This window comes from Pseudotabrizicola alkalilacus (genome assembly GCF_003443995.1).
In the GTDB taxonomy this organism is placed as follows: domain Bacteria; phylum Pseudomonadota; class Alphaproteobacteria; order Rhodobacterales; family Rhodobacteraceae; genus Pseudotabrizicola; species Pseudotabrizicola alkalilacus.
The window spans coordinates 167,273-223,635 of record NZ_QWEY01000007.1 but is presented as its reverse complement, the minus strand read 5'-3'; the positions used below and the strand labels follow the sequence as shown (position 1 = coordinate 223,635).

The following is a 56,363-nucleotide window of genomic DNA, read 5'->3' as shown; positions in this document are numbered from 1 at the left end:
CCACCACCTCCTGCAGCATTGCTTGTTCTGGCTCGCCATGCCGCTCACGCCGGATTGCCCAGGAATACATCTGTTTGGGCACATGGCCGAGCGGCGGCATCTCGCCGATTTCATACAGGTCTTTGATCGGCGCCTCATAGGCGGCGATGGCGGGTTGCGTGTCCAGAGCCATGGGGGCCTCCATCCTGATGTCATCCATGCCGCGCTGCAGAATCGGCGCGGGATGAGCCAAGGAATATGAATCATCGCGCAATATTGCAATAGCACGAAGGTCGATTTTGTAATTTTATGTCCGCTGCGTCGCAGAAATATCGGAGCTGGCTGCCGCTTCCCCCAACCGCTGCCGCACCGGAGCTGCATAAAACGCCAGCAAATCGCCCATTTCGGGCTGCAAGGTGCCTCCCGCGTCCAGAATGCCGCGACTGCACAGGGCGGCGCGGCCCTCGGCCTCGGCCTGTGCCAGCCCGCCGGGGGGCAGGCGCAGCACAGCCCCCACCGCCTCCAGCCGCGCCACCAGCTCGGGCACCGGCACCGCCATCGCGATCGAGGCCGCCACCAGCGGCGCGGCCAGCACCGGCACCACCCGCTCGACCTCGGCCATCAGCCGCACGCCCAAGCCCTCCAGATCGCCGCCCGCCGCTTGATGCGCGCTGAGGGAAAGCGGTGCGCCAAAGCCCGCCGCCGCCGTGCCGAACAGATAGCGATGGCCACCCGCCCGCTTCAGCGCAATGCGCAGGGCCTCCCACAGCACCCGCAGGATCGGCGCGCGGAACCGCCGCCCTCCCTGACGTGCGGCGCGTACCAGAAGCGCATCTTCCAGCACCCGGTCATAGGCAAGCCCCACCGGCACAAAGACCACATCCCGCCCGCCTTTGACGATCGCGGCGGGATCGAACCCAGCCCAGATATAGGACAACAGCCCCATCCGCGCTGCACCCACGCGCCCGGTCAGGCTGAGGCCGCCTTCGGGAAACACGGCCTGTGTCGTGCCTTCGGCTGTGGCCATCTGCACATAGCGCGCCAGCACCCGGCGATAGAGCGCGTTGTGGCTGCCGCGCCGGATGAAATAGGCCCCCATCGCCCGGATCAACCGCGACAGCGGCCAGACCCGCGCCCATTCCCCCACCGCATAGGAAATCGCCGCCCGCCCCGACACCAGCCAGGTCACCAGCACGTAATCCATATTGCTGCGATGGTTCATCACAAAGATCACCGTGGCGCGCGGATCAATGACGCGCGCCGCTTCAGACACCACCCCGACCCGCACCCGGAAGAACACTGCCGACAGCGCCCGCGCGGCCCGTGTGGCAAAGCCGAAATAGAACAGTGCCGAAAACCCCGGCACGATCTCGCGGGCATAGACCCGCGCCTCTTCCAGCGCCACTTCACCCGGCACGCCGGTCGCCGCCGCATGTTCGGCCACCGCCTCCAGCACGGCAGGGTCATAGAGCAGCCGCACCACCATATCCTGCCGCCGCATCAGCTTGAATGGCTCGATCTTGCGCTCCAGTCGCGCGTTCACCTTTGCCAGCAGCCGCTCCAGCCGACGCCGGAAAAACCAGCGCACCCCCGGCCCGATAACCCGGTCCAGCGCTGCCACACCCGGCAGCGCAAACAGCACCACCACCAGCCATACCGGAATCTCTACCGTCTGAAACATTCCGCCACCCTAGCCAAACCCTGCGCCCGCGCAAATGAATTGCTGCTTTCGAAATACTCCGGGGGGGCGCGGCACGCGCGGGGGGCAGCGCCCCCCTCCACACCGGCAGCCCGCGATGCCGCAACGCAGCGAATTGACAACGCCAGAATATTTCTCCTATCTGGCAACAAGCGAAACAATATTGCGCGCTGGTGAGTCGCGTGATGGAGGCCACATGACCGCCCAGACCAAAAGAGATGCCCCTTGGCTGTTCCGCACCTATGCCGGACATTCCACCGCCAAAGCCTCGAACGCGCTCTATCGCAACAACCTGTCCAAGGGGCAGACCGGGCTTTCGGTGGCCTTCGACCTGCCGACCCAGACCGGCTACGACTCTGATCACCAGCTGGCCAAGGGCGAGGTCGGCAAGGTGGGGGTGCCGGTCGCGCATCTGGGTGACATGCGGGCGCTGTTCGATGCGATCCCGCTGGAGCAGATGAACACCTCGATGACGATCAATGCGACCGCGCCCTGGCTGCTGGCGCTGTATATCGCGGTGGCCGAAGAGCAGGGGGCCGATGTGGCCGCGCTCAACGGCACCGTGCAGAATGATCTGATCAAGGAATACCTGTCGCGCGGCACCTATATCTGCCCGCCGAAACCCAGCCTGCGCATGATCACCGACGTAGCCGCCTATACGCGTGAGTATCTGCCGAAGTGGAACCCGATGAACGTCTGCTCCTATCACCTGCAAGAGGCGGGGGCGACGCCGGAGCAGGAGCTGGCCTTTGCGCTGGCCACCGCTTGTGCGGTGCTGGATGATCTGAAAACCAAGGTTCCGGCCGCCGATTTCCCCAATATGGTCGGCCGCATCAGCTTTTTCGTCAACGCGGGCATCCGGTTCGTGACCGAGCTGTGCAAGATGCGCGCCTTTGTCGATCTGTGGGACGAGATCACCGAGCATCGCTATGGCATCACCGATGCCAAATACCGTCGGTTCCGCTATGGGGTGCAGGTCAATTCGCTGGGCCTGACCGAGCCGCAGCCCGAAAACAACGTCTACCGCATCCTGATCGAGATGCTGGCGGTGACACTGTCGAAGAACGCCCGCGCTCGCGCGGTGCAGCTGCCAGCCTGGAACGAGGCGCTGGGTTTGCCGCGCCCGTGGGATCAGCAATGGTCGCTGCGGATGCAGCAGATCCTGGCCTATGAGACGGATTTGCTGGAATATGACGACCTGTTCGACGGCAACCCGGCGATTGACCGCAAGGTGCAGGCGCTGAAGGACGGCGCTCGCGCCGAACTGGCGCAGATTGACGCGATGGGCGGGGCGGTGGCCGCGATTGACTACATGAAGGGCCGGCTGGTCGAGGCCAATGCCGACCGGATCGCCCGGATTGAATCGCAGGAAACCACGGTGGTTGGCGTCAACCGGTTCACCAGCACCGAACCATCGCCGCTGACCACCGGCGATGGCAGCATCATGGCTGCTGACCCCGAGGCCGAGGCGGATCAGATCGCCCGGCTGCACAGCTGGCGCAAGGCGCGCGATGCAGGTGCTGTGACCGAAGCGCTGGCCGCGCTGGCGCAGGCCTGTGCGGATGGCAGCAATGTGATGCCCGCCTCCATCGCCTGTGCCAAGGCCGGTGTCACCACTGGCGAATGGGGCGCGGTGGTGCGCCGGGCCTTTGGCGAATACCGCGCGCCCACCGGCGTCAGCCGCAACCCGTCGAACCGGACCGAAGGGCTGGAGCCGATCCGCGAAGCGGTGGCCACGCTGTCATCAAAACTGGGCCGCCCGCTGAAGTTTCTGGTCGGCAAACCGGGGCTGGACGGGCATTCGAACGGCGCCGAACAGATTGCCGCCCGCGCCCGCGATTGCGGGATGGAGATCCACTACGAGGGCATCCGGCTGACCCCGGCAGAGATCGTGGCCGCCGCGCAGGACCAGGCGGCGCATGTGGTCGGGCTGTCGATCCTGTCGGGCAGCCATATCCCGCTGATCACCGAGACGCTGGAGCGGATGCGCGCGGCGGGCCTGTCACATATTCCGCTGGTGGTGGGTGGCATCATCCCCGAGGCCGATGCCACGCAGCTGCGCGCGCTGGGTGTGGCGGCAGTTTATACGCCCAAGGATTTCGAGCTGAACCGGATCATGCTGGATATTGTCGGGCTGGTCGACGCGGCACCAGTGGCGGCGGAATAGGGCGTTTATCGGGCGGCGCCCCCCCACCCCAGCCCTCCCCCACGAGGGGGGAGGGAGGCGCATTGTTCCCGGCGGTGGCGCGTGGGGCTGATGTCGAAAAGGGGGCTGCCGCCCCCTTGGACCCCCGCGAGTATTTTTGCCAAGATGAAAGGGGGGGCCGCTGGGGTAAGGCCCGCCCTTTGGTCAGATCGACAGGCAGACGTATTTCAGCTCCATATAGTCATCCATGCCGTGATGGCTGCCTTCGCGGCCCAGACCGGATTGTTTGACACCGCCAAACGGCGCGACCTCGGTCGAGATGATGCCGGTGTTGACGCCGACGATGCCGTATTCCAGCGCCTCTTGCACGCGGGTAATGCGGCCGATTTCGCGGCTGTAGAAATAGGAGGCGAGGCCGAAGATGGTGTCGTTGGCGGCGGCCAAGACTTCCTCTTCGGTGTCGAATTTGAACAGCGGCGCGAGGGGGCCGAAGGTTTCTTCATTCGTCACCAGCATGTCATTGGTGACGCCGGTGAGGATGGTCGGCTCAAAGAAGTTGCCGCCCAGCGCATGGCGCTTGCCCCCGGTTTCAACCTTGGCCCCTTTGGACGTGGCGTCTGCGATGTGTTCCTCGACCTTTTCCAGTGCTGCCGCGTTGATCAGCGGGCCGAACTGCACGTCTTCGGACAGCCCGTCGCCGACGCGGGTTTTGGCGACGGCGGCCTGCAGTTTTTCGGCAAAGGCGTCATAGACCCCGGCCTGCACATAGATGCGGTTGGCGCAGACGCAGGTTTGGCCGTTGTTACGGAACTTTGACATCATCGCACCCGCGACGGCGGCATCAAGGTCGGCATCGTCAAACACGATGAAGGGCGCGTTGCCGCCCAGCTCCATCGAGCATTTCATCACCTGCTCTGCCGCTTGCCGCAGCAGGATGCGGCCGACTTCGGTCGAGCCGGTGAAGGTCAGTTTGCGCACCAGATGGTTTTCGCAGAACTCTTTGCCGATGTCGGAGGATTTCTTGGAGGTGATGACGGAAAGGATACCCTTTGGCAGCCCGGCGCGTTCGCCCAAGACCGCCATGGCGAGGGCCGAGAGCGGGGTCTCAGCCGCCGGGCGGGCGACAAAGCCACAGCCTGCGGCGAGCGCAGGGCCGGCCTTGCGGGCGATCATCGCATTGGGGAAGTTCCATGGTGTGATGGAGCCGACCACGCCGATCGGCTGTTTCAGCACGGTGATGCGCTTGTCGCGCTGATGGCCGGGGACGGTTTCGCCGTAGACGCGCTTGGCCTCTTCGCCGAACCATTCGATGAAAGAGGCGCCATAGGCGATCTCGCCCTTGGCCTCGGCCAGCGGTTTGCCCATTTCGGCGGTCAGGATGGTGCCGAGGTCGTCCTGGTTGGCCATCATCAGATCGAACCATTTGCGCATCACCTGCGCGCGTTCCTTGCCGGTGCGGGCAGCCCAGTCTTTCATCGCCGCATTGGCGGCGTCAATGGCGCGGGCGGTTTCAGCGCGGCCAAGGTTGGGCACGCGGGCGATTTCATCGCCGCGCGCCGGGTTGACCACGGCAAAGGTGTCGCCGTCATCGGCGTCAATCCAGTCGCCTGCGACATAGGCGCGAGTGGCAAGCAGCGTCGGGTCTTTCAACAGCGACGCCAGATCGGTCACGGAATCGAGCATTTGGGGCCTCCCATTTCGGTCATGCCCATGCAAAGCATGGGGCGGGCGGGCTGTCCAGTTCTGACGGGCGGACAGGGCGGGATCGCGCCAGTTTTTTGATCAAATCGGGGAAGGCTGGATGGATTTCGCGACGGAGGCCGACCGGGCCTATGCCAATGGCGCGTTCATTCCGGGCGCGGCGGAGTTTGTGCCCAGATGGCGGGCCAAGGCGGCGGCGTTCCGGGCGCAAGCGCGCGGGGAACTGGGGTTGGCCTATGGGCCGGGGGCGCGGCAGCGGTTGGATCTGTTTTTGCCCGACGGAGCAGCGCGCGGGGTGATGCTGTTTGTTCATGGCGGCTACTGGATGGACTTTGGCCGGGAGGACTGGTCGCATCTGGCGGCGGGGGCCGTCGCGCGGGGCTGGGCCTGCGCGGTGCCGTCCTACACGCTGGCGCCCGAGGCGCGGATTTCTGCGATGACGCTGGAGATTGCGGCGGCGGTGCGGGCGGTGGCGGCGCGGGTGCCGGGGCCGGTGGTGGTTGCGGGGCATTCGGCGGGCGGACATCTGGCGGCGCGGATGGCCTGCGCGGACGGGCCGGAGGTGGCGCGGGTGGTGCCCATCTCGCCCTTGGTCGATCTGCGGCCGCTGATGGAGACTCAGATGAACACCACGCTGCGGTTGGACGCGGCAGCGGCGGCGGCGGAAAGCCCGGCGCTGTTGCGCCCGCGCGCCGGGGTGCAGGCCCATGTCTGGGTCGGCGGGCAGGAGCGGCCCGCGTTCTTGTGGCAGGCGCGGCTGCTGGCAGAGGCATGGGCGTGTCCGTGGACGGTCGACGCCGGGCGACATCATTTCGATGTGATCGACGGACTGGCCGATCCGGCCAGCCCGCTGATGGAGGCCTGTCTGGGCGGGTTATGAGGCGGCGTCGAAGCTGGCCAGCTTTTCAAAGTCGATCTGCTGGACAAGCGGCATCATCTGTTCGACCGGCAGACCGCTGATCGTCACCATCAGGCGCTGGTCGATCAGGCCGGTCAGGCTGTTGTCCTGCTCCAGCAGCTTCGCACCGGGCACTTCAACCAGTTTGCCCATCATCGCCAGCATTTGCTCGTTCAGGAACATGCCCGCCATGCCCATCATCATCGGGCTGTCTGCGGTGATAGTGACGGTCATCGTGTTGCCACCAGCGTCGGTGTAGGTGGCTTCGGTTCCGGCACCGCCACCGGCCATGGCAAGGTTGGCGGTGTAGTCGTCATTGACCGAGCGGGTCCAGCCTTCGGGTGCTTCGGGCAGCAGGGCGACGATGCGGGCCTGCTTTTCCATCGCCAATGCACCGCTGGCCATGGCGATGTCGAGCGTGGCGGTTTTCAGATCCCCCTTGGCATAGGCATCGAGGGCGGATTGCAGCTTGTCGCTGACCTGATCCGCAAGGGCGCTGAACGGCAGGGCACAGAGGGCAAGGGTGGCAAGGCTAAGGCGCATGAAAAGGCTCCGGTTCTGGGATGACCGGAGTATGACGGGAAATGACCTTGGGACAAGCGGCTGACACGGCGTGGCGAGGTAAGGAAAACCCGATCAGGAGTTGGCGTGCATCCGCTCGATATAGGCGCGCATTTCTTCGGCCTCGTGGCGCGCGTCGCGCAGGCCGCCCATGGCGGCGCGCAGCTCGGCCTCGGTCTGGGCGATCTGGTTCATCAGCTCGGCCTCGCGCTGTTCGAGGTAGATGATGGCCTGATCTCGGGTTTCCTCGGCCTCGTGCAGCATCGTCGACAGCCGGTCCATCTCGCCCATATCGCCTCCGGCGACGCGGGCAAAGCGGTGCATGACCCAATGCGAGAACCATCCCATGGCAAACGCGGCCATCAGGATGATTGCGGTGACGATGATGAATTCGGTGCGGTTCATTCGATCCGGTTCATAAGGCCATGGGGGCAGGCGCAGACACTAACCCTTGGCTAGCCGTCACGCGACGGGCGCGCAAGGGGGCGGCGGGTCTTTTCTGCCGGGGCGAGGGAAGGGCTGTCGTCGTCGTCGGCGGCGGTTTCAGCGGCATCCGGCGCGGCTCCGGCCTGTCCCGCAGCGGCGGGTTCGCCAGCCGCTGCCGGGGAACCGGCGGGATCAGCTGGGGCTGCAGCGGTCTGGGGCTGGTCGAGAAGCCTGATTTCGATGCGGCGATTTGCCTCGCGCCCTGCTTCGGTGGCGTTGTCGGCAATCGGGTCTGCCTCACCATAGCCGGTGGCTTTCAGCGCATCGACCGTGATGCCACGCCCTTGCAGCGCCAGAAGCACCGCATCGGCGCGGGCCTGGCTGAGGGCGCGGTTGCCGCTGTCAGACCCCTGACTGTCGGTGTAGCCCGCGATTTCCATCCGGACGGCGGGGCAGTCTTCGAGCGCTTCGGCCAGGTCATCCATGATGCCTGCGGTCTGGCCGTCAATCTCGGCGGAACCGGGGGGGAAGGTGATTTTGCGTTTGGCCAGAACGGCGGCGACATCGGCTGCACATTCCTGCGGGGTCGGCAGGGCGGCGAGCGGGTCCAGATCTTCGTCATAGCGCACGGCGACCTTGAAGGTCTGGCCTTGACCCAGCTTGTCGGACAGCACCTGCGAAATCCGGCCCCGCGCGATTTGCGAGCCGGTGACGCCTTCGACCTCGACGGTATCGGCGCGGACCAGCAGCTTGCCTTCGGCCAGCTCGCCCAGAGCCTCCAGCCCGGCCAGCACGCGCACGGGCCAGCCATCGGGCAGGTCGTCATCCAGCCGGGTGGCGCTGTAGACCTTGCCGACGCCAAAGCGGGCCTGAGCATAGCTGGCGACGGCATCGCGCAACAGCTCGTCCGTGACGCGGCCCCGCAACTCGACCCGGCCTTCGGGTGAAAGCGTGGCGGTGAATTCGGCGGGGCCGAGGGCCGCGGTGGATTTGCGCTCCAGCGTGGCGGTCAGCGAGAACACATCGGGCAGGGCGGAGTCGAGTTCGCCGACAACGCGGTCGAAATCGGATTGCGACACGGTGTCGGCGGCGACCAGCGACACGTCGGCATCGGAAAAGGTGACGGTGGCGGCGCCAAGCGTTTTCACGGCATTGATTGCGGTCGAAACCGCCTCGGCCCAGCTGGGGGTAGGCACGCCCAGACCGACAATGCAATTCGCGCGGCCCGGCACCCCGGCAGCGGCGCCGGCGGCAAGAATGCGGGCGCGGGCGCGGTCGGTATCGGCAGAACAGGCGTCAAACCGCGCGCCTTGTGCATCCAGCACAAAGCGCAGGGTAAACGGGGTGAGCACCGGACGGGGAGCGGAAATGTCGATGGCAACCTGCAACCCTTCGGGGCGGGCAAGGTTCAGCTCATTGGTCAGGCGGCGCTGTTCCTCGGCGCTGGTGGCGATGGCGGTGATCTTGACCCGGCCCGCCGAGACCGAAACCTTGGACCGGGGCAGGCGCTTGACCGCCTCCATCCCATAGGCAAAGGCATCGTCCCAGCCTTCGGGGGCGGGATAGGCGGCGGTTTCCAGCATGTCGGAAATCGCGCCGTCCGACCGCAGCGATTTCGCCTCGGCAAGAAGTTCATCCGCCGAATCGCCGGTGGGCAACAGGCCGATCAGCTGGATGCCATCATCATTGCGCAGCATTTCGACCGAGAATTTCGGGGCCTCGATTGCCTTGACCGGGGTGACCTCCAGCTGGTCGCGCACCCGCGCCGCGTCGATCACGGTTCCGGCCAGATTGACGGCGCGAAAGCGGGCGGCCTCGTTCGGGGCGGTGCCGATCAGGTGCAGCTGCAAACCATCGGCCTGCGGTGTGGCCCAGGTGATGCCCGCATCCAGCAGGCGCGAGGTGACGGCCTGTTCCGAGCGTTGTTCGATCACCACAGCCGAGGTCCAGGCGGCCAGCGCGGCAACAACGCCTGCGCCGGTGACAGCGGCCAGCGCAATGACGCCATGTGGCAGCTGGCGGTTGCCGATCTGGCTGCGGACATTGCTGCCGATCCGGAAAGTGAGATTGAGCAGGCGCTTGGGCAAGGCATGGTCCTGTCTGGAAGTCTGTCCGGGCCCTACAGGATGGCAGGGTCGGATAAGGCGGGCGCACGCGACTGCGCGCCGCCTGTTGGTGCCCTGTCTTAAAAGCGCACAGCGCCGGGATCAATCACAGCCATGCGGCGGCGGCAAGAAACAGCGCAGCGATCAGCCCCGCATCGCGGTTCGAGCGGAATTCCGTCAGGCAAGAGGCTGGGTTATCGACATCAAGCCGCGTCATCTGCCGCACCATATGCCAGCCAAAGGCCCAGACCCCGGCCAGCGCCACCACCAGTTGCAGCGGGTCATGTTTGGGCACCATCACAAGCAGCACCGCCAGCGCCATCAACAGCACGGTGATCACCAGAAACAACCGGAGCCACCAGCGGGTATGGCTGCCAAACAGCCGCGCGGTCGACTTGACGCCGATCAGCGCATCATCCTCGCGGTCCTGATGGGCATAGATCGTGTCGTAAAACAGCGTCCAGGCAATGCCCGAGGCATACAGCGCGATGGCGGCTGCCGGCACGGTGCCCGCATGTGCGGCCCAGGCCAGCACCGCGCCCCAGTTGAAGGCCAGCCCCAGAAACACCTGCGGCCACCAGGTAAAGCGCTTGGCAAACGGGTAGATCGCCACCAGCGCCAGCGAGGCGATGCCAAGTTTGACCGCCAGCCCGTTGTAGCTGAACAGGATCACCGCCGCCAAAGCCGCCTGCACCGCCATCCAGACCAGCGCCTGCCGGACCGAGACCTGCCCCGAGGGAATCGGGCGCGACCGGGTGCGGCTGACCTTTGCGTCGATCCGGCGGTCGGTGATGTCATTCCAGGTGCAGCCCGCACCGCGCATCAGGAACGCTCCCGCCGCGCAGCTGAGCGCCAGCCACAGATCCCACATCCGGTAGCTGTCGCCCGCCGCCGCCAGCGCGATGCCCCACAGGCAGGGAATCAGCAACAACCAGGTGCCGATGGGCCTGTCAGCGCGGCTGAGCCGCAGATAGGGGCGGGCGGGCACCGGGGCGAACTGGTCCACCCAGTTGTCTGATGGCGCGTCGGCCACGATGCCCGGCGCATCCCCGTTTTCGGCCTCTGGCGTTTCCGGGATTTGGGACATAGCGTGGCACCTATGGAAGCAAAGGTCAGACTCTATGTAGATCAGCCCTTGGGCGCGGGGCAAGCGGTGGCTGTTGGCCCCGAGCAGGCGACGTATCTGTTTGCGGTGATGCGGCTGCCGGTGGGCGCGGCGGTGCTGCTGTTCAACGGGCGCGATGGCGAATGGCTGGCGCGGGTGGTCGATGCGGGCAAACGGCGTGGCGCGCTGCTGTGCGAGGCGCAGACCAAGGCTTTGCAGCTGCCGCCCGACCTGTGGCTGCTGTTTTCGCCGGTGCGCAAGGAGCGCACGCATTTCATCGTGGAAAAAGCGGTGGAGCTGGGGGTGGCGCGGCTGGTGCCTGTGACCACGCGCTTCACCCAGTCCGAACGCTGGCGGCAGGACAAGCACCTGGCCCATGCGATCGAGGCCGCCGAGCAATGCGGCGCAACCTTTGTGCCCGAGGTGGGCGAGGTGCAGCCCTTGGAGCGGGTGGTGGCCGACTGGCCTGCGGACCGGGCGCTGCTCTGGGCCGATGAGGCGCTGGCGGGGCGGTCCGGGGTGGGCGCTATTCCTGTGGGTGGGCCTGCGGCGATTCTGGTCGGGCCGGAGGGCGGGTTTTCCGATGAGGAAAAGGCGCGCCTGCGCGGCCTGCCCTTTGTCCGCCCGATCAGCCTTGGCCCCCGCATCCTGCGCGCCGAGACGGCGGCGGTCGCGGCGCTGGTGCTGTGGCAGGCGGCTGCGGGGGATTGGCGATGATTCGGCCGGAGGTGCAGGCGGCGCTGTGGCGCTGGCGCGAGGTGGCGCTGGGCGCAGCGGTGCTGGCCCTTGGCCTGTGGCTGATGCGGTTGGGTGGTTATCTGCTGCTGCCGCTGGGCGCGGTGGTCGGGCTGGGGGGCGTCGCGCTGGCGGTGCTGGCGTGGCGACGGCTGCGCTTTGTCGCGGCGGGCGAGGCGCCGGGCGTGGTGCAGGTCGATGAGGGACAGGTCAGCTATATGGGGCCGCAGGTCGGCGGCTTTGTTTCCCTGCGCGATCTGGTGGAGCTGCGGCTGATCTCGATTCGCGGGCGACGGTTGTGGCGGCTCAAACAGGCTGACGGGCAGGCCCTTTTGATCCCGGTCGAGGCGGCGGGGGCCGAAGCGCTGTTCGATGCGTTCTCAAGCCTGCCCGGCCTGTCGAGTGCCGGTCTGGTCGCGGCGCTGGCGCCGAGCCCCGGCACCGGCAGCCGGGCGGTGTTGGCGGGCGGCGAAAACCGGGTGGTCTGGCGCAAGGCCGGGCGCGGGGCGATGACCGCGCCGGACTGAACTGCCCGCCCGCGACCGATAACCTTTTGTGATATGTCGCCCGTGCTGCATCGCGCCGTCTTGACTTGGCGCGCGGCGCAAGACACGTGTAGCGCCCAGACCAATGACCCCAGCCGGAGCCTGATTTCCATGTCCATCCCACAATCCGGCGGCGGCGTGATCGAAAGTTTTGACCAGCTTGCCGGTCTGATGGAGCAGGGCAACAAGCCGAAATCCGACTGGCGCATCGGCACCGAACACGAAAAGTTCGGCTGGCTGGAGGGCAGCCATGCGCCCTTGCCCTATGCCGGTGACCGCTCGGTTTCGGCGCTGTTCGCGGGCCTTGAGGCGCGCTTTGGCTGGACCCCGGTGCGCGAGGCAGGCAACGTGATCGGCCTGCACCGCAACGGCGCCAATATCAGCTTGGAACCCGGCGGGCAGTTCGAATTGTCGGGCGCGATGCTGACCGACATGCACGAGACGGCGGCCGAGCTGCGCCTGCATCTGGATGAGGTGGCCGCGATTGCCGGGCCGATGGGCGTGCGGTTCATGGGGATCGGCGCGGCCCCGGAATGGTCACATGACCAGATGCCGGTGATGCCAAAAGGCCGCTACCGGCTGATGACCGATTACATGGGCCGGGTCGGCACCCATGGCACCCAGATGATGTACCGCACCTCGACCGTGCAGGTGAACCTCGACTACGCGTCCGAGGCGGATATGGTCAAAAAGCTGCGGGTGGCGATTGCGCTGCAGCCGGTGGCGACCGCGCTGTTCGCCTCCAGCCCGTTCTTCGACGGCAAGCCCAACGGCCACCGCAGCTGGCGCAGCCGGATCTGGCGCGGCCTGGATGACAGCCGCACCGGGATGCTGCCCTTTGCCTTTGACGGCGATTTCGGCTTTCAGGCCTATGTCGACTGGGTTCTCGATGTGCCGATGTATTTCGTCTACCGCGACGGCAAATACATCAACGCGCTGGGCCAGTCGTTCCGCGATTTCCTGAAAGGTCAGCTGCCCGCGCTGCCGGGCGAGCTGCCGACCCTGTCGGACTGGGCGGACCATATGACCACGGTATTCCCCGAGGCCCGCGTCAAGAAATACATCGAGATGCGCGGCGCGGATTGCGGCGACGAGGCGCATATCAACGCGCTGCCTGCGTTCTGGCTGGGGCTGATGTATGACCAGTCTGCGCTGGATGCCGCCTGGGATCTGGTCAAGGGCTTTGATGCCGAGACCCGCGAGGGCTTGCGCGTCGCCGCCTCGGTCTCGGCCCTGAAGGGCGAGGCGAACGGAGTCCGACTTGATGCCCTGGCACGCGCGGCGGTTGAACTGTCACAGTCCGGTCTGAAAGCACGCGGCCTTGGCGAAGAGATCTATCTTGCGCCGGTTCAGGCCTCAGTTGCCAGCGGCGAGGTGCAAGCCGACCGCTGGCTGCGCCTCTATCAAACGGAATGGCAGCACTCCCTGACCCCGATCTATCAGGCGGCCAGCCTCTGAGGGGGGCCAGCCCCCCGCGCTTCGCGCCCCCCCGGAGTATTTCCAAAGCAGCAATGCAAGAATTCCGTTCCGATTGCTGCTTTCCAAATACTCCCCGCGCGGAGCGCACTCCCGAGGAGACGCGGCGCAGCCCGCGCGACGAGATAAAGACAACGCGGCGCAGCCGCTCTATTGGATCAGATGTAGAAGGCGGGCGCGGCGGCGGCTTATTTATTGCCGATCCTTGGCTCCGTCCCCTGACGCAGGCGGGCGATGTTGGCGCTGTGGCGGGCAAAGATCAGCGCCCCCAGTGCAATGGCGAGCAGAGTCATTTGCGGATAGCCCAGCACCGCCAGCCAGACCGGGGTAAGGGCGGCGGCGACCAGTGCCGAGAGTGATGAGATCCGGCTGATCGCCGCCGTCACCGCCCATGTCGCGCAGGCGGCAAGGCCCACCGGCCAGGCCAGCGCCAGCAGCGTGCCGAGGAAGGTGGCAACCCCCTTGCCGCCCTTGAAGCCAAGCCAGACCGGGAACAGGTGGCCGAGAAACGAAAACAGCGCCGCCACCTGCGCCGCATCCGGCCCCACCAGCGCGCGGGCGATCAGCACGGCGATGCCGCCTTTGCCCGCGTCGAGCAGCAGGGTTGCGAGCGCTGCGGGCTTGTTGCCGGTGCGCAGCACATTGGTCGCACCGATATTGCCGGACCCGATCTTGCGCAGATCACCCAGACCCAAGCTCCGGGTGATCACGATGCCGAAGGGCACCGAGCCCAGCAGATAGGCCAGTGCTGCAGTGAGAGCCAGAAGGAGGGGCGCAGAGGTGAGTTCGGGCATTTAGGACGTGGCTCCATAAACCTGATGACCGGCGACAAAGGTGGCCAGAACCTTACCCTCCATTCGGGTGCCGTCAAACGGCGTGTTCTTTGACTTTGACGCCAGTGTGAAGCGGTCGAGCACAAAGGGCGTGTCGGGGTTGAACAGCACCAGGTCGGCAGGCGCGCCCTCGGCCATGCGGCCTTGCGGCAGTCCAAGGCGGCGGGCCGGGTTCAGCGCCAGCGCGCGGAACAGGTGCGGCAGGGTCAGCTGACCCGCGTGGATCAGGCGCAGGGCGGCAGGGAGCAGCGTTTGCAGACCCACCGCGCCGCTGGCGGCATCCTCGAACGGCAGGCGTTTGGATTCCTCGTCGGCGGGCGTGTGGAAGCTGCCGATCACGTCGATCAGACCTGATGCCACCGCCTCGATCATCGCCAGACGGTCATCTTCAGAGCGCAGCGGCGGGGTGAGTTTGAAGAAGGTGCGGTAATCGCCCACGTCGAATTCGTTCAGCGTCAGGTGATGGATCGACACGCCAGCCGTCACATCCAGCCCGTTGGCCTTGGCGCGTTCCAGCGCGGGCAGGCTGCGGGCGGTGGTGATCTGGTCGGCGTGGTAGCGCGCGCCGGTCATCTCGATCAGGCCAAGGTCACGGTCCAGCCCGATACGCTCGGCCATCGGATGCACCGCCGGAATGCCGCGCAGCGAGGCAAACTTGCCACTGGTGGCGGCGGCGCCGTGGGACAGCCCCGGCTCTTGCGGGTGGCCGATCACCAGCGCGCCAAGGCTGCGGGCGTAGGTGAGCGCGCGGCTCAGCACCTTTGGGTCGGTGGTGACACGGGTGGCATCGGTAAAGGCGATGGCGCCTGCATCGAGCAGAAAGCCGATCTCGGTCATCTCGCGCCCGTCGCGGCCCTTGGTCAGGGCGGCCATATGGCGGATGCGCACGGGCGAGGCTTCGGCCGCGCGGCGGGTGACGAATTCCAGCACTTCGGGGGTGTCGATGGCGGGGGTGGTGTCGGGCCGCGCGATCAGGGTGGTAACGCCGCCTGCGGCAGCAGCCAGCCCGGCAGAGCGAAAGGATTCCTTGTGCCGCTCGCCCGGTTCGCCGATCTTCACCCCCCAGTCGACGATGCCCGGCGCAAGGCAGGCCCCGCCACAGTCGATGACCTGTGCGCCCTTGGGGGCCGAGGCCGCACCGATGGCGGCGATTTGCCCGCCATCCAGAATCACATTGCCGGTGGTGACGGTATCGCCCTCGGGGTCGATGATGCGGGCGTTTTCCAGAAACAGGGTCATCGCGGGGCCTTTGTGCAGCAAAAGGGGCATCAGAGCGCCTGAGTCAGGCGGGCCGCATCGGCGGCGGGGGTGGCAAGGTATTTGATCAGGTGCTTGTCGCCGGTGGTGGTGATCACCTGCACCGAGCCAAAGAACGGGCGGGCGGTTGCAATCTGCGCGCGCGGAACGCTCAGCCCGCGCGGGCCGATCAGGCGCTGGTTGGTGAGATACCACAGATCGCCAAGCGCCTCGGAGGCGACATAGGCCGCGCGCACGGCGATGGCGAGGGCGGCCCCGACCGGCCCCATGACCGGATAGGGGTTGCCCTGCCACAGCAGGAACAGACCGACCACCGCGCCAAGGGCGACGGCCATGATCAGATGCGCCCGCCAATAGGTCAGGCGGTCGGGGGTGAAGGTGGCAAGCAGGGTTTCGTCTTCGGTCAGGACAGGGACGGTCATCCGGCCCCCCAGACGAACAGCGTGACAAAGATCGCCAGCAGGATCAGCACCACCATCGCCACCCGGCCCGACATCGCGGCGTCAGACGGGCGCTTGACCACCGGCACCGGAATGGTGTCGGCGGCGGCGTCATAGCCGGCCATGCCAATGCGGGGCGGCAGGGGGATTTCGTCGTAGCGCCCGATGAGGCGCAGCGGTGGTTCCGGTGACAAGCGGCCTTGGGTCAATGCGGGGCGGAACACCAGCAGCAGCGGGCCACGCAGGGCATCGAGCATAGCGGTGTCGGTGGCAAGGCTGGCCTCGGCAATGCCCTGACCTTCGATGAGGTACCGCGACAGGCCGTATTCGGTGAAGGCGTCGGCGTCGATGTATTCGGTCTGGCCTGGGTCGAGGCTGTCGACGCCCAGAGCTCCGGCCAGTGGGCCGCGCGCGAAGGCCTCCGCCTTATCCTCGGGCAGGTCGATGGCAAAGACCCAGACGCAGCGCTCCGGCCCCAGAGGGATGGCGAGCGGGTCGGTCATGCCATCACCCCGGCGGCCTTTGCCCCACGGTCGGCGCGCAGGTTGCGGGCCAACAGGTCCATGCAGGCCATGCGCACGGCGACGCCCATTTCGACCTGTTCCTGAATCACCGAGCGGTTGATGTCGTCGGCCAGCTCGCCGTCAATCTCGACCCCCCGGTTCATCGGGCCGGGGTGCATCACGATGGCATCGGGCTTGGCATGGGCCAGCTTTTCGGCATCCAAGCCATAGCGGTGGTAATACTCGCGTTCCGACGGGATGAAGCCGCCGTCCATGCGCTCGCGTTGCAGGCGCAGCATCATCACCACATCGGCGCCTTCCAGCCCTTTGCGCATGTCGTCGAACAGCTCGCACCCGAACTCGCCCACACCGGCGGGCATCAGGGTTGGCGGCGCGATCAGGCGGATGCGGTTTTCCATCTTGCCCAGCAGGATCAGGTTGGACCGGGCCACGCGGGAATGCGCGATGTCGCCGCAGATCGCCACGGTCAGGCGCTGGATGCGGCCCTTGGCGCGGCGGATGGTGAGGGCATCGAGCAGGGCTTGCGTTGGGTGCTCATGCCGCCCGTCGCCGGCGTTCAGCACGGCGCAATTCACTTTTGACGCCAGCAGGTTCACCGCACCGGAGGAGCCGTGCCGCACCACCAGAAGATCGGGGTGCATGGCGTTGAGCGTCATCGCGGTGTCGATCAGGGTCTCGCCCTTTTTGACGCTCGACTGCGACACCGACATGTTCATCACATCTGCCCCCAGCCGCTTGCCTGCCAGCTCGAAACTGGCCTGCGTGCGGGTGGAGTTCTCGAAGAACATGTTGATCTGGGTCATGCCCGCCAGCGCGTCGGACTGTTTGACCGTGCGGCGGTTCAGATCGACATAGCGGTCGGCCAGATCGAGGACGGCGAGAATTTCCTGCGGCGAAAGATGCTCGATCCCCAGCAGATGGCGGGCGCGAAACATGGGGCGGACTCCTTTGCGCGGGGGGATATGGGGTGCTTATGCCAAAGGGGGGCGGAAGGAGCAAGCCGCGGCGTACCTTTGAGCGGCTTGCGGGGGCGCGGCTGCGGGCCTAGGTTTCGCGGCATGGGAATCGCATCAGACATTCTGGCGGACTGGCATGCCTCGCAGGCGGCGCTGCTGTGGCAGGTTGATCTGGGCATTGACGAATGGCTGCTGGACGAGGCGCTGAACCGCTATGACCTGCCCGAAGCGGTGAAGGCGGCACCGATGATGGCTCCGGCCAATGTCTCTGCGCTGGCGGCGCGGGAGGCTCCGGCGGCGCGCGTGGCGGCCCCGGCGGTGCTGCCCGAGGTGCCAAAGGTTGATCCCGTGGCCGAGGCGCGGGCATTGGCCGCGCGGGCCAACACGCTTGATGAGCTGCGGGCGGCGATTGCGGCGTTCGAGCATTGCGAGATCAAACGCGGCGCGCGCAATCTGGTGTTTTCGGGCGGCCTGCCGGGCGCACGGGTGCTGATCCTTGGCGAGGCACCGGGGGCGGAGGAAGACCGCGAGGGGCGGCCCTTTGCCGGGCCGGCCGGGCAGTTGCTGGACGAGATGCTGGAGGCCATCGGGCTGTCGCGCGAGGGCACCACGCCCGAAACAGCGGTGTACCTGACCAATATCCTGCCGTGGCGGTGCCTTGGCTATGGCGAGCCGGTGCCGGATGATATTGCAATGATGCGGCCCTTTATCGAGCGTCACATCGAACTGGCCGCACCCGAGGTGATTGTGGTGATGGGCAACACCCCGTTGTTTGCGCTGACCGGCACACGCGGCATCGCGCGGGCGCGCGGGCAATGGTTGCAGGCGCTGGGGCGGCCCGTCCTGCCGATGCTGCATCCCGAAAGCCTGCTGCGCACGCCGATCGCCAAGCGCGAGGCGTGGCTGGACCTGCTGGCGCTGGAGGCGCGGTTGACATGAGCCGGATTGACGAGACGATGGCGTTTATCCCGGTCCGCATCGCGGTGCTGACGGTCAGCGATACGCGCACGGCGGCTGATGACCGCTCGGGCGATACGCTGGTGGAGCGGCTGAGCGGGGCGGGGCATGTGTTGGCGGCGCGGGGCATCGTGACCGATGACCGCGATCTGATCGCCGGGCAGCTGCGGGCGTGGATTGCCGACAAGAGCGTGGATGTGATCCTGACCACCGGGGGCACCGGCCTGACGGGTCGCGATGTCACGGTCGAGGCGCACCGCGATGTCTATGAAAAAGAGATCGAGGCGTTTGGCACGGTGTTCACCATCGTCTCGATGCAAAAGATCGGCACCTCGGCGGTGCAAAGCCGCGCCTGTGGTGGCGTGGCGGGCGGCACCTATCTGTTTGCGCTGCCGGGCAGCCCCGGTGCCTGCCGCGATGCCTGGGACGAGATTTTGCGCTGGCAGCTGGATTACCGGCACCGCCCCTGCAACTTTGTCGAGATTTTTCCCCGGCTCGAAGAACATCACCGCCGGAAATAGCGACGGAAGGGCGCAGGTGGGGCGTAACAGGCTTGTGGCTGGACGCTGACCCGGCGTGCGTTACTGTTTTGCTGTATTTCTGACCCGGAGCCTTTATGCGATTTCTGGCACGTTCCCTGACTGGGCTGTTTCTGGCCGCCCTGACCTTCGGCCTGCTGGCGCTGGCCGCCAGCCTGATCGCGGGGGCGGTGTCTGACCGTCTGGCAACCGACCGGCCCGGCCAGCCCGCGCGGGAGCGGGTGTTTACGGCCAATGTGATGGTGGTGACGCCGGGCACGATCGCACCGCAGACCGTGGCCTTTGGCGAAATCCGTTCGCGCCGGACGCTGGAATTGCGCGCGCCGCGCGGCGGGCGGGTGCTGGAGATTGCCGAAGGGGTCGAGGATGGTGCGACGGTCACCGAAGGGCAGGTGCTGGTGCGGCTTGACCCGGCGGATACCACCTCGGCCCGCGATCTGGCGCAGGCGGGGCTGCGCGAGGCAGAGGCCGAAGGCCGTGATGCCGACCGGGGGCTGCTGCTTGCGCGCGACGATCTGGCAGCGGCAGAGGCGCAGGCAGTGTTGCGCGGGCAGGCGCTGACCCGGCAAGAGGATTTGCAGCGCCGCGGCGTCGGCTCGCCCGCTGCGGTGGAAACGGCGGCGCTGGCGCTGTCATCGGCGGAACAGGCGGTGTTGTCACGGCGTTCGGCGCTGGCGCAGGCCGAGGCGCGGGTGGATCAGGCGGCATCGGGTCTGGCGCGGGCGGGCATTGCGCTGGCCGAGGCCGAACGCGCGCTGGATGATACCGAGATCCGCGCCAGTTTCACCGGGCGGCTGAACGGGGTGACCGTGGTGGCGGGTGGTCTGGTCGGCGCCAATGAGCGGCTGGCCGAACTGATCGACCCGGATCGGCTGGAAGTGTCGTTCCGGCTTTCGACCGCGCAGTTTTCAAGGCTGCTGGATGATCAGGGCAGTCTGATAAATGCCCCGGTTTCCGTGTCGCTGGACGTGCTGGGCACCGAGATTGCGGCACAGGGCCGGGTGGAGCGCGTGGGGGCTGCGGTGGGCGAGGGCGCGACCGGGCGGCTGGTCTATGCCTCGCTGACCGGGGCGCGTGGGTTTCGCCCCGGCGATTTCGTAACGGTGGCTATTTCCGAGCCGGAGGTGGCCGATGTGGCGCTGTTGCCGGCCAGTGCGGTGGACAGCCGGGGCGGCGTTCTGCTGGTCGGCGATGGGGACCGGCTGGAAGCGCAGGTGGTGCCGGTGCTGCGCCGTCAGGGCGACGATGTGATCGTGGATGCGCGCGGCATTGCCGGGCGCGAGGTGGTGGTGGAACGCTCGCCGCTGCTGGGGGCGGGCATCCGGATCAACCCGATGCGTCCGGGGGCGGCGGCGACGACGCCGGAGCCTGCGCTGACCGAAACGGTGGTGCTGACGCCGGAGCGGCGGGCCGGGCTGATCGCGATGGTCGAGGCCAACAGCCGGATGCCGGAGGAGGCCAAGGCGCGGGTGCTGGAGCAACTGGCACAGGATCAGGTGCCCGCGCAGGTGGTGGCGCGGCTTGAAAACCGGATGGGGGGCTGAGCCATGGCAAAGATGCGCTCCCCCGGGCGGGCTGTCGGAGGGCGGGCCGGCGGCCTGATTTCCTATTTCACCCGGCACCGGACGCTTGCCAACCTGTTGTTCGTGTTGCTGATCGTGGCGGGGCTGGTGGCGGCCTCGCGCATCCGGGCGCAGTATTTTCCCGATGTCATCGTGGCCGAGGTTCAGGTCTCGGTCAGCTGGAGCGGGGCAGGGGCCGAAGATGTCGACCGCGCCATCGTGCAGGTGCTGGAACCGGCGCTGCTGGCGGTGGACGGGGTGGCCAACGCGGTTTCACGCGCGGGCGAAGGCTCGGGCCGGATCGTGCTGGAGTTCGAGCCGGGCACCGATCTGACGCAGGCGGCCGAGGATGTGCAGTCGGCGGTGAATTCGGTGACGAACCTGCCCGCCGAATCCGAAGAGCCGGTGATCCGCCGCAGCCAGTGGCGCGATCAGGTGACCGATGTGGTGATCACCGGCCCGGTGGGGGTGGATCAGTTGGCGCGCTTTGCTGATGAGTTTGTCGGGCGTCTGTTTCAGGTCGGGGTGACGCGCACCACGATCCGGGGCATGGCTGACCCCGAAACCGTGGTCGAGGTGCCTTCGGTCGCGCTGATCCGCCATGACATCACGATGCGCGAGATTGCCACCGCGATTGCGGCGACGGTGCAGACCAATCCGGCGGGAAATGTCGGCGACGGCTCGGCCCGGGTGCGGACCGGGTCGGAGCGGCGGTCTGCGGCGGAAATCGCGGGCGTGGTGCTGCGCAGCCTGCCCGATGGCACCAAGCTGACCGTGGGCGACATTGCCACGATCACCGCCGCCAGTGCCGATGATGGCCGGGCGAGCTATGTCGGTGCCAATCCGGCGATGACGGTGCGGGTCGACCGCAATGCCGAGGGCGACGCGATCCGGATGCAGGCGAGCGTCGAGGATGTGGCGGCAGAGATGCAGCTGTCGCTGCCGCCGGGGGTGACGGTCGATCTGGTCCGGGCGCGGGCGGAAGAGATCACCGACCGGCTGTATCTGCTGCTCGACAACGCGATCAGCGGGCTGGCATTGGTGGTGCTGCTGTTGTTCCTGTTCCTGAACGCGCGCACGGCGCTTTGGGTGGCGGCGGGCATTCCGGTGGCAATGCTGGCGGCGGTGGCGGTGATGTATGCGGTCGGGCTGACGCTGAACATGATCTCGCTGTTTGCGCTGATCATCATGCTGGGCATCGTGGTCGATGATGCCATCGTGGTGGGCGAGCATGCCGATTTCCGGGGGCGGACGCTGGGCGAAGACCCGGTGATTGCCGCCGAACGCGGGGCGATGCGCATGGCGCAGCCGGTGGTGGCCTCGACCCTGACGACGATGATCGCGTTTTTCGGACTGGTGGCGATTGGCGGGCGGATGGGCGGCATGATCCGCGATATTCCGTTTACGGTGATCGCGGTGCTGGTTGCGTCGCTGGTGGAGTGCTTTCTGATCCTGCCCAACCATATGGCGCATGCCATTGCCAAGGCACGGCAGGAAAAATGGTATGACTGGCCGTCGCGGCAGGTCAATCGCGGCATGGTCTGGCTGGGCGAGCATGTGGTGAAGCCGTCAATCCGGGTGCTGATCCTGGCGCGCTATCCGGTGCTGGCGGGCGTGGTGGCGCTGTTTGCCGCCTCTGCCGCGCTGTTCATCCGGGGCGATCTGCCGTTCCGGTTTTTCAACGCGCCGGAACAGGCCTCGGTCACTGGGAATTTCTCGATGCTGCCGGGGGCAGAGCGGGCGGATACGCTGGAGCTGATGCGCGAAGTGCAGCGCGCGGCGGAAACGGTCGGCGCGCGGCTGGAGGCCGAGCATGGCGCGAACCCGATCACCTTTGCCATGGCGGAAATCGGCGGCTCTGGCGGGCGCGGGCTGGCCAGTGCCGAGGGCAAGGATGCGGATCTGCTTGGCAGCATTTCCATCGAGTTGATCAACCCCGATGCGCGGCCCTATTCCAGCAATGTCTTTGTGCAGGCCCTGCAGGAAGAGGTGCGCGGCCATCCGTTGATGGAGGAGCTGTCGTTCAGGGGCGGGCGGTTCGGGCCGGGGGGCGATGCGCTGTCAGTCGATCTGTACGGCGCGTCGGCCACCGAGCTGAAGGCGGCCGCCGAGGCGCTGAAATCACGGCTGGCGGTCTACCCCGAAGTGTCGGCGCTGGAGGATTCGCTGGCCTATGACAAGGAAGAGCTGGTCCTGAACCTGACCCCGCTGGGCCAGTCGCTGGGCTTTGCCATCGACGAGCTGGGCCGCACCCTGCGCGACCGGCTGAACGGCATCGAGGCCGCGACCTACCCGGACGGCCCGCGCTCTGCCGCGATCCGGTTGGAACTGCCGCGCCATGAACTGACGGCGGATTTTCTGGACTCGACGCTGATGCGCACCGCGACCGGGGCCTATGTGCCGCTGGCCGATATTGTAACCGTGCAGCAGCAGGCCGGATTCTCGACCATCCGGCGCGAGAATGGCTTGCGGGTGGTCACAGTGTCGGGCGATCTGGCCGAGGATGACCCGGCGCGGGCCGCCGAAATTCAGGCCACGCTCCGCGAGACGATCCTGCCCGGAATCGAGCAGGATTTCGGGATCGAGAGCCGTCAGGGCGGGCTGGTGCAGCAGCAGAACGAGTTTCTGGGCGATGCCGGGACAGCGGTGATCCTGTGTCTGTTGGGGATCTACCTGTGTCTGGCGTGGATCTTTGCCAGCTGGACCCGGCCTTTGGTGGTGATGTCGGTGATTCCCTTTGGTCTGATCGGGGCGATGTGGGGGCATTTTCACTGGGGCGTGCCCTTGTCGATGTTCTCCATCGTCGGGCTGATCGGCATGTCGGGGATCATCATCAACGATTCCATCGTGCTGGTCTCGACGATTGATGAATATGCCGAAAAGCGCGGGCTGATTCCGGCGATTGTGGATGGCGTGGCCGACCGGTTCCGCGCGGTGCTGCTGACCACGATGACGACCGTGTTCGGTCTGTCGCCGCTGCTGTTCGAGGGCAGCTCGCAGGCGGAGTTCCTGAAACCCACGGTGATCACGCTGGTTTACGGGCTGGCCTTTGGCATGGTGCTGGTGCTGGTGATGGTGCCTGCGCTGATGGCGGTGCAGGCCGATATCGGCAAGATGTTCCGGGCGTTGGCGCGCGCCACCCGGCGCGGGCCGCGTCTGGTGCTGGCGGCAACGGGCGCGGTGCTGGTGGCGCTGTTTGCGGTGACGCTGGCGCCGGTGGTGCTGGGCGGCTGGTTTGCAAGCGTGGTGCCGGGCCTGCCGGTGATGACGCAGGGCGTGGCGTTTGGCGTGTTTGCGCTGGGCGCTGGCGGCGTGACGCTGGCGGCCTATTGGATCGCGCGGTTGGTGCCGGGTGGGCGCTGAGCGCCGGTCAGTCTGCCGGACAGCCGCGGATTTCCACGGCACGGCCCTGACCGCCGATCACGGTGACCACCACGGCGCTGCGGTTCAGCGCAAACGGGCCACCCGAAGGCGGCACCATATCGGCCACCGCCGTCAGCCTGCGCCCGTCACGACGCACCTGCGATTCCGACACCCAGACATTGGACAGGCCGGATTCGAAGATCACCACCTCATCGCTGCCCTGCGCGGGCAGATCCATGCGGGCGGTGATCCGCATCCCATCACGGATCGGTTCCAGCGTGCAGGTGATGCGGTCCAGCCCCGCCTCGGCCCCGGTCGCCGGGCGGGCGCGGAGCGCTGCGTTGATCGCGCTGTCGGCATGGCCCGGCGCGGGCAGGGCGGTGCCCAAAAGCAATGTGGTCGGGATGCAGATATCCTTGCACACCCCCAGATCGACCGAAGCTTTCAACCGCACCGGTTTGCGCGGGTCTTTTGGCGTGACCTCGATCGGCAACACCAGCTCGTCATGATAGCCGACCGTCTGCATGCCATTGGTGCGGAACACATCCGGCGCGGGCCAGTGAAAGCGGACCGAGCCCACGTTTTCGGACCCGGTCCAGTCAAATTGCGGCGGGATGCCGGCATCGCCGGGTGCGCGCCAATAGGTCTTCCACTTCGGGGCCAGATGCAGATGCAGCGCCGCCATATGGGTGCCCGATGGTGTCTGCCAGCCGGGCCGGAACTCACCCTCGATCACATCGGACAGTCGCACCGATTGCGCCTGCACAGGGCTGGCGAGGACGGGGCTGAGGGCAAGGCAAAGGGCGAGGGCGCGTATCATGACGGGCAAGATAAGCAGTGAAGGGGGAATGGGAAGTCACAAAGACGGGAAGCCATTGTAGCACTTGCCTCTTGAGGCACGGCGGCATCAGGCTCATGTTGGGGGGATGCAAACGGCGCTCGGAGCAGTAGACATGGAACTTGGTGGCAAGCTGTTGATTGCAATGCCCGGTCTGGGCGACGCGCGCTTTGACCGCAGCGTGATCCTGATCTGCGCCCATTCTGAAGATGGGGCGATGGGGCTGATCGTCAACAAACCGACACCGGACCTGAGCTTTGCCGGATTGCTCGACCATCTGGACATTTCCCGCGCGCCCGAGGGGCGCGACATCCGCGTGCATTTCGGCGGCCCGGTCGAGCGCGGGCGCGGCTTTGTGCTGCATTCGGCAGATTACCCGCGCGGACCGGCGACGATGGCGGTGCCCGGTGGGTTTCTGATGACCGCGACGCTGGATATTCTGGAGGCGCTGGCGCAGGGCGACGGCCCCGATGCCGCCCTGCTGGCGCTGGGCTATTCCGGCTGGGGGCCGGGGCAACTGGAGGAAGAGATCCTGCGCAACGACTGGCTGCTGGCCGACGCGCCGGCCGATCTGGTCTTTGCGGCGGATGACAGCGCCAAATGGGTCAAGGCGTTGAAAACGCTGGGCATCGACCCGCTGACGCTGTCGGCGACAGCGGGGCATGCCTGAGCGCGGGCGCGCCGTTACTCGCCGTAAGGCACCCAGACGGTTTTCACCTCTGTCGCCTGCCGCAGGAACGCGCGGCCCTCGGCTTCGGCGGCCATCCAGTCCCGCGCGCGGCCATTGTTGACCCAGGTGCGCTTGAGGTTGGTCGCCGATTCTGTCTCGATGATCGTTGAGACATCGGTTGACGAAAAGCTCCAGACCGCGTCGATATCCATGTGCCCGGCGAGGGGTTTGGCGAGATCGGTATGGGGTCCGGTGACGATATTCACCACGCCTGCGGGCAGGTCAGAGGTCTCCAGCACCTGATAAAAGTCGGTGGCCGACAGCGGGAACGGCTCTGACGGGACCAGAACGCAAGGATTGCCCATCGCAATCGCCGGGGCCATGACCGAGATCAGGCCCAGAAGCGGGGCCTCATCCGGGCAAAGTGCTGCGATGACGCCGCAGGGCTCGTTCATTGCCAAGGCCACGCCCCGGATGGGCACCGATTTCACTGCGCCGTCGAACTTGTCGGCCCAGGCGGCATAGGTGAACAGCCGGGCAATCGCGGCTTCAACCTCATTGGCCCCGGAGCTGCCGGTCTGCGCTTTGATCCGGGCGGCGAATTCCTCGGCGCGGGCGGACAGGTTTTCGGCGATGTAGAACAGGATCTGCGCGCGGGTGTGGGCGGTGGCGCGGGCCCAGCCTTTGGCGGCCTGCGCCGCCTCCACCGCGTTGCGGATGTCTTTGCGGTTGCCGATGCCGGTGTGGCCCAAGAGCGCGCCACGAGGGCTGTAAACGGGTTTGGAATAGCCACCATCGGGCCGCGCCTGCTTGCCGCCGATCAACAGCTTGGCGGTGCGGTCGAGGCCATCCACGGTTGCCGTTTTCGGCGCGGGCATGGCGGCGACGGCTTTCAGCGGGTTGGTTTTGCCCTTGGGGCGCAGATAGGCGTGCAACCCCTCCCATCCGCCTTCGCGGCCAAAGCCGCTTTCGCGCACCCCGCCAAACCCGGCGGCGGCGTCGAACATGTTGGTGCCGTTGACCCAGACCACCCCGGCCCGCAGCTTGGGGGCGATGTCGAGCGCAAGGTTCACATTCTCGGTCCAGACCGTCGCAGCAAGGCCGTAGCGGGTGTTGTTGGCCAGCTCCACCGCTTCCGCAGGGGTGCGGAAGGTCATGCTGACCAGCACCGGGCCAAAGATCTCTTCCTGCATCAGCGGGGAGGCGGCGGAAAGCCCAGTGATCAGCGTCGGCGGGTAGAAACAGCCCTCGGGCACTGGGGTGTCGGCGGTGTATTTGTCACCCTCTGACGCATCGACCAGCCGGGTGATGGTGGCCAGTTGCACCGGATCGACCACCGCGCCCACATCAATGCACTTGTCCAGCGGATCGCCGATGCGCAAGCCGTCCATCCGGCGTTTCAACTTGGTGTGGAAGCGGTCCGCCACGCCTTCCTGCACCAGCAGGCGGCTGCCTGCGCAGCAGACCTGACCGCCGTTGAACCAGATCGCATCGACCAGCCCCTCGACCGCCGAGTCAAGATCGGCGTCGTCAAACACGATGTAGGGCGACTTGCCGCCCAGCTCCAGCGTCAGCGCCTTGCCGGTGCCTGCGGTTGCGCGGCGGATCGCCTTGCCAACGGCGGTTGAGCCGGTGAAGGCGATCTTGTCGACGCCGGGGTGAGCGACCAGCGCAGCACCCGTGTCGCCGTCGCCGGTGACAATGTTCAAAACCCCGCGTGGCAGGCCCGCCTCACGGCTGAGGTCGGCAAACAGCAGGGCAGTCAGCGGAGTATACTCGGCGGGCTTCAGCACCACAGTATTGCCCGCCGCCAGCGCCGGTGCCACCTTCCACGCCAGCATCAGAAGCGGAAAGTTCCACGGGATCACTGCGCCGCACACGCCCAAAGGCTCCATCCCCGGCAGCTCGGCCGGGGCCAGTTGCGCAAGGCCCGCGTGGTAGTAGAAATGCCGCGCGACCAGTGGCAGGTCGATGTCGCGGCTCTCGCGGATCGGTTTGCCGTTGTCCATCGTCTCCAGCACCGCCAGCAAGCGGGCGTGTTTCTGCACCAGCCGGGCGAGGGCGTACAAATACTGCGCCCGCTTGTGGCCCGACAGGCGCGCCCATTTCGGCTGCGCCCGCCGCGCGGCGGCGACGGCTGCATCGATCGAAGCGGTCGAGCCCTGGCTGACCTGCGCCAGCACCTTGCCGGTGGCGGGGTTCCTGCTGTCAAACAGCGCCTCGGGTGCGGTGAAGCTGCCGTCGATGAAATGGCCAAAGCTGTGATCATGGCGCGCCAGCCAGTCCAGCGCTTCGCTATTGGCTTCAAGCGCGGGGCCATAGGACATGGTGTCGAAGATTTCTTTGATTGTCATGGCCTTATCCCATCGCGTGGCGGTTGGCGGCGGAGTAGTGGCCGGTCAGGTGGTGGTCGAGCTGGCGTTCGATATCGCCGAGCAGGCTGGAGGCGCCAAAGCGGAACAGGTCGGGATAGAGCCAGTCGTCGCCGAGTTCATCCTTCATCAGCGCCAGATACAGCAGCGCGTCCTTGGCCTTGGCAATGCCGCCCGCCGGTTTGTAGCCGACCTTGATGCCGGTACGCTCCTGATAATCACGGATGCAGCGGATCATGGTCAGGGTGACGGGCAGGGTGGCATTGACGCCCTCTTTGCCGGTCGAGGTCTTGATGAAATCGGCCCCGGCCATCATGCAGATCAGCGACGCGCGGGCCACATTGCGCAGGGTGCCGAGTTCGCCGGTGGCGAGGATGGCTTTGACATGCGCCTCACCACAGGCGTCGCGCATTTCGCGCATCTCGCCATACAGCGCCTGCCAGTTCTGGGTCAGCACATGGCGGCGCGAGATGACGATGTCGATCTCACGCGCGCCCGCCGCCACGCTTTCGCGGATTTCCTGCACGCGCAGATGCCAGGGCGACAGGCCCGCCGGAAAGCCGGTGGAGACGGCGGCGACGGGAATTTCGGTGCCCTCCAGCGCGCGCACCGCCGTGGCGACCATATCGTGATAAACGCAGACCGCGCCGACCGTCAGCCCATCCATGCCAAGGGCGTGCAGGGTTTCAGCGCTTACCGGCTGGCGGGCCTTGGCACAGAGCCGTTGCACGCGGCCCGGCGTATCATCGCCGGACAGGGTGGTGAGGTCGATCAGGCTGACCGCTTTCAGCAGCCAGGCGGCCTGATAGTCCTTTTTGACGGTGCGCCGACCGCCCAAAGACGCGGCGCGGCGTTCGATGGCCGAGGTATTGGCCTGCACCGAGGCGACCCAGTCCAGATCCAGCGGCATGCCGGGGTTGCGGTCATGCGGCGGCCGGGCGTGGCCAAGGGCCACAAGCCCGGTGGTCGGGACGGGCACGTCGGGGGTAAGCGCGGTCACGGCAAGCCCTTTGCTGCGGTCAGTTCGCTGCAATGTGGCACGGGTGCCGCGACCGGGCAAGTCTGACGCGGCGGCGATTTGACCATTTGGTCAGAAATCAGCCGGGATCGCGGTCATCCAGCAGGATCGGGCTGACCGCCTGCACCTCGGGGTCATAGGTGGCCCATTGAGTGCCGACGCCGGTGGGGGGCAGGTCTTCCTTGTTGATCGCGCGGTGCAGCTGCGCCTTGGCGATGAAATTCGCGGTGATCGGCGCGGTCAGGAACAGGAACAGCGTGATCATCAGCTCGTGCCAGCTGACCCGGTCCTCGTAGAACCAGAAATACGCCATCGACGCGATCAGTGCCGAGCCGACGCCGAGCGTGGTGGCCTTGGTCGGCGCGTGCAGGCGTTGCAGCATCTGCGGCAGTTTCAGCAGGCCGAAGCTGCCGACGATACCGAAGATGCCACCAAACACCAGAAGGGCGGCAAGAATGTATTCGACCATCAGGTTCATGCCAGCCTCATTCAATGATGTCGCCGCGCAGGACGAATTTGCAATAGGCCACGGTGGAGACAAATCCGGTCATGGCGAACAGCAGGGCCGCCTCGAAATTGACGCCGGATTTGGTGCGCATGCCATAAAGCACGATCAGGGTAAGTACGTTGATCACCATGGTATCGAGCGCAAGAATGCGGTCGGTCACGCCGGGCGCGCGGAACACACGGTACAGGTTCATCGCCAGACCCAGGCCAAAGCAGAGGAAGGCGAAATCAAGGGCGTAATTCAGGATCATTCGAATATCCTTTTCAGGCGGGCCTCGTAGCGGGTCTTGATGTCGTGGATGACAGCGTCAGGGTCGGGGGCGTGCAGTGCGTGGATCAGCAACACACGGCCACAGGACGACATGTCAGAGGTGACGGTGCCAGGGGTCATGGTGATGGTGCCCGCCAGAATGGTGATGGCTTCGGGCGTTTTCAGATCAATCGGGATCGCGAGCCAGCCGGAGCGGATGTTTTCATTGCGCATGAACAGGACGATCCGCGCCACCTGAATATTTGCGAGCACGATATCCCACATCACCAGCAGCACATAGGCCGCAAAGGCCGGTACCTTTTTCAGGGGCGGGCGGTTGGGCCAATAGGGGGCGGTCAGCATCGGGATCAGCGTGGCAAGGATCAGCGCCATCACAATGCTGCCGACCTTGATCTGGTTGACCAGCAGAATCCAGGTTGCGAACAGCAGCATCGACAGGAGCGGGTGGGGGAAGAGGCGGCGGAGCATCTTACTTCACCTCCGGCAATTGGTTGGCCGCGATATAGGCGGCGGGATCAAACAGGCTGGCAGCGGTGACTTCGATCCAGGCGATCACCGGACCGGCGAACACGGTCAGGGCCACAAGGCCCGCCAGCAGCGTGCCCACGGCGACAAAGGACAGCGCCTGTGCCGGATGGGTTGCGCCGTCGCCCTCGGGGGCAGAGGCGTGGGCTTTCCAGAACAGGGTGGACCCGGCGCGGGCAAAGCCGACGATGATGATCAGCGAAGTCACAAGGATCACTGACCAGACCAGCGCCGCAGAGTCGCGCAGCGCATCCAGCACCAGCAGTTTGCCGATAAAGCCCGACAGCGGCGGCATCCCGGCGGTGGCGATGGCCGAGACCATGAACAGGGCCGAGATCAGCCCGGCCTGCGCGATGGGCGGCAGTGACTGATGCAGCCCGTCATGCGCGCGGCGATAGGTCACCAGATCAGCAATCAGGAACAGCGCCGCCCCTGCCAGAGTGGAATGCACCATGTAATACAGCGCCGCCGCCGTGGAGGCGGGCGTAAAGGCCGAGATGGCGATAAAGGCGGTGCCCATTGAGGCAACAGCGGCAAAGGCCGCCAGCCGCGACAGGGTGGTAGCCCCCAGGATGCCAAGCGCGCCGATGATCAGGGTGAGCAGGGCTGCGGGCAGCATCAGATCGGCGATCAGGGTGCCGGTGACCGGGTGGGTGGTCGGCAGGACGATGACGCCAAAGCGGATCACCGAATAGGCGCCGATCTTTGTCATCACCGCGAACAGCGCCGCGACCGGGCCGGGGGCGTTGGAATAGGTGCCCGGCAGCCAGAACTGCAATGGCACCAGCGCGCCCTTGATGGCAAAGACCATCATCAGCATCACGGCTGCGACCCGGAACAGGGCGGCGTCGCCCTGCGGCAGCTCGGCCGCCTTGACCGCCAGATCGGCGATGTTCAGCGTGCCGGTGATCGAATAGATCGACGCCAGCGCAAACAGGAACAGCGACGAGCCGACAAGGTTGAAGGCAACGTATTGCACGCCCGCCCGCAGCCGGTCGCGGCCCCCCGAATGGATCATCAGACCATAAGAGGCGATCAGCAGAACCTCGAAGAACACAAACAGGTTGAACGCGTCGCCGGTCAGAAACGCGCCGCAGATCCCCATCAGCTGAAACTGGAACAGCGCGTGGAAGTGCCGCCCGCGCGTGTCCCAGCCCGAACCGATGGTGTAGAGTAGAACCGCGACGGCCAGCACGGCAGTCAGCGTGACCATCATCGCCGACAGCCGGTCCAGCACCAGCACGATGCCAAAGGGCGCGGGCCAGTCGCCCAGCTGATAGACCTCGGGGCCTTCGTTGCTGGCGGCGACCAGCAGCGCGATGCTGACGGCCAGCAGACCCAGCGTCGACACCAGCGCGAACACCCGCTGCAACAGCAGATCGTTGCGCATCAACAGGACCATCGCCGCGCCAAGGATGGCAGGCAGCAGGACGGGAACAGAGATCCAGTGATACATCATTTCTGGCCCCCATCCACCGGGGCGTCGTCGTCGTTCATATCCACCTTGTCATGACCAGATTCCAGAAAAGCCCCCAGCGCCATCATCACGATCACAGCCGTCATCCCGAAGGAGATCACGATGGCCGTCAGCACCAGCGCCTGTGGCAGCGGGTCGGAGTAGCCGGGCGCGCCTTCGCCATAGATCGCCGGCATATTGGTGGCCAGCCGGCCAGAGGTAAACAGGAACACATTCACCGCATAGGTCAGCAGGGTCAGCCCGACGATGACGGGAAACGTGCGCTGGCGCAGCATCAGATAGACGCCAGCGGCTGTCATCATGCCGATTGCGGATGCGACAAGAGCCTCCATCAGCGGACCTCCCCGGAGTTGAGGGTGCGGCCTTCGGACGGGTCGATATCAAAGGGTTGCACGTTGACGGTTTCTCCGGCGCGCAGGCCGATGCGGGACAGCGAGGCAAGCGCCAGCATCACCGCGCCCAGAACGGTGAGGAACACGCCGATATCAAAGAGCAGCGCGGTGGCCAGCTCGAACTCCTCCAGCGGCCAGATCGTGACATAGCCAAAGGCCGAGGTCAGGAAGGGCAGGCCGTTGAACCAGGCACCAATGCCGGTGGCGGCGGCGATCAGCACACCCATAGCGATCAAAGCGTGGTAGTCCACCTTTTGCCGCGCTGCCGTCCAGGCAAAGCCGGACGCCATGTATTGCATGATCAGCGCGATTGCCACGATCAGACCGGCGATAAAGCCGCCGCCCGGTTCGTTGTGACCGCGCAGGAAGATGAACACACCCACCATCAGCGCGATGGGCAGCATGACCCGGGTGGCCACCACCAGCATCATCGGGTGGCGGTCGCCCGCGCGCCGCTGATCGGGACGCCATGCCAGCAGGCGGTCATTGGCAGGACCGGCGCGCAGCAGCGCTTCGGTCAGGGCAAAGATGACCAGTGCGGCGATGCCCAGAACGATGATCTCGCCAAAGGTGTCATAGCCCCGGAAGTCGACCAGAATGACGTTGACGATATTGGTGCCGCCGCCGCCCGGTTTGGAGTTGGTGATATGATATTCGGAAATCGGGTTGAAAGCCTGATCGCGTGTCATCAGCGCATAAGCCAGCGCGGCAATGCCGACACCGGCAATGACGGCGATGGCCCCGTCCCAGGTGCGGCGGACCGGGCTGCTTTCCATCGGAGTGGCCTTTGGCAGAAAGTTCAGCGCCAGCAGCATCAGGATGATCGTCGCCACCTCGACCGAGATCTGGGTCAGCGCAAGGTCGGGGGCCGAGAAATAGGCAAAACTGACCGAGACCATCAACCCGACGATCCCCACCAGAACCAGTGTCAGCAAACGCTGGCGGTGATAGATGACGATAGCCACCGTTGCCAGCACCAGAGCCAACCAACCCAGCGCCGGAACCGGGTGGACCGGCATCAGATCGCGGGTGCCCACGGCATGGGAGCCGGTGTCAAAGGCATAGTAAGACACCGCTGCAATCGCCAACGTGCCGATGGCGATATAGCGGGTCAGCGCCCCGTCATGCAGCGTATTGGCGATGCGCCCGGCGAGGGCGGCAAAGGGCTCGACCATGCCGTCAAAGATCCGCTTGGCATCAGGCCGGGGTGTTGCGTTCCACAGCGCCATCAGGCGCGGATGAAGGCCCATCAGCAACAGACCGCCACCGATGGCCGCAAGCGACATCCACAGGGCGGGGGCATAAAGGCCGTGCCAATGGGTGATCTTGACGGCCACCACCTCACCCGTGACGGCGCTGGCGGCAGCATTGACCAGCCAGGACGCGGTGAGCATCGGCATCAGACCGATCAGGATCACAAGACCGGCCAGCAGGGCAGGGGCGGCCCAGAGCCCAAAGCCGGGGTCATGCGGTTTGCTTGGGTAATCTTCACGTACCGGGCCAAGAAAGGCATGGGCGATGAAGCGAAAGCTGTAGGCGACCGAGAACAGCGCGCCGATGGTGGCCAGCACCCCCAGCAGCCACGGATTTGCCATCCATGCGGTCTGCGATGCCGACTCCAGCATCAGCTCTTTCGACAAAAAGCCGTTGAGCGGCGGGATGCCCGCCATCGACAGCGAGGCGATGGTGACGATGGTAAAGGTGATCGGCATCAGTGTGCGCAAGCCGCCCAGACGCTTGAGGTCGCGCGTGTGCGCCTCATGGTCGACAATGCCCGCCGACATGAAGAGTGCTGCCTTGAAGGTGGCGTGGTTGATGATGTGGAACACCGCCACGGTCGCCGCTGCGGGCGTGCCAAACCCCAGAAGCATGGTGATCAGGCCCAGATGCGACACCGTGGAAAATGCCAGCAGCGCCTTCAGGTCATCCTTGAACAGCGCGATCTTGGCGGCCATGACCATGGTGATCAGCCCGGTGGTGGCGACGATGTAGAACCATTCCGGGGTGCCCGACAGCACCGGCCACATCCGGGCCATCAGGAACAGCCCGGCTTTGACCATGGTGGCCGAATGCAGATAGGCCGACACCGGGGTGGGCGCGGCCATGGCATGCGGCAGCCAGAAGTGGAACGGGAACTGCGCCGATTTTGTGAACGCGCCCAGCAGGATCAAGATCAGCGCGGGCAGATACCAGTCTGACGACTGGATCGCCTCTTTGTTTTCCAGAATGACCGACAGATCATAGCTGCCGACGATATTGCCCAGGATCAGCATGCCCGCGATCATCGCAAGGCCACCGCCGCCGGTGACGGTCAGTGCCATCCGCGCGCCCTGACGCCCTTCGGGCAGGTGCTTCCAGTAGCCGATCAGCAGGAAGGATGACAGCGAGGTCAGTTCCCAGAACACCAGCAAAAGCAGGATGTTGTCGGACAGAACAATGCCCACCATCGCGCCCTGAAACAGCATCAGATAGGTGTAGAACTGCCCCATCGGATCAGATTTCGCGAGGTAGAACCGCGCGTACAGGATGATCAGCAACCCGATGCCAAGGATCAGACCGGCAAACAGCAGGCCCAGACCATCCAGAAAAAAGTTGGCGTTCAGGCCCAGCGACGGGATCCATTCGATCCGGGTCTGTACCACCTCGCCGCGCAGGACGGCGGGAGCGTTCAGACCCAGCATCAACAGGGCAAGGGCGGTGACAGAGCCTGTCACCAAAGCGCAGGCATTCTTGCCTGCGCGGATCATTAGGCCGGGAAGAAGCGCTCCGAGAAAAGGCAGCGCAGCAATCAGGGCGAGTGACATGAAACGGCGTTCCCTCGTCGTGGCGTGGCGTTTTTGCGTCGTTATTGTCGCGGCGGGTTTTTGCCGATCAAAGACCGTGCAGAAACATTTTCAAGACCTTTAGGGCCCACAACCGGTGACGGAAAGCATTTTCGGCACGGAAAGGGCCTGCAACCCCTGAAAACGCGAACAGATGCTGCGGCAACCGCGACTAGGTGTCGCGGCCAGAGGCATTCTGGTCGATCAGATAGCGATGCGACAGCGGGATGGCGGCCGCGCCCAGCACGCGGGCATTGGCCCCGACCGTGCCCGGACGGATGGCGGGGGCATCGATTCCGGCCAGATCCAGCCGGTGCAGCGCGTCATGGGTACGGGCGGTCAGCTCGGCGCGGATCGCCGTTGGCATCCAGCCGTCGATCAGCACCGCCTCCAGCTCGATCAGGGCGGCGGCGGACAGGATGGCATGGGCCAGACCGCAGGCCGCACCGTCCATCCAGGCATTCAGCACCGGCGGGCTGACCCGCCAATCCAGATGCTGCGCCCACAGATGGTCGGACGGTTCGCCCGCCGCCTCCATCGCGTCGGCCAGCACCGACATCGAGGCCACATCCAGCAGACGCCTTGTCGTGCCATCCGGGCCGGGCACCGGAATCGGGCCGACGCCCGCCGCATTGCCGCTGCGCCCGGTGAACAGCTGGCCATTCAGCACCAGCCCGCCGCCGATAAAGGTGCCGAAGTAGAAATACAGAAAATCCTTTGGCCGCTCGCCCGTGCCGAACACCAGTTCGGCCCCGCAGGCAGCGGTCGCGTCATTCTGCACGAACACCGGCATGTCTGTCAGCGCGGCCAGTTCGGCCTGAATGTCACGGCTGCGCCAGTCATCCATTTCGGCCTGCGGCGCACCGATGGATTGCACCCAGTTCCACAGCTGAAACGGCATCGCCACACCCAGGCCGCCGATGCGCCCGCGTGCGGTGGCTGGCAGGTCCGCGATCATCAGGGGCAGGGTGGCCGAGACGAAATCGACAACAGCCCCCGGTGTGGGATAGCGGTAGACCTGCCGCTCCAGCCGCAGCATCCGGCCCAGAAAATCCACCAGCGTCAGATCGGCTGAGCGCCGCCCGATCTTGAGCCCGAAAAAATAGGCGCCTTCGGGAGCCAGCGACATTGGAATCGAGGGCTGACCGATGCGCCCGCGCTGCGGCTCGCCGCGTGCCAGCAGCCCGTCCTGTTCCAGGGCCCGCATGATGACCGAAACGGTCTGTGCCGACAGGCCGGTGATGCGGGCAATGTCGGATTTGGCGAGGGCCCCGTGCTGGCGCACCAGCGTCAGCACCAGCCGCTCATTCTGGGCGCGCATGCCGGACTGATTGGTGCCGCGCAGCACCGGATCATCGGTGCCGCTGCGGTCCGGAATCTGTGCCGCATCGCTGAAGGTTGTCATCCGTCGCCCCTGATCACGCCTTTGCGCAGGATGACGTTGGCATAAAGCGCGGTTTCGCTGCTGGCAACGATGGTATGCGCGGCGCGGATGCGCGGATACAGGCTGTCGCCTGCCATCGCCTGCACGGCATAGCCGGGTTTTAGCCGACCACACAGCGCCTCGATTTCGTGGTGGACCTGTCCGGTCTGGTCGGGGTCGTTGTGCAGGCTGGCGCGGCAGATGGAGAACGGCGCGTCATCATCCAAAGGCAGCACGGTCAGGATCGCCTGCAACAGTGGCAACAGCCCATGGCCATCAGCCCGGACCAACCGGCGCGCATGCTCTTGCGCGGGGTAATTGCCATCGACGATGGCAATCTCGTCGCCATGCCCCATGGCACACAGGGTGGCCAGCAGGTCCGGCCCCAGAATGGATGGTATTCCGATCAGCATATGTTGTGTCACCCTCAGGCGCTGTGCCCGACGGCTTCCTCCCCGATCACAGGTTGAAGACGATTCAGCCCGCCTGTCAATATTAAATCACTCTTATTTATTTATATTGACGCGCAGACCCGAATCGGGTTTTGTAAGCGAACCGCAGCAGGAGGAACGGCTGCGCCTAAAACTTGCAGCAGGGGCAGACGCCTCTGACATCCTTGGGAGGAACCGCATGAAACTTTCGATGAAAGCCCTTATGGGCTCGGCCGCGCTTGCGCTGATGGCGACCACTGCCTCGGCCCAGACCAGCGCCTGCCTGATCACCAAGACCGACACCAACCCGTTCTTTGTGAAAATGAAAGAAGGCGCTGAAGCCAAGGCGGCTGAGCTGGGCGTGACCCTGAAATCATACGCTGGCCGGATCGACGGCGACCATGAAAGCCAGGTCGCAGCGGTCGAGGCCTGTGTGGCCGATGGGGCCAAGGGTATTCTGATTGCCGCCTCCGACACCAAGGCAATCGTGGATTCGGTGGCAGCGGCCCGCGCCGCAGGCGTGCTGGTGATTGCACTCGACACCCCGCTGGACCCGATCGACGCGGCTGACGTGACCTTTGCCACCGACAACTTTCAGGCCGGTCTGCTGATCGGTCAATGGGCGAACGCCACCTTGGGTGCTGACGCCGCCAATGCCAAGATCGCGCTGCTGGACCTGTCTATCGCGCAACCTTCGGTCGACGTGCTGCGCGATCAGGGCTTCCTGCAGGGCATGGGCATTGATCTGGCCGATCCGAACAAATGGGGCGACGAGACCGATCCGCGTATTGTCGGCAACGAAGTCACCTCGGGCAACGAAGAAGGCGGTCTGAAGGCGATGGAAGCCCTGCTGGCCAAAGACCCGGATATCAACGTGGTCTATACCATCAACGAACCTTCGGCTGCCGGTGCTTTTGAGGCACTGAAAGCGGCAGGCAAGGAAAACGTGCTGATCGTCTCGGTCGACGGCGGCTGCCCGGGTGTGCAGGACGTCAAGGACGGCGTGATCGGTGCGACCAGCCAGCAATACCCGCTGCAAATGGCGGCTCTGGGTGTTGCGGCAATCGCCCAGTTCGCGGCGGATGGCACCAAGCCCGCACCGACCGAAGGCAAGGCGTTCTTTGATACCGGCGTGGCGCTGATCACCGACAAGCCGGTTGACGGTGTGGAGTCGATCGACACCACCAAAGGCATGGAGCTGTGCTGGGGCTGATCCCGGTCCGGCTCTGACTCCGCAGTTGATTTGCGGGGTCACTTGACCTCAGTGTAACGTATCAAGGGCGGCCATCGCGCCGCCCTTGTCATAGCCATCGCACAGCCACGACCCGCTGTGCCGGGGGAGGGGAATGACATGACGGATGCAAAAACGGCTTCCAGCTTTGAAGAGGGCCTGAAAGGCGCCTCGGAAAAGGTGGCCGAATTCCACGAAGAGAAAAGCCAACTGAAGCGGCTGCAACACTGGCTGCACCAGACACCTTCGGCGGTGCCGATGATTGTGCTGATGGTGGCCTTGCTGGTGTTCGGTGTTCTTGCCGAGAATTTCTTCAAGGCGGGCACGTTGTCGGTGATCCTGCAACAGATCGCCATCGTCGGCATTCTTGGCTGCGCGCAGACCATCGTCATTCTGACTGCCGGCATCGACCTGTCGGTTGGTGCGATTGCGGTGTTTTCCTCGGTGCTGATGGGGCAGGCAACGTTCCGCTATGGCGTTCCGGCCGAAATTGCCATCGTGATCGGCCTGATCCTTGGCACGGCAATGGGTGCGGTCAACGGGCTGCTGATTGCCAAGATGAAGCTGCCGCCTTTCATCGCGACCCTTGGCACATGGCAGATCCTGCTGGCCGCCAACTTCATCTTTTCAGCTAACGAGACGATACGATCGTCTGATATCGCGGCCACCGCTCCGGCGCTGCAGTTCTGGGGCGGGTCGATCCAGCCCGGCGGGATCAAGATCCTGTATGCGGTGTTCCTCATGATCGCGCTCGTGGCCATCATGTCTTATGTGCTGCGCAGCACCGCCTGGGGCCGGCATGTCTATGCCACCGGCGATGATCCGCAGGCCGCGGAGCTGGCGGGAGTTCCGACCGGCAAGGTGCTGATCCAGGTCTATGCGCTGGCCGGGTTTTTCTGCGCCGTCGCGGGCTGGGTGATGATCGGGCGCTTCGGTTCGGTCTCGCCGACCGCATCGACCGGGCAGCTGGGCAATATCCAGTCGATCACGGCTGTGGTGATCGGGGGCATCTCGCTGTTTGGCGGGCGTGGCAGCATCGTCGGCATGTTCTTTGGTGCGCTGATCGTGGGCGTGTTCGAGATGGGCCTGCGGCTGGTGGGCACCGACCCGCAATGGACGTTCTTTCTCATCGGCGTGCTGATCATCTTTGCGGTCGCCGTGGATCAGTGGATCAGAAAGGTGGCAAGCTGATGGAACCGCTTCTCAAAGGGACTAACCTTGTCAAACGCTACGGCAAGGTCACGGCGCTGGATCACTGCGACTTTGACCTCTATCCGGGTGAAATTCTTGCCGTGATCGGCGACAACGGGGCCGGGAAATCGACGCTGATCAAAGCGATTTCGGGCGCGGTGATCCCGGATGAGGGCGAGATCATGCTGGAGGGAAAGCCAATCCGGTTCTCTACCCCGATCGAGGCCCGCGCGGCGGGGATCGAGACAGTGTATCAGACCCTCGCGATGTCGCCCGCCCTGTCGATTGCCGATAACATGTTCATGGGCCGCGAATTGCGCGCACCAGGGCTCATGGGCTCGGTGTTCCGCAAGCTGGACCGCCCGCGGATGGAGAAATTCGCCCGCGAAAAGCTGAATGAGCTGGGTCTGATGACGATCCAGAACATCAATCAGGCGGTGGAAACCCTGTCGGGTGGCCAGCGCCAAGGCGTGGCGGTGGCGCGGGCAGCGGCGTTCGGCTCCAAGGTGGTGATCCTCGACGAGCCGACGGCAGCGCTGGGTGTCAAGGAATCGCGCCGGGTGCTGGAGCTGATCCGCGATGTCCGTTCGCGCGGGATTCCGATCATCCTGATCAGTCACAACATGCCGCATGTGTTCGAAGTGGCGGACCGCATCCACATTCACCGGTTGGGCAAGCGGCTGTGTGTGATCAAGCCGGGCGATTACTCGATGTCAGATGCGGTGGCGTTCATGACCGGGGCGAAACTGCCCGAAGGCGTGGCAGAACCGGCATGACGCCCGAAGGTCTGGCCGATCTGATCCGGTCGCGCGCAGAGGGGCAGGGGCGGTTTCTGACCGCCCTTGCCGGGCCACCCGGCGCGGGCAAATCCACCCTCGCCGAAGCGGTGGTGACGGCTCTTGGCTCGGGCGCGCGCGTGGTGCCGATGGACGGGTTTCACTATGACGATGCGGTGCTGAATGCCCGAGGTCTGCGCGCGCGCAAGGGCGCGCCCGAGACCTTTGATGTGCAGGGCTTCCTCACCCTGATCCGCCGTTTGCGCGATGAGGACGAGGTGGCGATCCCGGTGTTTGACCGGGAGAGGGAACTGTCCCGCGCCGCCGCCGACGTGGTCGGGCCCGCCGACAGGTTTCTGGTGGTCGAGGGCAATTACCTGCTGCTGCAGGAGGGGCCATGGCAAGCGCTGCACCATGCCTTTGACCTGACCGTCTGGATCGACGTGCCTGAAACCGAACTGGATCGGCGGTTGATGCAGCGCTGGCTGCACCACGGCAAAACCCCTGAACAGGCGCGGGCATGGATTGATGGCAACGATATGCCCAACATCCGCCGCACCATTGCAGGCTCACGCCCGGCTGATGTTGCGGTGCGCTGGTCCTGACCAGCACGCCCTGTCAGGCCGGTCACGTCCCCGGTGGCATCGCCTTGCGTTGGCGGGCGCGCTCCAGCCCCAGTTTGCGCTCGCGCCAGATGATCAGCACGCCGGCGGTGATGACCAGCGCCGCCCCGGCCAGCATGGTCACGGTCGGCACTTCGGAAAAGAAGAACCAGCCGAACAGCAAGGCGAACAGCATCGAAACATAGTCAAACGGCGCAATGACCGAGGCATCGGCGCTGCGGTAAGAGGAGGTCAGGAAAATCTGCCCCAGCCCGCCGATCAGCCCGGCGGTGACCAGCAGCGCCGCCTCGGTCCCGGTGGGTACAACCCAGCCATAGGGCAGGGTGACCAGAGACAGCAGGGTGGCCGTGACCGAGAACCAGAACACGATGGTTGCGGTCTGTTCCGTCTGCACCAGTTTGCGCACAAACACCTGTGCCAGCGCAGAAAACACCGCGCTGCTCAGCACCATCATCGCACCAAAGGCTTCGGCGGGGTTGGCACCGCTGTTCAGCACGCTCAGGCGCGGCGAGACGATGATCAGCACACCGGCCATCCCCAGCACAACGCAAGTGATGCGGAAGGCACGCACCTCTTCGCCCAGAAACATCGCGGCAAAGATGACCGTCAGCAGGGGCGCGGTATAGCCGATGGCAGTGACCTCGGGCAGCGGCAGATAGGCAAGGGCGGCAAAGCCAAGCCCCATCCCCATGGTGCCCATCAGCCCGCGCCAGAAATGACCGAACGGGTTGCGGGTACGCAGGCCGGTTGACAATTCACGCCGCCACATCAGCCAGATCAGGATGACCGGGATGGCAAAGAACGAGCGGAAAAACACCGCCTCGCCCGGCGGAATATGCTCAGATGTCGCCTTGATCATCGCCGACATCGTGATGAACAACAGGACCGAAATGATCTTAAGGGCTATGCCGCGCAACGGATTCATGCGGTCCATGGTGGCGGGGATGGCGCAGGCCCGCAAGGGGCCGGATTGTCCCCGGCACAATCCGGCTGAGGACACCCGGCGCAATCGCGGCTTCCCTGTCGGCGGCGGGTCTGATTTGCTGGGGCCAAAGGAGTCGCCCCATGTCCCATATCGCCCCCAAAGCCCCGCTGTCCCGTCGCATCACCCAAGGTCGCGGCGCGGCCCCTGCCGATCTGGTGCTCAAAGGGGGGCGGGTGTTTGACCTGATCACCGGCGATCTGGTGCAAAGCGATGTGGCGATCTGCGGCGATACCATCGTCGGGGTGTTCGGCGAATACGCCGGGCAGCGTGAGCTGGATGTGTCCGGAAAAATTCTGGCGCCGGGGTTTATCGACACCCATCTGCATATCGAATCCTCGCTGGTCACGCCGTTTGAGTTTGACCGTTGCGTGACCCCACGCGGGGTGACGACGGCGATCTGCGACCCACATGAGATTGCAAATGTCTGTGGGATCAAGGGGGTGGAATACTTTCTTGAGGCATCCTTGCACTGTCTGATGGATATCCGGGTGCAGCTGTCTTCCTGCGTGCCATCGACCCATATGGAAACTGCAGGGGCACGGCTGGAAGCGGCGGATCTGTTGCCATTGCGCGACCATCCGCGCGGCATCGGGCTGGCGGAGTTCATGAACTTTCCCGGTGTGCTGATGCAGGATGCAGGTTGCATGGCCAAGCTGGAGGGCTGGCAGGGCCGCCACATCGACGGCCACGCGCCGCTGCTGCGCGGCAACGATCTGAACGGCTATATCAGCGCGGGCATCCGCACCGAGCATGAGGCGACCACCGCCGAGGAAGGGCTGGAAAAGCTGCGCAAGGGGATGCGGGTGCTGATCCGCGAAGGATCAGTCAGCAAGGATCTGCAGGCGCTGGCGCCGCTGCTGACCGAGCGGCATGCGCCCTATCTGTGCCTGTGTACAGATGACCGCAACCCGCTGGACATCGCCGAGCATGGCCATCTGGATTACATGATCCGCACCCTGATCGGCCTTGGCTGCCCGCCGCTGGCGGTCTACCGCGCGGCCAGCCTGTCGGCGGCAGAGGCGTTCGGGCTGAAGGATCGCGGGCTGATCGCGCCTGGCAAACGCGCGGATATTGCGGTGATCGACACGCTGGAGGGCTGTCATGCCAGCATGGTGCTGGCGGGCGGCGTGGTGGCGGATGCGGCGGCCTTTACCGCGCGCGGCACGGTGGCCCCCGTTGCCCGGCACTCGGTCAAGGCGCGGCGGGTGGTGGCAGGCGATTTCCGCACCGGCGGCAACCGCGTTGAGACGCCGGTGATCGGCATCCTGCCGGGCAAGATCATCACCGAACACCTGAGCTTTGAGATCGCGCCCGAGGATGGCGACAAGCGGCCCGATCTTGCCCGCGATCTGGTCAAGATCGCGGTGATCGAGCGGCACGGGGTGAATGGCAACATGGCGACCGGCTTTGTGAAAGGATTTGGCCTGCAACGCGGCGCGATTGCGTCAACCGTCTGCCATGACCATCACAACATCGCGGTGGTTGGGGCGGATTACGCCGATATGGCGCTGGCGGCGAACCGGCTGGGCGAGATCGAGGGCGGGTTCGTGGTGGTTGAGGGCGGGCGGGTGCTGGCCGAACTGGCGTTGCCGGTGGCGGGCCTGATGTCTCTGGAGCCGTTCGAGACGGTGCGGGACGCGCTGATCACGCTGCGGGCGGCGGCAAAGGGGCTGGGGGTGGCGCTGGAAGAGCCGTTTTTACAGCTGGCCTTCCTGTGCCTGCCGGTGATCCCGCATCTGAAAATCACCGATATGGGGATGGTGGATGTGGACCGGTTCGAGGTGATGCCGTGACCTGTAACGGGGGCGGCCTCGGGGGGCATCGAGCCCCCGCTCGGCCGCGCTGCCGCGCGCGTGCGCCGGGCGGCGCGCGCTGGGCGGGCCGGGGCCTCCGGCGGGAGTATTTGGCAAGCAGCAAACCGCGGTGCGGCGCATGATTGATAAGCTGGAGATGTTCATAGCACTGGCCCGTGCGCGGCATTTTGGGCGGGCGGCGGAGGTTTGCGGGGTGACGCAGCCCTCGCTTTCGGCGGCAATCAAGCAGCTGGAGGAGCATATGGGGGTGCAGCTGGTGTTTCGCGGCTCGCGCTACCAAGGGCTGACGCCGGAGGGGCAGCGCGTGCTGGAGCGGGCGCAGGGGATTGTGGCCGAAGCGCGGGCGTTGCGCGACGAGATGCGGTCGGTCAAAAAGGGGTTGGCGGGGAATTTGCGGATCGGGGTGATCCCCACGGCATTGCCGGTGGTGGCGCAGCTGACCACGCCGTTCACGCAGCGCCATCCGGCGGTGTCGGTCACCATCCTGTCGCGCACCAGTGCCGAGATTCTGGACGGGATCGAGCGGCTGGAGCTGGAGGCGGGGATTACCTATCTGGACAATGAGCCGCTGGGGCGGGTGTTGCGCCAGCCGCTTTACGTCGAGTTTTATCGTCTGGTCTGCGCGCCGGGGACGCAGTTGGCAGCGCGGGCGCAGGTGGAATGGGCGGAACTGGGGGGGCTGCCACTGTGCCTGCTGACCGGGGATATGCAGAACCGGAGGATCATCAACCAGCATCTGGCCGAGGCCGGGGTGCGGGCGGAGCCGGCGGTGGAGTCGAACTCCACCATCGCGCTGATGGCGCATGTGGCGACCGGGCACTGGGTGTCGATCCTGCCCAAGGCGCTGGCGGATCTGTTTGCCCGCTCGGGCGCGGTCAAGGCGGTGCCCATCGTCGCGCCGGAGGCCGAGCATCTGGTCGGGTTGATCGCGGCACAGCGCGACCCGCCGACGCCGCTGATCGTCGCACTGATGGAAGAGGCGCGGCGGATCGCTGAGTGATCCGTCGGACGGTCCTGCCAAATGCTGCCGGTGCAAGTGTACACGCGCAGGGCATCAAGGCTTTACGGCGTGGTTTTGCCAGCCTTGACCGGGCCGCAGGATTTGCGTTCGACCAGACGGCAGGCCAGTTCGATGCGGCGGGCGGGCATATGGGTGCCGAGGCTCAGGTCGCGGACCAGATCGACGGCGGTGGCGCCGATGTGCTGCATCGGGATTTCCAGTGCGGTCAGCGGTGGTGTGAAAAATGCGCCCTGCGCCAGCCCGTCCATGCCCAGCACCGACACATCCCCCGGCACCGACAGCCCAAGGGCGGCAAGCCCTTGAAGCGCGCCCAAAGCCAGACTGTCACTGGCGCAAAGCACGGCGGTGAAATCGACGCCCCGCGCGCTGATCCTGGCTTTCAGCGCCTCGGCGGCGCGGTCGGGCAGCCAGTCGCTGAGATCCATCTGCAGATCGGGGTCCAGCACAGTACCGCCTGCGGTCATCCGGTCGCGCCAGCCCTCGACCCGGCGCTCGATGGTGCGGCGGCCCCGATGGCTGAGAAACAGGATACGGCGGTGGCCCAGCCGCATCAGGTAATCGGTCGCCATGGCGGCGGCGGCCCGGTTGGAGGGTGCCACCGAGGACAGCTGCATCAACGGGTCATCGCCATTGACCAGCACCACCGGCTTGCGCGATGAGCGGGCGGCGGTCAGCATGTCTTCGTCATCCAGCGTCAGGAACAAAAGGCCCGCCACCCGTGGATCGGCGGCAGCCTCGGCCAGGGTCTGCCGCTCTTGCTCGGTTGAGGTGATGGCTTGGGTGACCAGTTCGGCCCGCAACAGCCGCACCCGTTCCTCGATGCCCTGCATCACGTTCAGAGTGAACTGGCTGCGGGCATAATCCTCCATCGCGGCGGGGCTGGCGAGAATCAGCAGGCGCTGACCGGCAAGGGTCGAGGGCAGGGCATAGCGGAACTCTTGCGCCTTGCGCTGGATTCTCTCGACCACTTCCGGCCGCACCCCCGGCGCACCGGACAGGGCGCGTGACACCGTGGCAATCGAGACGCCGCAGGCTGTCGCCAGATCGTCCAGCCTGATCCGCCGGCTGGGTTTACCGCTTTTTCCCGGTGGGATGGTTTGCATGGGGCACCTTTTCTGTCTGCCGCCACATTATGCAAAAAATTTTCATGTTGTGCAAAAAAATTGCACTGTCATGATTTGGATACGGGCTGAAAACGGCCCCCTGAATATCGACCGGGGAGGGGAGATGCGACCACAGGCTGATCAGATCAGGCAAAAGCTGCGTCAACTGGTGCAAGGTCTGACCGACCTGCGCCATGATGGCCAGTTTGACGAGCCCAACCTTGACGGGACCGCTGGCGATTACATCAGTTTTGACAGCTGGGAATGGCCGCAGGGGGTTGGTCTTTATGGTCTGGCGCAGCTGTGGCGGCGGCACCGTGACCCGGCTTTGCAGGACTTGCTCGAAGGCTGGTATGCGCGGCATGTGGCGGCGGGGCTGCCCGGTCTGAACATCAACACCACCGCGCCGATGCTGGCGCTGGCCTTGCTGTGGTCGGAAACCCAGGATCCGCGCTGGCAGCCGGTGCTGGACGATTGGGCCAACCGGCTGATGCGCAATGCCCCGCGCACGGCAGAGGGCGGCTTGCAGCATGATGTGTCCGACAAGGTGAACCCCGGCGAGATGTGGGATGACACGCTGTTCATGGCGGGGCTGTTTCTGGCGCGCTATGGTCATGCCTCGGGTCGGCTGGAGCTGGTGGATGAGGCGGTGCGGCAGTTTCTGGTGCATGCGCGCTATCTGTCGGACCCGGAAACCGGGCTGTGGTTTCATGGCTGGACCTTTGACGGTCGGCACAACTTTGCCCGCGCCCGCTGGGCACGCGGCAATGCCTGGATCACGGCCTGCATTCTGGACCTGTTCGAGATTCCCGATCTGCCGGGCTCGGTGCGGTTGTACCTGACCGAAGTGCTGAAGGCGCAGGTTGAGGCGCTGCTGCCGTTGCAGACGGCCAGCGGGGCGTGGCGCACGCTGCTGGATGATCCGCAAAGCTATGAAGAGATCAGCGCCACGGCAGGCTTTGCCTATGGTCTGCTGAAGGCCGCGCGGCAGGGCATTGGCGGGCCGGACTGGGCCGAGGCCGGATGGCGCGGCGTGCAGGCGGTGCTGGCGAACATTGACGATCAGGGCACGGTGCAAAACGTGTCTTATGGCACACGTATGGGGCCTGATCTGCAGTTTTACCGCGACATCCCATTGCAGCCCACCGGCTATGGACAGGCCTTGGCGATCCTGTGTCTGGTCGAGGCCGAGGGGCAGCTTGTGACAGAGGGGGCGGCGGCATGATGGATGTGCGCTATGGCGGCAACCCCGCCGATGTGATGACCGCAACCACCGACCGGCTGCGCGCCGATTACATGGTCGAGGGCGCGTTTACCCCCGGCGCGTTGCGGCTGACCTATACCCATGTGGACCGGATGATCCTTGGCGGCGCGGTGCCGACCGATGCGCCATTGGTGTTCGGCGATGGGGCGGAGCTGGGAACGGAGTTCTTTTTCTCGGCCCGCGAAGGCGGCCTTGCCAATCTGGGCGGGCCGGGTGTGGTGACGGTGGATGGCACCGATTACGCCGTGGCCAACCGCGATATCCTGTATATCGGGCGCGGCGTGCAGCGGGTGGAGATGCGCAGCGATGATGCCACCCATCCGGCGTGGTTCTACCTCAACTCCGTGCCAGCGGGGGCGGATCACCCGTCCCGGCTGATCCGGCGCGATCAGGCCAAGCACATCCAATTGGGCGATCCGGCCAAGGCGAATGTGCGCAGTCTGGCGATGTATATCCACCCCGAGGTGTCGCCGTCCTGCCTGCTGCTGATGGGCATCACCGACCCTGCGCCGGGCAGCATGTGGAACACCATGCCGCCGCATCTGCATGAGCGCCGGATGGAGGCCTATTGCTACTTTGACATGGGCGCTGAGGATCGGGTGATGCATTTCATGGGCCGCCCGGATCAGACCCGGCATCTGGTCATTGCCAATGGCGATATGGTGCTGTCGCCCGCGTGGTCCATTCATATGGGCGCGGGCACCGGGCCCTATGCCTTTGTCTGGGGCATGACCGGCGAAAATCAGGCTTATACCGACTTTACCCCCGTTCCCATCGCGTCCTTAAGGTAAGCATCTGACATGCAAGGCTTTCTGTCCCATCCCCTGACTTCCGGCGCGGCCCTTGGCTATTGGCGTCTTGGCCAGACGGTCGAAGCGCGGTTCGATCTGCCCGATCAGCCGATGGCGGGAGAGATGGACCCGTTCTTTTTCCTGACCAAGGACAAGAACTTTATCCCGCACGAATACCCCTGCCGCACGCAGTTTGCGGCGGACCGTCGTGCGCAGCGGCCGCAGGCTGCGGGGGCGTTTCAGGCTTCGCGCAACTGGCTGCCATTCGGCTCGCCCCGGCTGGATCTGTCGGGCTTCTGGTTCCGGCCCACGCATATCGCGACATGGGCGGAAACGGTGATCCGGGCGCAGGCGGCAGGGCAGGCGCGGTTGCGGCTGCGCACCTGTGGCGGCGCGGTCCTGTTCGTGAACGGGGCCGAGGTGGGCTGGATGGCGCCTTACAAGCGCAACGCCGAAACCGCGGCAGAGTTCGAAGTGGCGCTGACTGCGGGCGACAACCGGGTCGAGGTGTTCTTCGACGATCTGGCCGAGCGTGACGCCCGCTATTACATCCAGCTGGATTGGCTGGACGGGCCGGAGGCCGAGGCCGGTATTCCGACCGATTGCACCACCGACCTTGCCCGCGCGCTGGAAACCGCGCTTGCCACCATGCATTTCGATGCGCCGGCCTATACCGGCGGCGAGGTGGCACTGGTGTTGCCGGTGCCGCTGCCGGTGGATGTCGCAGCGGCGATCCGGGTCGAGGGCGATTTCATGTCGCACCACCCCGCCGCCTTGCGCCGCCAGCTGCCCGCAGGGGCCAAGCTGCTGGTGATCGACCGGGCCGAGAATCTACCCGGCGATTTCCGGCATTTCATTCCCACCCTGACCGCAGACGGCTTTGCCGCCACCCGCACCTTTGGCGTGGAAGTCTGCGATCTGGCCGCGCAAGGCACTGTGCCGGAAACCTTGGACCAGCGCATCGACGAGGCGCTGACCTGGGTGGCGACACGGGCCGAACCCGATACGGTGGCGGCACTGGCACGATTGGCGCAGGGGCTGTCCGGCCCCGAGACCGAAGCAATGATCGACGCGACCCTCCCCGCGATCGAGGATTGCTGGGATTGCGCCGATTTCGCGCTGGTGCCGCTTCTGTGGGGGCGCATCCGGTTTGGGCATCTGTTGTCCGACCGGGTGCGCGACCGGATTGACGCGGCCATCCTCGGCTATCGCTACTGGATGGACGAGCCGGGCAATGATGTGCAGTGGTATTTCAGCGAAAACCACGCGCTGTTGTTCCACACCTCGGCTTACCTCGCGGGCGATCTGCTGCCAGAGGCTACTTTCCGCCGCTCAGGCCGCTCGGGGGCTGAACAGTCGGCCACCGGGCGTGACCGGGTGCGGGCATGGCTCGATCATTTTGAGGCGTGGGAGATGGCAGAGTTCAACTCTGCCCCCTATTTCCCGATTGATCTGAAGGGGTTGACGGCGCTTTACGCCCTTGCCCCCGATGCCGATATCCGCGAGCGCGCAGGCCGCGCCGTGGTGCGGCTGGTCGAGGTGGTGGCCAATTCTGCGCATCACGGCGTGATCACGGCGGCGCAGGGGCGCAGCTATGAACACACCCTGCGCGCCGGGCGCACGCTGGAATTGTCGGCGATCACCCGGATGCTCTGGGGCATGGGCCAGTTCGGCGCGCGGTTCCATTGCCTGCCGGGGCTTGCTCTGGCGCTGCGTGATCATGGGTTGCAGCTGGATGCCGGTCTGGCCGACCGCGCCAGTCTGGCGGCGGGTGAACAAGAGTGGGTGTTTGCGCAAGGCGAAGGCCGGTTTGCCGCGCTTTACCACGCCAAAACCGCTGGCTGGGCCATGGGCTCCACCGCCGCCTATCGCTGGTTTGACTGGGGCTATCAGGAAACGCTGATCCACGGACGGCTAGGGACCAACCCCGATGCCCAGATCTGGATCAACCATCCGGGCGAGGTGATCCATTCCGGCTATGGTCGCCCGTCCTATTGGGGCGGCTCTGCCTCGGTGCCGCGCGTGCAGCAATATCGCGGGCTGGCGCTGGTCTGGTTCGACGGCCAGCCCGAGCAACCGGATTTCACCCATTGCTGGTTTCCGGCGATCGCCTTTGACGAGACCCGGTTGAACGGGGATCTGGCGGCGGCCAGTGCGGGGGAGGGGGCGATGCTGATCCGCGCATCGGACACGTTGGAGATGGTGGCTGACGGGCCGACAGCGGGCTGTGAATTGCGGCTTGCCGGACGGCAGGGCTGGTGGATCGTGCGGATGGGGGCAAAGGGGCAGGGGCTTGACGCTTACGTCGCGCAATTCTCGCAACTTAGCCCTGACGCAGACGCAAATCCGCGTGCTACAGTCACGGTTGAGGATCCCGAATACGGCCCGGTGCAGTTTCATGCCGACGGCCGGATCGAGGCGGAGGGACGTGTTGTAAATCCAAAGGATTGGACGGTCGCGGGGCACAGAACCCTGCACCGCTGAAGACGACCCCGGCGGGAGGCCGGGTCACAACAGAGGAGGAGACTGAAATGAAAAACACGATGATCGCACTGGCTCTTGGGGCCAGCCTGATGGGCACCACAGCATTGGCGGGTGATGTCCGCCTGATGTGGTATTCTGATGGGGTGGAGGGCGAGGTGATGAAAGACCTCGTTGCCCGGTTCAATGCCGAAAACCCCGGCATCAACGTCATTCTGGACGAAGTGGCCTATAAGGTGGTGCAGGAGCAGCTGCAGATTCAGCTGGAGGCAGGGTCGGGGCCGGATATCGCCCGCGTGACCAACATCAAGACGTTGGCGCCGCATTGGCTGGATCTGACCCCGCATCTGACGGACCCCGAATACTGGCGCACCAATTTTGGTGCTCACGCCGACTGGATGCGCGAAGATGGCAGCGAGGCCATCACCGGCTTCATGACCCAGCTGACGCTGACCGGCGGCTTTGCCAATGCGACGCTGTTTGAACAGGCGGGCGTGGCTCTGCCGGGTGAGGGCGCAACCTGGGATGACTGGGTGAACGCCGCCGATCAGGTCGCCAAGTCGCAGGGCACGGCGGCCGCCTTTGCCATCGACCGCTCGGGCCACCGGATTTCGGGGCCAGCTGTGTCTTATGGCGCGAATTACATCGCGGCAGACGGATCGCCCGCTGGTGTGGATGACGGCACCAAGGCCTTTGCCGAAAAGCTGGTGGGCTGGGTCGAAGGCGGGCAGATGCTGCGCGACACATGGGTTGCGGCATCAGGGTCTACCTATCGCGCGGCGGCGGATGATTTCATCAACGCGGCCATTCCGTTCTACTATTCGGGCAGCTGGCAGATCGCCAACCTGTCGACCAAGATCGGCGACGGGTTTGACTGGGTGGCAACCGGGTCGCCCTGCGGCACGGCGGGCTGTTCCGGTCTGGCCGGGGGTGCTGCGCTTGTGGCGGTCAAATACACCCAGAACGCCGAAGAAGTGGCGAAAGTCATGGAGTATTTCGCGCGTGAAGACATCGTCAAAGAGTTCTCGGAACGCACCCTGTTCCTGCCCGCGCATGCCGGGGTTGTCGCCAAAGGTGGCATGAACTGGCAGACCGAGGACAAGAATGTCGGTGCGGCGCTTGATGCCTATGTGGCCGCCGCGGGAGATACTCTACCCGCAGCTGACGCGCTGCCCGCGTGGAAATGGGCTTCGCCCTACTATGGCGCGCTGGTCAACCGGATCAGCCAGGTGATGGCAGGTGAGCTGACGCTGGAAGATGCCTATGCGCGCATCGATCAGGACATCACCGAAGCGGTCGCGGCGGCGCAGTAAGCCATGACCGGGGTAAAGGAAGTGTTGGGGGCCGTAGTGGCGGCCCCCCTGGGCTGGCTCGCCCGTCTGCTGGATACGCCCTTGCGGCTCTGGCAGCGGCTGGCGGGGCAGAATGGCATGGTGGCGTTTTTCCTGCTGCCGAACATGGCGATTTTCACCGTGTTTGTACTGCTGCCGCTGGTGATCAACATCGCCTATTCGATGACCACCGGCGCGGCCCTCTTCCTGCCTGAACGCACCTATGTTGGTGCGGCGCAGTTTGAACGGCTGCTGCGCTGCACCGATTACACCGACCTAATGACCTGTCAGGAAGATCAGTTCTGGATCGCCCTGCGCAACACCGGCACCTTTGTCGTGCTGCAGGTCACGCTGCTGATCGTGGCCGCGACCATCACCGCACTGATCCTGAACCGGGCGCTGCGCGCGCTGAGTTTCTGGCGGGCGGTGTTCTTTTTCCCGGTGCTGTTGTCGCCGGTGGTCGTGGGCCTGATCTGGCGCTGGATTCTCGATCGCAACGGCGTGCTGAATGCAGCGCTGGTCGGCATGGGGATGGACCCTGTGAACTGGCTTTTGGAGCGCAACTATGCCTTTTCCGCCGCGATTGGTGTGACAATCTGGGCGCATCTGGGCTTTTTTGCCCTGATCCTGCTGGCCGGATTGCAAGCCATTCCGCGTGATCTGTATGAAGCCGCCGAAATGGATGGCACCAAACCCGCGCGCGTGTTTTGGCGCATCACCTTGCCGCTGTTGATGCCGAATATGCTGGTCGTCATCGTGCTGGCGCTGATCCGGGCGGTGCAGGTGTTTGACGAGGCCTATGTGCTGACCGGCGGTGGTCCGGGTACGGCCACGCTGTTCCTGACCCAGTATATCTATGAGGTCGGCTTTGCCTCACTCCTGAAAAATCCGGGGCTTGCGGCGGCGGCGTCGATCCTGATGGGCGGGGTGCTGATTGTGCTGACCTTGCTGCAACTGGCGCTTGGCCGAAAGAACGAGCGGAAAGGAAAGCTGAAATGAGCCGCGTCATGGGCTTTCTGACCCGCCGCAAAGGCGGCACTGGCTGGGACTGGACCGATGTGTTCACCTTTGTCTGGCTGGGCTCTGCCGTGTTCATCATGTTTGGCCCCGCGCTCTGGCTGGTGATGTCGTCGTTCAAATCCCCGGCCCAACTGTCAGAGTTTCCGCCGACCCTGCTGCCGTATGAGGCGCAGGTTGTCACTGTCGAAGGCTATGACCGCCCGCTGCCGCTGTTTTCCGTGACCGATGAGGCGGGCACCCGCACGCTGGCCGAGGTGCGCCGCGTGGGCACCGTGGCGCAAATGGTGGACCCGGAAAATCCCACGGAAGTGCAGCGCATCAACATCGCCAACCGCACCCCGGTGCGCGAGGTGGGGTTTTCCTGGGGCAATTACCTAGACCCGTTCCTGCGGTTTGATTTCCTGACCTATACCAAGAACTCGATCTTCGTGACCGGGGTGGCGACGTTGATCACCCTTCTGACCAACTCCATGGCCGCGTTTGCGCTGTCGAAATACGAGTTCCGGGGTCGGGGGTTTGTGGTGGTGCTGATCATTGCCACACTGATGATCCCGCTGTCGGTCATTCTGGTGCCTTTGTATTCCATCGTGTCGGGGGTGGGGCTGATCAATTCGCTCTGGGGGGTGATCCTGCCCACGGTGGCGACGCCCACGGGTGTATTCCTGCTGCGGCAGTATATGCTGACGATCCCCGATGAGCTGCTGGAGGCAGCCAGGATGGATCATGCCAGCGAATGGCAGATCTATTGGCGGATCGTTCTGCCGCTGACCGCGCCTGCGCTGGCGGTTCTGGCAATCTTTTCCGTGGTCTGGCGCTGGAATGACTTCCTGTGGCCGCTGATCGTTTTGTCGCGGCAAGAGGTTTATACGCTGCAAGTCGGCCTGAACGCCTATGCCGGAGAGCTGAATGTGCAGTGGCACTATCTGCTGGCGATGACCGTCATCACCATGATCCCGGTCGTTCTGGTCTTTATCTTCCTGCAACGGTTCATCACGGCGGGCATCGCCGGAACCGGGTTGAAATAGAGGGTCCCCATGGGTCGCATACAGTTACACGACATCCGCAAAAGCTTTGGCGCCGTCGATGTGCTCAAGGGCATTGACCTGACGGTGGATGAGGGCGAGCTGGTGGTGTTCGTCGGCCCCTCGGGCTGCGGCAAGTCCACGCTCTTGCGCATGATCGCAGGGCTGGATCAGCCGACAGCGGGGCGGATCGAGATTGACGGCACGGATGTCACGCCGCGCTCGGCGGCGGACCGGGGGCTGGCGATGGTGTTCCAGTCCTATGCCTTGTACCCGCATATGACGGTGCGGGCGAATATGGCCTTTGGCTTGCAGAACACCCGGATGCCGAAGGCCGAAATCGACACCCGCATCGCTGAGGCCGCCCGCATGCTGGAGATCGAGCCGCTGCTGGAGCGCAGGCCGGGGCAGCTGTCCGGCGGGCAGCGGCAGCGGGTGGCGATTGGCCGGGCCATCGTGCGGCGGCCGACGGCGTTTCTGCTCGACGAGCCGCTGTCGAATCTGGACGCCGAATTGCGGGTCAGCATGCGGGCGGAGCTGTCGGCGCTGCATGACCGGCTTGGCGCCACGATGATCCACGTGACGCATGATCAGGTCGAGGCGATGACGATGGCCGACCGGATCGTGGTTCTGCGCGCGGGCAAGGTCGAACAGGTGGATACGCCGCTGAACCTGTTCAACCGCCCGGCCAATCTGTTCGTGGCCGGTTTCATCGGTGCGCCGGGCATGAACCTGTGGGCCGGCCAGGCCAAGGGCGGGTCGGTGCAGCTGGACAATGGGGCGATGCTGCCGCTGCCGGTGGGGCTGGCCGTGCCGGATGGCGCGGTGACGCTGGGCATCCGCCCGCAGCACCTGCGCCCACAGGCGGGCGGGCCCTTGCAGGCAAAGGTGCGGCTGATCGAGGCGCTGGGGCCGGAAAGTGTGGTGCATGCCGATATGGGGGCGGGCAACGGCTTGCTGGCCGTGCTGCCCGGCCAGCCCGATCTGGCGCGCGGCGCGGTGATCGAACTGGGCTATGATCCGCAGTCGGTGCATGTCTTTGGTGCGGACGGGCAGCGGCTGGGTTAAGCCAGCGCGCCTGTCATGAACTCCAGCATGGCGCGGTGCATCGCCTGCGTCTCGATATGGCCCGAGGCCGGTTCGCGGTGGATCACCAGCCGCCCCACGTGCTGCGCATAAGCGGCCTGCACCTCATGCAGCGCCGGATCGGCGGCGGCGGGCGGGGTCAGCGGGTCCAGATCGCCCAGACCGATGAACTGTGCGCGCGGCGCGATCATCCCGGCAATCTGCCCGTTCGAGGCCAGCGGCAACAACCCCGGAACGGTCAGATAAATCCCGTGCAGATCGTGCTGGCCAAGCGCGATCAGCTGGCGGAAATCGGCAAAGCAGCACGCATGCGCGACTGCCCGCAGGCGCGGGTCCAAAGCACCCAGCCAATAGGCCAGCGTCGCCCCCATCGACAGGCCGAACACGCCGATCCTTTCAGGGTCAACATCGGGCTGCGCGCACATCCAGTCCAGCGCCGCGATATTCTCGGCCAGCATCTGTCCGGCCAGCGAGCGGCCCTCCCACAGCAGCGCTTTGGACGCTGCGCTCTCGGTCTGGCCCGCCCGACTGCCGAAACACGGCATGTCAAGGCAGAGCGAGGCAATTCCGCATGCTGCAAGTGCGCGCCCAGTTGGCGCGAACAGGGCAGGGCGGCCGTGGATCACCTCGGCCGCGCCGATGTCATAGCGGTTGCCATGGGCATGCAGGATCAGAACCGCTGGCAGCGGGCCGCTGCACTGGCGCGGGCGGCACCAGAAGGCACGAATCTCTTCGCCGGCGCTGTTGAGCGCAAGCTGATGGGCAACGCAGGTCGCATCATCGACAACCGTAGCGCCGATGCTGCCCGTCACTGGCGGGACCGGCAGGGTGATGCCGAATGCTGTCAGAAGATCGCTGCGCGTCAGTGTCATCGGGCCCCCGGTGGTTCGGTCGGGCCAGACTGGCGGTTTGACGGGTGCGGGTCCAGAGGCAAGAGCGCGGCGGTGGCAGAGTCCAGCGTGCAGATGCATCTGGACCTTTGCCCCATACCCGACTATAACACTCAGGTTAATGGAGCAGTCCCATGCAGGCAATCGCGCATCCGCGCCCGTTTCTTCGCCCCTCCGCTGATATTCCGGCCCCCGTTGCGGCCTTGCGCCGGCTTGCGCCGCGCTGTCAGGCCGGGGCGCGGCTGGATCTGTTCCATGCCTGCGCCATGCTCTCGACCGATTCCGGGGTTGCTGCCCGCAGCTATGCCGAGGCGCTGTTGCGCGGGCTGGCGGTGGTTTTGGGCCGGGTGCCGGTGCTGCACCAGCCGGGAGCGGGCGAGTTGTCGTTTGATGAGGCGTGGATTGCCAGCCTGCTGACTGCCGCCCGCCGCGGGGATGAGGACAGCATGCGCTTTCTGCTGGCCTCGCGCCTGCCGCGCCATGCCCGGCGTCAGATCGGCTGGCTGGCGGCGCAACTGGCGCAGCGGCAAGACCAGATGTGACTGACTGATTTTGTCGGATTTAGAATTATTCTAAAATGGGGTTGTCGGTGCCCGCTGTTGCCCCTATCTTGTGGATTGCGGGTAGCCAGCCGACGTGCAAGCCAGTCCCGCCCCAGAATTCCACAGGTATTTTCAGGAGGTCAGGCATGGCGCAAGCTTCAGCCCAAATCAGCCCATCCGCACGCGAAGCCGTGTGCGAAGCGCTCAATCAAGGCGTCGCCGAAACCGTCGTCGCCACGATGCTGGCACAAAACTTTCACTGGAACGTGACCGGCATGGGCTTTGGCCCGCTGCACACGCTGTTTCAGACCATGTACGAAGATCACTTCGTTGCGCAGGACGATCTGGCCGAGCGTATCAAAGCGCTGGACGGTCATGCCGAAGGCCAACTCTCGGCCATGCTGAAACGCTCGAAAATTGCCGAGCATGATGGCCACGTCAAGGCCGAAGCCATGGTCGCAGCGCTTTTGGCGGCGCAGGAAACCCTTGCCGCAACGATGGTGGGGCTGTCTGCCGTGGCCGAAGACCATGGTGATCTGCTGACGCAGGATCTGGCCATTGGCCGGGCCCGCACGCATGAGAAATTCGCCTGGATGCTGCGCGCCCATCTGCGCTGATCTATAGCGGGCTTTTCACATC

52 protein-coding genes (2 of these 52 running past the window's edge) are annotated in these 56,363 nt (G+C 65.3%); 25 read left to right on the top strand and 27 right to left on the bottom strand.

The window, feature by feature from the left end:
- Together ccrA and D1012_RS13965 are read right to left on the bottom strand one after the other, a co-directional pair.
- Positions 1-172, bottom strand: the 5' portion of a protein-coding gene (gene ccrA / locus D1012_RS13970) for a crotonyl-CoA carboxylase/reductase (protein ID WP_118153399.1). 1,121 nt of this gene lie to the left of the window's left edge; 172 of the gene's 1,293 nt are visible here — the first part of the coding sequence; it begins with the start codon at positions 170-172; its stop codon lies off the left edge, out of view.
- 114 nt (positions 173-286) lie between these two features.
- Complete coding sequence (locus tag D1012_RS13965; protein ID WP_118153247.1) at positions 287-1,660, bottom strand: 1-acyl-sn-glycerol-3-phosphate acyltransferase; 1,374 nt, start codon at positions 1,658-1,660, stop codon at positions 287-289.
- Between the two features lie 214 nt (positions 1,661-1,874).
- Here D1012_RS13965 and D1012_RS13960 point away from each other — a divergent pair, with 214 nt between their 5' ends.
- Positions 1,875-3,845 carry a protein meaA gene (locus D1012_RS13960; protein WP_118153244.1) on the top strand — a complete coding sequence of 657 codons (1,971 nt, stop codon included), beginning with the start codon at positions 1,875-1,877 and terminating at the stop codon, positions 3,843-3,845.
- A gap of 183 nt (positions 3,846-4,028) precedes the next feature.
- On the opposite strand, the gene D1012_RS13955 is transcribed toward D1012_RS13960, so the two are convergent.
- Positions 4,029-5,507: an NAD-dependent succinate-semialdehyde dehydrogenase gene (locus D1012_RS13955; protein WP_118153241.1), complete on the bottom strand. Its 1,479-nt coding sequence runs from the start codon at positions 5,505-5,507 to the stop codon at positions 4,029-4,031.
- A 118-nt stretch (positions 5,508-5,625) separates the two neighbouring features.
- Between D1012_RS13955 and D1012_RS13950 the strand changes: the two genes are divergently transcribed.
- The gene (locus D1012_RS13950; protein ID WP_118153237.1) at positions 5,626-6,405 is read left to right on the top strand and encodes a hormone-sensitive lipase; all 780 of its coding nucleotides are present in this window, start codon (positions 5,626-5,628) and stop codon (positions 6,403-6,405) included.
- On the opposite strand, the gene D1012_RS13945 is transcribed toward D1012_RS13950, so the two are convergent.
- The 4 genes from D1012_RS13945 to ubiA form a co-directional block, all read right to left on the bottom strand.
- The gene (locus D1012_RS13945; protein ID WP_118153234.1) at positions 6,400-6,966 is read right to left on the bottom strand and encodes a hypothetical protein; all 567 of its coding nucleotides are present in this window, start codon (positions 6,964-6,966) and stop codon (positions 6,400-6,402) included. The genes D1012_RS13950 and D1012_RS13945 overlap by 6 nt on opposite strands.
- A 93-nt stretch (positions 6,967-7,059) precedes the next feature.
- On the bottom strand, positions 7,060-7,389 hold the full coding sequence (locus D1012_RS13940) for a hypothetical protein (RefSeq protein WP_118153231.1): 330 nt from the start codon (positions 7,387-7,389) through the stop codon (positions 7,060-7,062).
- Between the two features lie 50 nt (positions 7,390-7,439).
- Positions 7,440-9,440, bottom strand: a complete 2,001-nt coding sequence (locus D1012_RS13935) for an OmpA family protein (RefSeq protein WP_435530923.1) — start codon at positions 9,438-9,440, stop codon at positions 7,440-7,442.
- A 181-nt stretch (positions 9,441-9,621) separates the two neighbouring features.
- A complete protein-coding gene (gene ubiA / locus D1012_RS13930) occupies positions 9,622-10,602 on the bottom strand; it encodes a 4-hydroxybenzoate octaprenyltransferase (RefSeq protein WP_118153228.1) in 981 nt (326 codons plus the stop codon).
- Between the two features lie 12 nt (positions 10,603-10,614).
- Here ubiA and D1012_RS13925 point away from each other — a divergent pair, with 12 nt between their 5' ends.
- The 3 genes from D1012_RS13925 to D1012_RS13915 all read left to right on the top strand — a co-directional run bounded on the left by D1012_RS13925 (position 10,615) and on the right by D1012_RS13915 (position 13,358).
- Positions 10,615-11,337, top strand: coding sequence for a 16S rRNA (uracil(1498)-N(3))-methyltransferase (locus tag D1012_RS13925; RefSeq protein WP_118153225.1), 723 nt, complete (start codon positions 10,615-10,617; stop codon positions 11,335-11,337).
- Positions 11,334-11,882 carry a hypothetical protein gene (locus D1012_RS13920; protein WP_233517124.1) on the top strand — a complete coding sequence of 183 codons (549 nt, stop codon included), beginning with the start codon at positions 11,334-11,336 and terminating at the stop codon, positions 11,880-11,882. The genes D1012_RS13925 and D1012_RS13920 overlap by 4 nt, the downstream gene beginning before the upstream one ends.
- Before the next feature lie 129 nt (positions 11,883-12,011).
- On the top strand, positions 12,012-13,358 hold the full coding sequence (locus D1012_RS13915; protein WP_118153221.1) for a glutamate--cysteine ligase: 1,347 nt from the start codon (positions 12,012-12,014) through the stop codon (positions 13,356-13,358).
- Positions 13,359-13,564: 206 nt separating this feature from the next.
- On the opposite strand, the gene plsY is transcribed toward D1012_RS13915, so the two are convergent.
- From plsY to D1012_RS13890, 5 genes are read right to left on the bottom strand one after another with little or no spacing between them, the layout of a single operon-like run.
- Positions 13,565-14,170: a glycerol-3-phosphate 1-O-acyltransferase PlsY gene (gene plsY / locus D1012_RS13910; RefSeq protein WP_118153219.1), complete on the bottom strand. Its 606-nt coding sequence runs from the start codon at positions 14,168-14,170 to the stop codon at positions 13,565-13,567.
- Positions 14,171-15,448, bottom strand: a complete 1,278-nt coding sequence (gene pyrC, locus D1012_RS13905; protein WP_118153392.1) for a dihydroorotase — start codon at positions 15,446-15,448, stop codon at positions 14,171-14,173.
- 29 nt (positions 15,449-15,477) lie between these two features.
- On the bottom strand, positions 15,478-15,888 hold the full coding sequence (locus D1012_RS13900) for a hypothetical protein (protein WP_118153217.1): 411 nt from the start codon (positions 15,886-15,888) through the stop codon (positions 15,478-15,480).
- Positions 15,885-16,409, bottom strand: a complete 525-nt coding sequence (locus D1012_RS13895) for a hypothetical protein (RefSeq protein WP_118153214.1) — start codon at positions 16,407-16,409, stop codon at positions 15,885-15,887. Before D1012_RS13895 ends, D1012_RS13900 begins: the two co-directional genes overlap by 4 nt.
- A complete protein-coding gene (locus tag D1012_RS13890) occupies positions 16,406-17,365 on the bottom strand; it encodes an aspartate carbamoyltransferase catalytic subunit (RefSeq protein ID WP_118153212.1) in 960 nt (319 codons plus the stop codon). Before D1012_RS13890 ends, D1012_RS13895 begins: the two co-directional genes overlap by 4 nt.
- Positions 17,366-17,488: 123 nt before the next feature.
- Here D1012_RS13890 and D1012_RS13885 point away from each other — a divergent pair, with 123 nt between their 5' ends.
- From D1012_RS13885 to D1012_RS13870, 4 genes are all read left to right on the top strand, one after another.
- The gene (locus tag D1012_RS13885) at positions 17,489-18,325 is read left to right on the top strand and encodes a uracil-DNA glycosylase (protein ID WP_118153210.1); all 837 of its coding nucleotides are present in this window, start codon (positions 17,489-17,491) and stop codon (positions 18,323-18,325) included.
- Positions 18,322-18,864, top strand: a complete 543-nt coding sequence (gene moaB, locus D1012_RS13880; RefSeq protein WP_118153208.1) for a molybdenum cofactor biosynthesis protein B — start codon at positions 18,322-18,324, stop codon at positions 18,862-18,864. Before D1012_RS13885 ends, moaB begins: the two co-directional genes overlap by 4 nt.
- 95 nt (positions 18,865-18,959) lie before the next feature.
- Complete coding sequence (locus tag D1012_RS13875) at positions 18,960-20,426, top strand: efflux RND transporter periplasmic adaptor subunit (RefSeq protein WP_118153206.1); 1,467 nt, start codon at positions 18,960-18,962, stop codon at positions 20,424-20,426.
- Between the two features lie 3 nt (positions 20,427-20,429).
- Entirely contained in the window at positions 20,430-23,807 is a 3,378-nt protein-coding gene (locus D1012_RS13870) for an efflux RND transporter permease subunit (RefSeq protein ID WP_118153204.1), read from the top strand.
- A gap of 7 nt (positions 23,808-23,814) precedes the next feature.
- Here the strand turns inward: D1012_RS13870 and D1012_RS13865 are convergent, their stop codons facing one another.
- Positions 23,815-24,558: a protein-disulfide reductase DsbD domain-containing protein gene (locus tag D1012_RS13865; protein ID WP_233517123.1), complete on the bottom strand. Its 744-nt coding sequence runs from the start codon at positions 24,556-24,558 to the stop codon at positions 23,815-23,817.
- 202 nt (positions 24,559-24,760) lie between these two features.
- On the opposite strand from D1012_RS13865, the gene D1012_RS13860 reads away from it, so the two are divergent.
- A complete protein-coding gene (locus D1012_RS13860) occupies positions 24,761-25,315 on the top strand; it encodes a YqgE/AlgH family protein (RefSeq protein WP_118153200.1) in 555 nt (184 codons plus the stop codon).
- A gap of 14 nt (positions 25,316-25,329) precedes the next feature.
- On the opposite strand, the gene D1012_RS13855 is transcribed toward D1012_RS13860, so the two are convergent.
- From D1012_RS13855 to D1012_RS13810, 10 genes are all read right to left on the bottom strand, one after another.
- Positions 25,330-27,669, bottom strand: coding sequence for an aldehyde dehydrogenase family protein (locus D1012_RS13855; RefSeq protein ID WP_118153198.1), 2,340 nt, complete (start codon positions 27,667-27,669; stop codon positions 25,330-25,332).
- Positions 27,670-27,673: 4 nt separating this feature from the next.
- Complete coding sequence (deoC, locus tag D1012_RS13850) at positions 27,674-28,666, bottom strand: deoxyribose-phosphate aldolase (protein WP_435530922.1); 993 nt, start codon at positions 28,664-28,666, stop codon at positions 27,674-27,676.
- A 118-nt stretch (positions 28,667-28,784) separates the two neighbouring features.
- Complete coding sequence (locus D1012_RS13845; RefSeq protein WP_118153196.1) at positions 28,785-29,183, bottom strand: Na+/H+ antiporter subunit G; 399 nt, start codon at positions 29,181-29,183, stop codon at positions 28,785-28,787.
- 7 nt (positions 29,184-29,190) lie between these two features.
- The gene (locus D1012_RS13840) at positions 29,191-29,460 is read right to left on the bottom strand and encodes a K+/H+ antiporter subunit F (RefSeq protein ID WP_118153386.1); all 270 of its coding nucleotides are present in this window, start codon (positions 29,458-29,460) and stop codon (positions 29,191-29,193) included.
- Positions 29,460-29,951, bottom strand: a complete 492-nt coding sequence (locus D1012_RS13835; protein ID WP_118153194.1) for a Na+/H+ antiporter subunit E — start codon at positions 29,949-29,951, stop codon at positions 29,460-29,462. Before D1012_RS13835 ends, D1012_RS13840 begins: the two co-directional genes overlap by 1 nt.
- Position 29,952: 1 nt before the next feature.
- Positions 29,953-31,464: a monovalent cation/H+ antiporter subunit D gene (locus tag D1012_RS13830; RefSeq protein WP_118153192.1), complete on the bottom strand. Its 1,512-nt coding sequence runs from the start codon at positions 31,462-31,464 to the stop codon at positions 29,953-29,955.
- Positions 31,464-31,817, bottom strand: coding sequence for a Na+/H+ antiporter subunit C (locus tag D1012_RS13825; RefSeq protein ID WP_118153190.1), 354 nt, complete (start codon positions 31,815-31,817; stop codon positions 31,464-31,466). Before D1012_RS13825 ends, D1012_RS13830 begins: the two co-directional genes overlap by 1 nt.
- Positions 31,817-34,681: a monovalent cation/H+ antiporter subunit A gene (locus D1012_RS13820; protein ID WP_118153188.1), complete on the bottom strand. Its 2,865-nt coding sequence runs from the start codon at positions 34,679-34,681 to the stop codon at positions 31,817-31,819. Before D1012_RS13820 ends, D1012_RS13825 begins: the two co-directional genes overlap by 1 nt.
- 190 nt (positions 34,682-34,871) lie before the next feature.
- Positions 34,872-36,104, bottom strand: a complete 1,233-nt coding sequence (locus D1012_RS13815) for an ROK family transcriptional regulator (protein ID WP_118153186.1) — start codon at positions 36,102-36,104, stop codon at positions 34,872-34,874.
- On the bottom strand, positions 36,101-36,535 hold the full coding sequence (locus D1012_RS13810; RefSeq protein WP_118153184.1) for an RbsD/FucU family protein: 435 nt from the start codon (positions 36,533-36,535) through the stop codon (positions 36,101-36,103). The genes D1012_RS13815 and D1012_RS13810 overlap by 4 nt, the downstream gene beginning before the upstream one ends.
- 229 nt (positions 36,536-36,764) lie before the next feature.
- Here D1012_RS13810 and D1012_RS13805 point away from each other — a divergent pair, with 229 nt between their 5' ends.
- From D1012_RS13805 to D1012_RS13790, 4 genes are all read left to right on the top strand, one after another.
- Complete coding sequence (locus D1012_RS13805; RefSeq protein ID WP_435530921.1) at positions 36,765-37,766, top strand: sugar ABC transporter substrate-binding protein; 1,002 nt, start codon at positions 36,765-36,767, stop codon at positions 37,764-37,766.
- A gap of 138 nt (positions 37,767-37,904) precedes the next feature.
- A complete protein-coding gene (locus D1012_RS13800) occupies positions 37,905-38,975 on the top strand; it encodes an ABC transporter permease (protein WP_118153180.1) in 1,071 nt (356 codons plus the stop codon).
- A complete protein-coding gene (locus D1012_RS13795) occupies positions 38,975-39,751 on the top strand; it encodes an ATP-binding cassette domain-containing protein (RefSeq protein ID WP_118153383.1) in 777 nt (258 codons plus the stop codon). The genes D1012_RS13800 and D1012_RS13795 overlap by 1 nt, the downstream gene beginning before the upstream one ends.
- The gene (locus D1012_RS13790; RefSeq protein WP_118153178.1) at positions 39,748-40,356 is read left to right on the top strand and encodes a nucleoside triphosphate hydrolase; all 609 of its coding nucleotides are present in this window, start codon (positions 39,748-39,750) and stop codon (positions 40,354-40,356) included. Before D1012_RS13795 ends, D1012_RS13790 begins: the two co-directional genes overlap by 4 nt.
- A 22-nt stretch (positions 40,357-40,378) precedes the next feature.
- Here D1012_RS13790 and D1012_RS13785 read toward each other — a convergent pair whose 3' ends face one another.
- Entirely contained in the window at positions 40,379-41,299 is a 921-nt protein-coding gene (locus D1012_RS13785; RefSeq protein WP_118153380.1) for a DMT family transporter, read from the bottom strand.
- A 140-nt stretch (positions 41,300-41,439) separates the two neighbouring features.
- Between D1012_RS13785 and ade the strand changes: the two genes are divergently transcribed.
- Both ade and D1012_RS13775 read left to right on the top strand, forming a co-directional pair.
- On the top strand, positions 41,440-43,152 hold the full coding sequence (gene ade, locus D1012_RS13780; protein ID WP_118153176.1) for an adenine deaminase: 1,713 nt from the start codon (positions 41,440-41,442) through the stop codon (positions 43,150-43,152).
- 139 nt (positions 43,153-43,291) lie between these two features.
- The gene (locus D1012_RS13775; protein ID WP_118153174.1) at positions 43,292-44,173 is read left to right on the top strand and encodes a LysR family transcriptional regulator; all 882 of its coding nucleotides are present in this window, start codon (positions 43,292-43,294) and stop codon (positions 44,171-44,173) included.
- Positions 44,174-44,235: 62 nt separating this feature from the next.
- Here D1012_RS13775 and D1012_RS13770 read toward each other — a convergent pair whose 3' ends face one another.
- Positions 44,236-45,297 carry a LacI family DNA-binding transcriptional regulator gene (locus tag D1012_RS13770; protein WP_118153172.1) on the bottom strand — a complete coding sequence of 354 codons (1,062 nt, stop codon included), beginning with the start codon at positions 45,295-45,297 and terminating at the stop codon, positions 44,236-44,238.
- A gap of 124 nt (positions 45,298-45,421) precedes the next feature.
- On the opposite strand from D1012_RS13770, the gene bglB reads away from it, so the two are divergent.
- The 7 genes from bglB to D1012_RS13740 are packed head-to-tail and all read left to right on the top strand — an operon-like array spanning position 45,422 to position 54,274.
- Complete coding sequence (gene bglB / locus D1012_RS13765) at positions 45,422-46,522, top strand: beta-galactosidase BglB (RefSeq protein ID WP_118153377.1); 1,101 nt, start codon at positions 45,422-45,424, stop codon at positions 46,520-46,522.
- The gene (kduI, locus tag D1012_RS13760; RefSeq protein ID WP_118153170.1) at positions 46,519-47,352 is read left to right on the top strand and encodes a 5-dehydro-4-deoxy-D-glucuronate isomerase; all 834 of its coding nucleotides are present in this window, start codon (positions 46,519-46,521) and stop codon (positions 47,350-47,352) included. The genes bglB and kduI overlap by 4 nt, the downstream gene beginning before the upstream one ends.
- Positions 47,353-47,361: 9 nt before the next feature.
- Positions 47,362-49,836 carry a hypothetical protein gene (locus D1012_RS13755; RefSeq protein WP_118153167.1) on the top strand — a complete coding sequence of 825 codons (2,475 nt, stop codon included), beginning with the start codon at positions 47,362-47,364 and terminating at the stop codon, positions 49,834-49,836.
- A 47-nt stretch (positions 49,837-49,883) separates the two neighbouring features.
- On the top strand, positions 49,884-51,146 hold the full coding sequence (locus D1012_RS22830; protein ID WP_199489504.1) for an ABC transporter substrate-binding protein: 1,263 nt from the start codon (positions 49,884-49,886) through the stop codon (positions 51,144-51,146).
- Between the two features lie 3 nt (positions 51,147-51,149).
- Entirely contained in the window at positions 51,150-52,163 is a 1,014-nt protein-coding gene (locus D1012_RS22825; protein WP_199489503.1) for a carbohydrate ABC transporter permease, read from the top strand.
- Positions 52,160-53,209 carry a carbohydrate ABC transporter permease gene (locus D1012_RS13745; protein WP_118153165.1) on the top strand — a complete coding sequence of 350 codons (1,050 nt, stop codon included), beginning with the start codon at positions 52,160-52,162 and terminating at the stop codon, positions 53,207-53,209. Before D1012_RS22825 ends, D1012_RS13745 begins: the two co-directional genes overlap by 4 nt.
- 9 nt (positions 53,210-53,218) lie before the next feature.
- Positions 53,219-54,274, top strand: coding sequence for an ABC transporter ATP-binding protein (locus D1012_RS13740; RefSeq protein ID WP_118153163.1), 1,056 nt, complete (start codon positions 53,219-53,221; stop codon positions 54,272-54,274).
- On the opposite strand, the gene D1012_RS13735 is transcribed toward D1012_RS13740, so the two are convergent.
- A complete protein-coding gene (locus tag D1012_RS13735) occupies positions 54,271-55,164 on the bottom strand; it encodes an alpha/beta hydrolase family protein (RefSeq protein ID WP_118153161.1) in 894 nt (297 codons plus the stop codon). The two genes, D1012_RS13740 and D1012_RS13735, sit on opposite strands and share 4 nt — an antisense overlap.
- A 152-nt stretch (positions 55,165-55,316) precedes the next feature.
- Between D1012_RS13735 and D1012_RS13730 the strand changes: the two genes are divergently transcribed.
- Positions 55,317-55,724 (top strand): hypothetical protein, encoded by a 408-nt coding sequence (locus tag D1012_RS13730; RefSeq protein ID WP_118153159.1) that lies wholly within the window; start codon positions 55,317-55,319, stop codon positions 55,722-55,724.
- A 146-nt stretch (positions 55,725-55,870) separates the two neighbouring features.
- Positions 55,871-56,341 carry a Dps family protein gene (locus D1012_RS13725; RefSeq protein WP_118153157.1) on the top strand — a complete coding sequence of 157 codons (471 nt, stop codon included), beginning with the start codon at positions 55,871-55,873 and terminating at the stop codon, positions 56,339-56,341.
- Position 56,342: 1 nt separating this feature from the next.
- Here D1012_RS13725 and D1012_RS13720 read toward each other — a convergent pair whose 3' ends face one another.
- A protein-coding gene (locus tag D1012_RS13720; RefSeq protein WP_118153155.1) for a DUF1289 domain-containing protein crosses the window boundary here: on the bottom strand, positions 56,343-56,363 show its end. Its footprint extends 219 nt past the window's final position; only the last 21 of its 240 coding nucleotides appear in the window; the start codon falls outside the window, past its right edge; it ends in the stop codon at positions 56,343-56,345.

Excerpts from the sequence above, each read along its gene's own strand:
- D1012_RS13965 (WP_118153247.1), bottom strand. The coding sequence starts at position 1,660 with ATGTTTCAGACGGTAGAGATTCCGGTATGGCTGGTGGTGGTGCTGTTT.
- D1012_RS13960 (WP_118153244.1), top strand. The coding sequence starts at position 1,875 with ATGACCGCCCAGACCAAAAGAGATGCCCCTTGGCTGTTCCGCACCTAT.
- D1012_RS13955 (WP_118153241.1), bottom strand. The coding sequence starts at position 5,507 with ATGCTCGATTCCGTGACCGATCTGGCGTCGCTGTTGAAAGACCCGACG.
- D1012_RS13950 (WP_118153237.1), top strand. The coding sequence starts at position 5,626 with ATGGATTTCGCGACGGAGGCCGACCGGGCCTATGCCAATGGCGCGTTC.
- D1012_RS13945 (WP_118153234.1), bottom strand. The coding sequence starts at position 6,966 with ATGCGCCTTAGCCTTGCCACCCTTGCCCTCTGTGCCCTGCCGTTCAGC.
- D1012_RS13940 (WP_118153231.1), bottom strand. The coding sequence starts at position 7,389 with ATGAACCGCACCGAATTCATCATCGTCACCGCAATCATCCTGATGGCC.
- ubiA (WP_118153228.1), bottom strand. The coding sequence starts at position 10,602 with ATGTCCCAAATCCCGGAAACGCCAGAGGCCGAAAACGGGGATGCGCCG.
- D1012_RS13925 (WP_118153225.1), top strand. The coding sequence starts at position 10,615 with ATGGAAGCAAAGGTCAGACTCTATGTAGATCAGCCCTTGGGCGCGGGG.
- D1012_RS13920 (WP_233517124.1), top strand. The coding sequence starts at position 11,334 with ATGATTCGGCCGGAGGTGCAGGCGGCGCTGTGGCGCTGGCGCGAGGTG.
- D1012_RS13915 (WP_118153221.1), top strand. The coding sequence starts at position 12,012 with ATGTCCATCCCACAATCCGGCGGCGGCGTGATCGAAAGTTTTGACCAG.
- plsY (WP_118153219.1), bottom strand. The coding sequence starts at position 14,170 with ATGCCCGAACTCACCTCTGCGCCCCTCCTTCTGGCTCTCACTGCAGCA.
- pyrC (WP_118153392.1), bottom strand. The coding sequence starts at position 15,448 with ATGACCCTGTTTCTGGAAAACGCCCGCATCATCGACCCCGAGGGCGAT.
- D1012_RS13900 (WP_118153217.1), bottom strand. The coding sequence starts at position 15,888 with ATGACCGTCCCTGTCCTGACCGAAGACGAAACCCTGCTTGCCACCTTC.
- D1012_RS13895 (WP_118153214.1), bottom strand. The coding sequence starts at position 16,409 with ATGACCGACCCGCTCGCCATCCCTCTGGGGCCGGAGCGCTGCGTCTGG.
- D1012_RS13890 (WP_118153212.1), bottom strand. The coding sequence starts at position 17,365 with ATGTTTCGCGCCCGCCATCTGCTGGGGATCGAGCATCTTTCGCCGCAG.
- D1012_RS13885 (WP_118153210.1), top strand. The coding sequence starts at position 17,489 with ATGGGAATCGCATCAGACATTCTGGCGGACTGGCATGCCTCGCAGGCG.
- moaB (WP_118153208.1), top strand. The coding sequence starts at position 18,322 with ATGAGCCGGATTGACGAGACGATGGCGTTTATCCCGGTCCGCATCGCG.
- D1012_RS13875 (WP_118153206.1), top strand. The coding sequence starts at position 18,960 with ATGCGATTTCTGGCACGTTCCCTGACTGGGCTGTTTCTGGCCGCCCTG.
- D1012_RS13870 (WP_118153204.1), top strand. The coding sequence starts at position 20,430 with ATGGCAAAGATGCGCTCCCCCGGGCGGGCTGTCGGAGGGCGGGCCGGC.
- D1012_RS13860 (WP_118153200.1), top strand. The coding sequence starts at position 24,761 with ATGGAACTTGGTGGCAAGCTGTTGATTGCAATGCCCGGTCTGGGCGAC.
- D1012_RS13855 (WP_118153198.1), bottom strand. The coding sequence starts at position 27,669 with ATGACAATCAAAGAAATCTTCGACACCATGTCCTATGGCCCCGCGCTT.
- D1012_RS13845 (WP_118153196.1), bottom strand. The coding sequence starts at position 29,183 with ATGAACCTGATGGTCGAATACATTCTTGCCGCCCTTCTGGTGTTTGGT.
- D1012_RS13835 (WP_118153194.1), bottom strand. The coding sequence starts at position 29,951 with ATGCTCCGCCGCCTCTTCCCCCACCCGCTCCTGTCGATGCTGCTGTTC.
- D1012_RS13830 (WP_118153192.1), bottom strand. The coding sequence starts at position 31,464 with ATGTATCACTGGATCTCTGTTCCCGTCCTGCTGCCTGCCATCCTTGGC.
- D1012_RS13825 (WP_118153190.1), bottom strand. The coding sequence starts at position 31,817 with ATGGAGGCTCTTGTCGCATCCGCAATCGGCATGATGACAGCCGCTGGC.
- D1012_RS13820 (WP_118153188.1), bottom strand. The coding sequence starts at position 34,681 with ATGTCACTCGCCCTGATTGCTGCGCTGCCTTTTCTCGGAGCGCTTCTT.
- D1012_RS13815 (WP_118153186.1), bottom strand. The coding sequence starts at position 36,104 with ATGACAACCTTCAGCGATGCGGCACAGATTCCGGACCGCAGCGGCACC.
- D1012_RS13810 (WP_118153184.1), bottom strand. The coding sequence starts at position 36,535 with ATGCTGATCGGAATACCATCCATTCTGGGGCCGGACCTGCTGGCCACC.
- D1012_RS13805 (WP_435530921.1), top strand. The coding sequence starts at position 36,765 with ATGAAAGCCCTTATGGGCTCGGCCGCGCTTGCGCTGATGGCGACCACT.
- D1012_RS13800 (WP_118153180.1), top strand. The coding sequence starts at position 37,905 with ATGACGGATGCAAAAACGGCTTCCAGCTTTGAAGAGGGCCTGAAAGGC.
- D1012_RS13795 (WP_118153383.1), top strand. The coding sequence starts at position 38,975 with ATGGAACCGCTTCTCAAAGGGACTAACCTTGTCAAACGCTACGGCAAG.
- D1012_RS13790 (WP_118153178.1), top strand. The coding sequence starts at position 39,748 with ATGACGCCCGAAGGTCTGGCCGATCTGATCCGGTCGCGCGCAGAGGGG.
- D1012_RS13785 (WP_118153380.1), bottom strand. The coding sequence starts at position 41,299 with ATGAATCCGTTGCGCGGCATAGCCCTTAAGATCATTTCGGTCCTGTTG.
- ade (WP_118153176.1), top strand. The coding sequence starts at position 41,440 with ATGTCCCATATCGCCCCCAAAGCCCCGCTGTCCCGTCGCATCACCCAA.
- D1012_RS13775 (WP_118153174.1), top strand. The coding sequence starts at position 43,292 with ATGATTGATAAGCTGGAGATGTTCATAGCACTGGCCCGTGCGCGGCAT.
- D1012_RS13770 (WP_118153172.1), bottom strand. The coding sequence starts at position 45,297 with ATGCAAACCATCCCACCGGGAAAAAGCGGTAAACCCAGCCGGCGGATC.
- bglB (WP_118153377.1), top strand. The coding sequence starts at position 45,422 with ATGCGACCACAGGCTGATCAGATCAGGCAAAAGCTGCGTCAACTGGTG.
- kduI (WP_118153170.1), top strand. The coding sequence starts at position 46,519 with ATGATGGATGTGCGCTATGGCGGCAACCCCGCCGATGTGATGACCGCA.
- D1012_RS13755 (WP_118153167.1), top strand. The coding sequence starts at position 47,362 with ATGCAAGGCTTTCTGTCCCATCCCCTGACTTCCGGCGCGGCCCTTGGC.
- D1012_RS22830 (WP_199489504.1), top strand. The coding sequence starts at position 49,884 with ATGAAAAACACGATGATCGCACTGGCTCTTGGGGCCAGCCTGATGGGC.
- D1012_RS22825 (WP_199489503.1), top strand. The coding sequence starts at position 51,150 with ATGACCGGGGTAAAGGAAGTGTTGGGGGCCGTAGTGGCGGCCCCCCTG.
- D1012_RS13745 (WP_118153165.1), top strand. The coding sequence starts at position 52,160 with ATGAGCCGCGTCATGGGCTTTCTGACCCGCCGCAAAGGCGGCACTGGC.
- D1012_RS13740 (WP_118153163.1), top strand. The coding sequence starts at position 53,219 with ATGGGTCGCATACAGTTACACGACATCCGCAAAAGCTTTGGCGCCGTC.
- D1012_RS13735 (WP_118153161.1), bottom strand. The coding sequence starts at position 55,164 with ATGACACTGACGCGCAGCGATCTTCTGACAGCATTCGGCATCACCCTG.
- D1012_RS13730 (WP_118153159.1), top strand. The coding sequence starts at position 55,317 with ATGCAGGCAATCGCGCATCCGCGCCCGTTTCTTCGCCCCTCCGCTGAT.
- D1012_RS13725 (WP_118153157.1), top strand. The coding sequence starts at position 55,871 with ATGGCGCAAGCTTCAGCCCAAATCAGCCCATCCGCACGCGAAGCCGTG.